Raw genomic sequence first — 57,671 nt, 5'->3', positions numbered from 1 at the left:
CCCCATCGGGCGTTCATGGCCATGCACGTGCGTCAGGTGACCATTGGCATCGCGATTGACCCAAAGAACCGGATGAAGGACCAACCGCAGATCAACGCTGGCGCCCTGCAATTCGCTCATCACCGAGTCGACAAGGAACGGCATATTGTCGTTGACGATTTCGACGGCCGAGACATCGCTCAGCACACCATCACCTGAAACTGGTTTAGGGTTGAAGACCCGCACAAACGCTTGGCCAGACCGTCTGTCTGACATGCGCTCAAATGTGTCCCGCGCGATCGCTGCTAGCTCAGCCGCAGAGTAGGTGACCAGGTCTTCCGCAGCGCCTTCCCGAAACAATGCAGCGGCAAACTTCGACAGCGCCTCTGCACCGTCAGCTTCCTCACCGAGCACTTTCACAGCCGCTTCGATGAGCTTGCGCTTCTGCACTTGTGCCGACTGGCTCATGACACATCCCCTCCCGATTTGCCGCGCATCACGTAACTGCCCATCGCGGGCAAGGGGAACGCCGCATGTGTTTGTTTCGGTGCCAAAGTGATTCTCTCGTGCCGCACCTTGAAGCGGACTATTGACGAAGCAAGGAACCCTGTCGAGCCACCCCAACAAGGCGGCTTATCTTGAAGCAGTCTGGTCACGTCTTTATGTAACCTCATAAGGCGCGGGACAGGGGCGCGGTGGGCCAGCCTCCACTCAAACTGAGACGAAACGGCAAGACCAACACCGCTATGGGACAGAAACTACCCGATTTTCCCGCCAATAGATGGGCTGATGCTATGGCGCCATCGCTGGACGATTTTGCCGGTCTAACGCGCGATGCGCTGCGTGAGCTTCCAGACCCCTTTGCCGACATCGCGCGTCAGGTCGCTGTGCGTATCGACAACTTTGCGGACGCTGACACGCTCGCCGAGATGGATATGGAATCGCCGTTTGAGCTTCTTGGCCTTTTTGTCGGCGAGGGCATTGCCCAGGGTGGAGGCTTGGGTAAGTCCGGCGAGTTGGACAACGCGATTTGGCTCTACCGCAGACCCATCCTTGACTATTGGGCCGAGCATGAGGAAACGCTCGGCGCGGTTGTCCGCCACGTGTTTATTCATGAAATGGGTCACCACATCGGCCTGTCAGACGATGATATGGATCGGATTGAGGCCGAGAGCCCTTAGGTCAAAAACAACGACCAACCGGCTGCAAACGCCATCGCGATGAACATCGCCCAAATGGCGCTGCGGGTTGCCAACATCACCAGAACAGCAACACCCACCGCAAGCGCCTCGCGGGTACTATTGTTGACGATAAACGTGACCACAATCGCTGCAAGCACCGAGGCAGACATCGCTTCCAAAAAGCTGGTGATGCGCGGCGACATGGTCACAAACCGCATTACAAATGCTCCGCCAAGCCGGGTACCGAGCGTGACGAAGGCCATCATGGCGATGGCAAGGTAGGCTGTGGTGGGATCAACCGTCATGGTTCGGCCTTCCCTTCACTTGGGAAAGCAGCACCGACCAAGCCACCCGACAAAGCCGCAGCAATGATGTTCCAACCTGTCGGCAGGATCGGCATGGAAAGAATGGCAACCGCACAAGCAACACCCACCGGAAGCGCCGCCTTCATGTTTGGCACCATGCCTATCGCCAGCGCTGCAAAGAACGCCGCCATAACAACATCAACGCCAAAGCGTTCCAGATCGCCAAGCAATGTGCCAGCAAAAACACCAACGGCTGTCGAAACGGCCCAAACCGACCACAACACCAGCCCACCACCGAGAATATGGGCGGCATCGCGCTCGCCTTCCTTCATCGCTTGATAGCTGTCGGCGAAATTCACATCAGAAAGCAGCATCAACGCCCCAAACCAGTGTCGCGGTGGAAGCCGGTTTACATAAGGTGAGATCGCCGCGCCGAGAATGAGGTGACGAGCGTTCACCGCCAACACCACAAGGGCAAGCGAGAGAAAGGGAAGCGGCGTCTGCCAAAGGTCGAGCGCAGCAAACTGCGAGGCTCCGGCAAACACCGTCAAACTCATGACCATGGCCTGATCGATTGTCAGTCCGCTCTCGATGGCTGCAGCTCCGAAAGCCACCCCAAAGGGAAACACAAACACTGAAACTGGGAGCAGTCGCTGGCCACCGCGCACCAAACCTTTGGCCGTAAAATGGGGGACAAGGGTGGAGGACGAGGTCGCATCAGCCATGCTTTGCCAGTGTCAGAGACGAGAGGTCTGGTCAAGCGTCATACGAGGCAGTCTTGTGGCGCTGCGCCGCGCTTGCTAACAGGACGCCGATCAGGAGATTTCACATCCATGGAAAAGTTCACGACCCTCACATCGGTCGCAGCGCCGATGCCCGTGATCAATGTCGATACCGACATGATCATCCCCAAACAGTTCTTGAAAACCATCAAGCGCACCGGCCTTGGCAAAAGCCTGTTCTACGAGATGCGCTATAATGAAGATGGCAGCGAGAACACCGATTTCGTGCTCAACAAAGCGGCCTATCGCGGCGCGAACATTCTGGTGGCTGGCGACAATTTCGGCTGCGGATCAAGCCGTGAGCACGCGCCTTGGGCGCTGCTCGATTACGGCATTCGCTGCGTGATCTCCACCAGCTTCGCTGACATTTTCTACAACAACTGCTTCAAGAACGGCATTTTGCCGATCGTTGTCTCTTCAGACGAACTCGACGCGCTGATGGACGATGCGCAGCGCGGCTCCAACGCGACGCTGAGTGTGGACCTTGAAAACCAAACCATCAAAGGCCCAGACGGCGGCACGATCAGTTTCGAAATCGATGCGTTTCGCAAGCACTGCCTGATGAACGGCTTGGATGACATCGGCCTGACCATGGAAAAAGCACCGCACATCGATAGCTTTGAAGGCAAAATGGACGCCGACCGCCCCTGGGTTTAGGGACCAGCGCGCATATCGTGAGACCGAGCTGGTGCGATTTGTGCACTCTTCCATCAGGGGTTGCTTGATAGCGCAGCGACCTCTGGCTATCGCTTAAAAAGACACTCTTTTTTTGAAGCGATAAAGCCACTTGCCCATTTTGCTTGCCGCCTTGCCATTGATCTGCGTGCTCATCGGCATGGCGGTGCTGCACACCTCCGCCATTGTTGCAGGGCTGGCAGGCTTTGCAATCGCTGCCGGTTTGGCATTGTTCGGGCCGTTTGATCTGGCCGAAGCTGTTAGTCTGCCTTTGCGTGCAGCAGCAACGGGAACGCTAGCCGAGGCCGCGCATTCAACACTCACAATCCTCTGGATTATCTTTCCAGCGCTGGCGCTTTACGCCTATCAGAGCCGCGTTGGCGCCATTGATCGCATTCGCGATGCGCTGGCTGGCCTGACCGATAATCGCCGCATTCAAGCCCTCCTGATCGCTTGGTTTTTTGGCCTTTTCATCGAAGGCGCTGCAGGGTTCGGAACACCTGTGGCACTGGCAGCCCCGCTGCTGCTTGGTATCGGCTACTCTCCCATTCGCGCAGTCACGCTGGCCCTGCTAGGCCACGCCGCTGGCGTCTCGTTTGGTGCCGTGGGCACACCGACGCTGGCGCAACTGGAACTGACCGGCCTTGGCGCAGAAGAACTTGCTGGCCATGTCGCCCTGCTTCATGCCTGCCTTGGATGGATTCTGCTGTTTGCCATGGTGCGTCTTGCAGATGACGGGCCGATCACGCGCAGCGAACTTGGTTGGACACTGCTGGCAGGTGTCTTTTTCTTCCTGCCGTTCTTGGCCCTTGCCTACTTGGCTGGACCTGAACTACCCTCGCTGGCAGGCGCCTTAATCGGCACCATCATTTTTGTCTCAGTCCTGCGACAGCTCGGGTCTAACAAGCCGCTGGCGTTAAGATCCCTTGTCGCGGATCTCACGCCCTACCTCATCATCGTCGCACTTGTGCTGGCCACGCGGCTGATTGAGCCACTGCGTGCCGTGACCAGCGAGGCAGCGTTGTCCTGGTCATTGTTCGAACAGTTTTCAGGAAGTTTTGCGCCACTCTATCATCCTGGCACCCTACTTTGGGGTGGCTTGATCATCGGCGCACTGATCACACAGCGCACCAACGCCATAGCGCCGGCAACCCAGGAAGCACTAAAACGTCTGCTTGTGGTGAGCCTGGCCCTGTTCGTGATGCTCTCGCTGTCGCGGCTTATGGTGCAATCGGGCATGATCACCACACTTGCCGATGCAGCCGCCACCACCGGCACCTTTTGGCCACTGTTCGCACCGGCTGTCGGCGTACTCGGCACCTTCATCACAGGCTCGGCGACGACCTCCAACATTCTCTTCACTGAACTTCAGGTCTCAGCGGCGGATGCGCTTGGCCTGCCGGAAACCACAATGGTCGCCGCGCAAGGCTTCGGTTCCGCCATCGGCAACATCATCGCGCCCCACAACATCATTGCTGGGGCAGCCACGGTCGGTTTGATTGGCAAAGAGGGAAAGGTGCTGGCACGCACCGTGATTTGGTGCGCGCTTTACACCGGACTTGGCGGGGCCGCCATCTTGGTGGCGACCCAGCTTCTCTAATCCGTTACTCTAGGCCGCGCGCAGGTTCACGGCAGTCAGCTTACCGCGCTTTTCTTCGGCCAGCTCATAGTGGAACGTCTGACCTTCATTGACGGCTTTCAGGCCAGCTTTCTCAACCGCGCTGATATGGACGAAAACGTCTGGTCCACCATTGTCTTGCGCCAAGAAGCCGTAGCCTTTTCGGTTGTTGAACCACTTCACAGCACCGGTAGAACCGTCGCCTGCACGACCACCTTTAGCTTTGCGTTCCTGACGTGATGGTTTCTTGCCCTGGGCTGCAACCTCAGTTGGGTTCAACGGATCAAAACCAAAGTCCTCGCGCTTACCGCCCTTCTTCATGGACGGTTTGGCTGCCTGCTTGTCGCGGCGATTTTCATCTGTTGGAACGCGGCGCTTGCCTTTGTCTTTGGCATTCACCCGATCACGGTGACGGTCCTTCTTCTTGCTGCCTTTTTCAGCCTGCGGCTGGGTGGCAACCTGCACCTTCACGCGCTCAACGGCCTCAACATCACCGTGGACGGGCACGCTTTGTTTGATGAGACGTTCAATGTCGCGCAGCAGTTTGCGCTCGGCAGGATCGACCAAAGAAATCGCGACGCCGCTGTTACCCGCACGTGCTGTCCGCCCAATACGGTGCACATAGGCTTCCGGCACATTGGGCAGCTCAAAGTTCACCACGTGGGACACGCCATCAATATCGATGCCCCGTGCCGCCACGTCGGTCGCAATCAAAGCTTTCACATCACCGCGTTTAAAGGCCTGAAGTGCCTTCTCGCGTTGGCCTTGGCTACGATTGCCATGGATCACCGCGTTCTTCAGCCCGTAGGAGGCAAGGAACTTGGCAACCTTGTCAGCACCGTGCTTGGTGCGCGTGAAGACAATGGCCCGTTCCACCTCGAGCGGAGCAAGCAGATCGAGCAGCTTGTCACGTTTCTGCGCTGCAGGAATGTGCAGAACGGATTGCGCAATACGGTCGATCGGTTTGGACTGCGGTGCAACCGAAATCTTCTCCGGATTGTCCTGAAAGTCCTTCGCCAAAGCCGCCAGCGGTTTGGGCATTGTCGCCGAGAGCAGGACCGTCTGACGTGGGCTGGCAACAGCACCCAGAATGCGACGCATCGCGGGGATAAAGCCCATGTCGAGCATCTGATCGGCTTCATCAAGCACCACCAGATCAGTGCTGTGGAGACGAACGGCGCCAGAGCGCATATGGTCTTCCAGGCGCCCAGGCGTTGCGACCAGAATGTCGACACCATCAGCCATTGCTTTGGCCTGTACCGATGCACTGGCGCCACCGACAATCACGCCGACAACGGGCTTCAAATTCCGGCCATAGGTTTTTACAGCGACAGAAATCTGCTGCGCCAGTTCGCGTGTCGGCACAAGGATGAGCGCTTTCGCGGTCTTGGGTTTGCGCGGCACGAAGGCCTTGTGAACGCGCTTGTCAGTTAGCTCACCTTGCTTCAGCTCGGCTTTTTCAAGCGCCAAAGCGTGCAGCAACGGCAACACGAACGCTGCTGTTTTGCCGGTGCCGGTCTGGGCGATGCCGAGCACATCGTGCCCGGCAAGCATAGCGGGAATCACCTGGCCCTGGATGGGTGTCGCGGTGGAATAGCCTTCACCCGAAACGGCATGAAGAATGGGCTCGGCGAGGCCGAGGTCCGAAAACTGTGTCAAATCTGTTCTTTCAAAAAGGTTGGCGCCGCTGCGCCTCACTTGGGCAAACAGCGCGAATGAACACCGGGTCGTACTCGTTGGTGAGCACGAAGAGTGCGCCATGGATAAAACCTTGGGGCGCAGCCGGTGCTCGCATACGGATCGTCTGTATGCTTCAGGGGGATGGTACCCATCGACGGTTAAATCTTTGGGCGAAACGCTTTAGCGTCGATGTCTATCTGGCGACATACCGGTCAAACATCAAGTAAAGCGAAGCGACAGGTGAACCATCGCCCGCTCGAAGTCAATTGAATTCACCGCAAACTACAAGCGGTTGGCGCATCACCTGATGGCTAACCGACCTCTCTACTCGAAGGTTGCTGGGTCTGGCCCAAGTCGATCACCCGCATCCAAGCCAGCAATGGCTGACATATCATCGGCAGTGAGTTCAAAATCAAACAGAGCCATGTTTTGCGCCATGCGCTCAGGGTTCGTGGAGCGCGGAATCACCGAACAGCCAAGCTGGACATGCCAGCGTAGAATGATCTGCGCTGGGCTTTTGTTCAAACGCTCGCTGATGGCAACAATCACCGGATCATCGAAGCTTTTTGATTTGCCAAGCGGCGTCCAGCTTTGGGTGATGATGGCGTGGTCAGCATGGAAAGCACGCAGCTCTGCCTGCTGGAAACGCGGATGCAGTTCGATCTGGTTGAGGACCGGGGTTACGCCCGTCTCACCGATAATGCGCTCTAGATGAGCAGACGCGAAATTGGACACACCGATGGAGCGCAGTTTGCCCTCCTCCTTGGCGCGGATGAAGGCTTTCCACGTCTCCACATAAAGCCCTTTGTTCGGACACGGCCAGTGGATGAGGCAGAGATCAACGGCATCAAGGCCCAAACGTTCCAAGCTCGCATCAATGGCGCGCAGCGTGCTGTCAAAACCTTGATTGTCATTCCAAACCTTGGTTGTGACGAACACATCATCGCGCGGCAAGTCAGAAGCGCGCAGGCCTTCGCCCTGGCCAACTTCATTGCCGTAGATCGCAGCGCCATCAAGCAAGCGATAGCCAAGCTGCAAGGCTTGCGCCACGGTTTGGCCAGTTGTGTCTTCTGGGACCTGCCAGAGACCAAACCCAAGCTGCGGGATGGATCTACCGTCGAGGAGAGAAAGAGAGGGGATCGCAGTCATTGGTTTGGCTTTCGAGTTAGTGGGGAAGCCCGTCGAGACGAGCGTAAAAGGGCTGGGCCGCCGTATAGAGATCAGCGTAGATCGGCATCATCGCATCATAGAGCGCGACAGTCTGCGGGTCGGGATGAACATCTTCAACAAACCGCACCATGGTGTGCGTAGCCTCGGCAACATCAGCCGTATCACCAGCGGCAATCGACGCCAGCATGGCCGCGCCGACAACGCCGCACTCCAGCTCTTCAGGCACGGCATAGGGTACGTTGTACATGCTTGCCTTGATTTCAAGCCAGAGCCGAGACTTGGCGCCACCACTCGACGCAACAATCCGCTCCGGCCGACCATGCTCGCCCTGCAAAGCATCCAGCCGGTGACGCACGGAGAAAGCTACGCCTTCCAGCACAGCACGGTGCATCTCTGACAAGCCATGCGATGAGGTCAAACCAAAGAACTGCGCGCGGGAATTGGTGTGATCGCCAAAGCGTTCTCCAGAAAGATAAGGCAAGAAGAACAAGCCTTTCGATCCCGCCTTCGCCTGTGTAGCGGCCTCGGCAACCTCAGCGTAGCTTCGGCGATTGTCGTGAAACGCACGCCGCGCCCAACGCACCGCATCACCGCCCGCATCAAGCAGTGTAAAACTGCCCCAGGTGCCGCCGGCACCAATGACATTGGAGACACTGGGATCAAGAACCGGCGTATCATGCATCAGTGTGATTATGGTCGAGGTGCCCGTAACATCAGATCCTGTTCCAGGCTCTGTCACGCCCGAGCCAAGCAGCGCCAACGGATAATCGCCAGCGCCCACCAGAACGGGAATGCCGGCGCTTAGGCCAAGCAGATTGGCGGCTTCATCTGACAATCCTGCAAGCACATCTTGCGGATCGCGAAGCGGTGGAAGCAATTCACCAGGAACGCCCGTCAGCTTGATCATCTCATCGGACCAGCTACGCGTCTTCCAGTCCATCAGGAAGCTCAGCGAGGCTTCCGTCACATCTTGCGCGCATTCGCCCGTCAGTTTGTAGTTGATCCAATCCTTAGGCATCAGCAGGCTAGACGCCTGCGCAACGCTTTGCGGATCGTTCTCCATCAGCCAGGCAAGTTTAAAGGCTGGCCAAGCAGGGGCTGGCGTGTTGGCGGTGTGGGCCAACGGTTGGTCGGCTGGCACCCGCGCTGCAAACGCTTCGACCTGTGGGACCGTTCTTTTGTCATTCCAAAGCAGTGCCGCCTCGCGCGTCAGTTGCCCATCGTCATCGATGAGCACGGAGCCGTGCATCTGACCGCATGCGCATAGAGCAGCAACACGATCTGGTGCATTCTCAACTTTGCCCAGCACTTCGCGGATGCTTTCAACCGTCCCGTTCCACCAGTCAGCGGGCCGCTGTTCCGACCAACTATGCTGCGGGACGATCTGATCATGCTCGCGGTTGGCGAAAGCGAGGATCCGCCCTGACCGATCAACCAGCGCGGCCCGCAAGCTGCCCGTGCCGACATCGATGGCCAGGTAAAGATCACGCACTAGAGACGCTGCTCTGTTTCGGGATCAAAGAAGTGCGCTTGCGTCATATCGACAGTGATCGGGCAAGCCTCGTTCACCGCCACATCAAAGCGCGGGTCCACTTGCGCGGTGACTTTCTCACCGTTCACAGTCCCAAGCACCAGCGTGTGCGCGCCCAGCGGTTCAATGACAACCGGATCGATGGTCAGCGTCGCAGTATGCTCGGACTGGCGCATATGTTCTGGACGAATGCCGAACATCACCTGCCCCCGGTTGCCCAGACGTTTTGCCTCTTCAGGCGGTAAGGGCAGTGTTTGATCACCCAACTTAACAGCGCCATCCTCAATAGCTGCCTTGAAAACATTCATCGAAGGTGAGCCAATAAAGTCAGCGACGAAAAGGTTGGCCGGGCGCTCGTAAAGAACAATCGGTTCTGCAGCCTGTTCAATAACGCCATTTCGCATCACAACCACGCGGTCAGCCATGGTCATGGCCTCCACCTGGTCGTGCGTGACATAGACGGCAGTGGTGCCAAGACGGCGCTGCAACAGCTTAATTTCGGTGCGCATATCAACACGCAATTTGGCATCCAGGTTCGAGAGTGGCTCATCGAACAGGAACACTTCCGGTTGGCGGACCAGTGCACGACCAATCGCAACGCGCTGACGCTGACCACCGGAAAGATTCTCTGGGTTTGCGATCAAGGTAGGGGTCAAGGCCGAGCAACTTGGCCGCCTCACCTACCCGCTCCTCTATCACCGCCTTATCGGTGCCATGCACCTTCATCGCGTACCCGATATTGTTGCGCACACTCATGTGCGGATAGAGCGCATAGTTCTGAAACACCATCGCGCAATCGCGCTCGCCAGGTCGAGCAAAGGTCACGTCCTTGCCGCTGATGCTAATGTTGCCGGACGTTGGCAATTCCAAGCCAGCCAACATGCGCAAGGTGGTGGTTTTGCCGCAACCCGATGGCCCGACAAGCACAATGAACTCGCCCTGCTCAATGGTCAGCGAGAGCGGAGGGATAACATTCACATCACCGAAGTTCTTGGTGACGTCTTTCAGTTCAACGTGCGACACACGCGGTCTCCTTCAAAAACATGCCCCCCGACCACAAGGCCGGGAGGCACAAAGCATACAGCCAAACTGGCTTACATTGGTGGCAGGCCAACCGATGCGCGATAAGCAGCCAGCTGAGTGTCGCGACCGAACTCATCGGTCAAAGCATCCCAGCCTTCAGCAATCGCATCGAGTGCTTCCTGCGGCGTCACTTGACCAGCCAAAGCTTTGGAAAGTTCAATTTCCAAAATCTCAGTGTAAGAGAAGAAGCCTGGCAGACGCAGATCGAGCGCAACGTTCGGCGCATCGAGTGAAGCGCGCTGAGCACCCAGATAGCTGGCTGCTTCTTCTTCAGAGAAGACCGAAGACCAGTTTTCAAGGTTCTCATAGTGGCTGAAGCGATAAGGATTCACACCGGAGTTGGCCGTAACAATCGCCTGACCGGAAACTTCAGGGCTGATCACCTCAGCAACAAAGTCCCATGCAGCTTCAGGGTTCTCACTGTCGGCAGGAACCGCCAGTTGCCAACCGCCAAACGCCAAGAATGGTGAGTGAACGACTTCATCATAGCTGTCCCACTCGCCTGTCACATGGTTCCAGATTTCCGTCGAACCAGGCAGCATGGCCGTGCGGACATGGCCTTCAATGGAACCTTCCGTGGAGCCCAGAACGCCTGAGTCAGCCCAGTCGATGTTCATTGCAACCGTGCCACCAGCATAAAGCGGACGCACATCGCCAGAACCATTGTTCAAAGCACCGGGAGGGTTGAAGTCCAGCCCGCGCTTATATTCTTCCAACGCACGCAACCAACCAGGGTTGTTGATCTGCGCTTCCATGGTCTCCGGATCGAAGAACATGGAACCAGGATTGTCTGGGTGGTTTGTGTAGCTCGCAGCATGGGAGAAGAAGTACCAGAACTGCTGGCCACCACGGCGATAGGCTTCGGCTGTACCGAAGAGGCCATCGTCGGGACGATGGAAGAACTCCGCCTGATCATAATACTGCTCCCACGTCACCGGTGCTGCGAGTGGATAGCCGTAAGCTGCTTCAAACGCGGCCATTTCGTCTGGATCTTCCAGAAGGTCTGCCCGCAAGTTCAGCATGTGCATGTCGCCGTCCATTGTGGCCGACTTCACTTCGCCGTTCCACGTCATCAGGCGTTCGCGGTAAACCGGGTGGATATCATCCCAGTTGGAACCTTCTTGTAGCTCAGCAGGCATGCTGGACAGGAAGGTGGAGAAGTCGGGAAGCCAAGCTGGAACAAAGCCGATGACATCAAAGTCGCCGGTTTGCTGGCTCATGGCTGTCAGGAATTTCGGATAGAGCTCACCGAACGGGAATTCGATCACATTGACCGTTCCGCAAGTGCGCTCTTCCCAACTCACAGCCGCCGCCGCGAGAGCGGAGGCAATCGCTGGGCCGTTCTGCGTTGAAACGTTGAGCGTCACGCCGGTGTAGTCGGGTTCACAGGCCAGAGCCGTTCCAGCGCCAAGCGCTGCAAAAGCCACGGTGGATAGTAGAAGTCTCTTCATGGTTTCCTCCCTTGTGAAGATTATTTTATTGAACCGGAGAGAAGGCCAGATCGCATCATCCGGCCCAAAATTGCAGCGATCACGACCATCGGAATGATGGCGATCAGCGCCGCAACGGAGATTGCCCACCATTCGTCACCGCGACTGGATTGTTGTCCGGCAAGAAGGATGGGCAGGGTTTGCCAGTCGCCTGACGTAAGCAGCAAGGCGAACAGGAATTCGTTCCAAATGAAGGCAAGCACAATCATTGATGTCGCAAGCAGTCCAGGCAGCGACATGGGCAGCACAATCTGAATGAAAATGCGCATGCGGCCGATATTGTCGACCTGCGCCGCCTCTTCCACCTCGATGGGAACGGTGGAGAAAAAGTCGCGCATCAGCCACACCGCGAACGGCAAACCGAACGCCGTGTAGGCAAGCACCATACCCAGATAGCTATCGAGCAAAGGGAACCCGGCTCGACCCACTTCGGCGTAGAGCAGGAACAAGGCAAACGCCGACACGATGGGTGGAAACATACGCTGCGAGACAAACCAGAACGTCACATCGTTGTTGCCAAGCACCGGCCCGGGCAAACGGTATCGGTTCATCCATATGGAGACGATAAGCGCCAGGACCAAAACGATCAGCAACGCGTACGGCACATCGATATCAAACGTGCTGTTGAGCAGCACAAAGCCACCAATGGAGATGACACCGAACATAAGGCCCGACATCAAGCGGATGCGAAACTCAAATCGCACCAGCGAATAAGCCGCCATCGCGCCAAGAAAAACCGAGAGCGCCGTTGCCATTACAGAGATGGAAATCGAGGCCACGATCGGCCCGAAAAAGTCTCCGCGAATGCCAGAAAACGCATCACGAAACGCTTGCAATGTCGGCTGAAAATCGACGAATGGAATGTACGTCGCACCTTGCGAGACAGCCAAAGGCGGTTTGAACGCAGTGACGAACACCCAATAGAGCGGAAAAAACGAGAAGAAGAGCCAAACCAGGCAACCGACAAGGCCGATGGTACGAAGGGAGCGATTTTCCACTACGCGTACCTCTTCATGAGACGACGCGCGGCTGCGAGATAGATCGTGCCAAACACAATCACAACAATGAGGAAGACAAAGGAGAGCGCTGACGTCATGCCCAGATTGAACTTCTTGAAGCCCTCATTGTAGGCAAACAGCGTGAGTGTTTCGGTCGCGGTCCCCGGTCCACCGCCGGTCAGCACAAACACCGTGTCGATGACTTTGAACCCTTCAATCAGCCGGATAAAAATCACGGCAACCGAAAGCGGCAGAAGCATCGGGAAGGTCAGATCCCAGAAGCGTCGCCACGGGCCAATATCGTCCACCCGCGCGGCCTCGAACACTTCGCTGGGCATGCTCTGCAATCCAGCCAGCATCAGCAGCGTCACAAACGGTGTCCACTGCCAGGTCTCGATGGAAATCAGCACCATGATCGCAAGGGCTGGCTCGGTGAGAAACGGCAAATTGCCAAACCCCATCGCCACCACGGCATCATTGACCGGGCCGAGATAGGGGTGGAACACCATGCGCGCGATCAATGCTACGCACACAGGCGCAATGAACATCGGCAGCAAAAACACAACGCGATAGAGCGATGATCCGCGCACATTGTGGTGGAGCGCAAGCGCCAGCAGGAAGCCCAGCGCGTATTGGAAAGCGACCGAAACAAAAACGATGGTCGCCGTGGTCCAGGTCGACCCCCAAAACCGCGAAGACGATAGAATGTCGGCGTAGTTGTCAAAGCCCACGAAGCGCGGTGGAAGCGGTGGCACCAGGCGCACGGACTGGAAGCTCACGGTGAGCGCGTAGATAAGCGGGAAGATCGTTATCACCAGTACGATGATAAACGCCGGCCAGATGAAGGCGTACTTCACCCTGTCATGGCGTACCGCGTCCCCGTGCATCCTCACTCCCTTCGTTTTTTCAACGTTGCCCCGAACTGACGCGGAGTTCAACCCATTTTTGTAGTTCTACTATGAAAAACTAACATGTTACCGACTTTTGATGAACCAAAAATACAAAAGTTGGACTTTTGGGCAGGCATTTTCGGTAGATTTGTCAAATTTTGATTGTTTCGCACGACAATCGGTTGCCAATCGTACTCTAAAAGGTAATTATACTACAAAATTGAAGGAGTTCAGCATGCTGGTCACGCCGTCAGCCCATTCTATTGACCCACAAACGGGTGCCCTAGCCGGGAACACCGGCCGCTACCAGAAACGGCTTTCTGATCTTAGGGGTCTCTATGCTGACAGCGATGCCTTCGAACACGCGGCACAAGAAGACGGAGAACGCGTCGTTTACACCGTGGAGGACGTGCGACCTGAAGCGAGTGCTGGCGATCTGATCTTCGGGACCACCTTCATGGAACCAGGGCGCATCGGCAGTGAGTTCTTCATGACGCGTGGGCACATCCATGCGACAGCCAATCGGCCTGAAACCTATTATGGCGAGTCAGGCAGTGGCCTGATGTTGATGGAGTCGCCTGATGGGCAAACCAACATCCTAGAGGTCCATCCAAGAACCATGGTCTATGTGCCACCGCTCTGGATCCACCGTTCCGTTAACACCGGCAACACACCGCTGGTGATGAGTTTCTGCTACCCCGTTGATTCCGGACAGGACTACGAGGTGATCGCTCGCTCTGGCGGCATGGCGGTACGCATCATGGCCGACGGAAATGGCTGGGCAAGCGTGCCCAACACAGGCTACCGCCCCCGCACCCAGACCGAAGTCGACGCCATTCTGGCCACCCAAGCCTGACGCCCTGAAAACCTATGAGGCCCAACATGACCACACACATTTTTGATCAACTGGCCTCGATTGGCGTTGTCCCAGTTATCGCAGTTGACGACGCAAAAGACGCGTTGCCTTTGGCCGATGCCCTTTTGGAAGGCGGCTTACCAGTTGCTGAGATCACCTTCCGCACAGATGCAGCAGCTGAGACAATCGCAACAATCGCGGCCGAACGCCCTGACATGCTGGTTGGCGCAGGCACCGTCTTGTCGCCCGATCAGGTGGACGAAGCCGTCAAGGCCGGGGCTAAGTTCTCGTTATCGCCGGGCATCGACGCGGATGTTTTGAAGCACGCCAAGACCAAAGACATGCCGTTCGCACCGGGCATCATGACCCCCAGCGACTTGCAACTGGCGCTGAAACTTGACTGCTCCATGGTGAAATTCTTCCCAGCCATGCCAGCCGGTGGTCCAAAGATGCTGAAAGCCATCGCAGCGCCCTACGCACACACCGGCGTCGGCTTCAACCCCACCGGCGGCGTGACACTGGACAATCTCTCCGACTGGCTATCGATGCCGCAGGTGCGCGCGGTTGGCGGAACATGGATCGCGAGCAAGGCTGACATCAGCGCTGGGAACTGGTCACACGTTACTGAGAACGCCCGGCAAGCGGTCGCACGCGTCGCCGAGATTCGGGAGAGCGCTTGATGGCCTATGAATCGGCCAGCAAACCGACCTTCTATTTCATCGGCGTCACGACCGGAAAATCCTCAATCATGAAGGTGTTTCCACGGTGGGCTGAACATCTTGGGCTGGGTGATGTTGCCATGCGCGGCGTTGATTTTATCCCGCATGACACACCAGAGCGGTACCGCGAGATGGCGGCGTTCCTGAAATCTGATCCGCTCTCACTCGGCGCGTTGGTCACCACGCATAAGCTCGACCTTTATGAGGCATGCCGCGATCAGTTTGATGAGATCGACCTGCTCGCGACCATGATGGCGGAAACCAGCTGCCTGTCCAAACGCGATGGTAAGCTGATTTGCCATGCCAAGGACCCGATTTCCTCTGGCCTTTCGCTAGACGGTTTTCTGCCGGACAATCATTTTGCTAACACGGGTGCAGAGGTCTTCAGCATGGGCGCGGGTGGATCAACGATCGCGCTGACCTGGCATCTGATGCAGGCGTCTCGCGGTACAAACCGACCCTCGCGCATTGTCGTATCCAACCGCTCGCAGCCGCGTCTTGATCATATTCGCAGCATCCACGACGCTTTGGACAGCGATATACCCGTTGAGTATGTGCTGGCGCCAACGGCGGACGAGAACGACGCCATTCTGGCCACCATGAAGCCGGGAAGCCTCATCATCAACGCGACGGGTCTGGGCAAAGATGCCCCCGGTTCACCACTCAGCCATGCTGCCCAGTTCCCAGACAAAGGAATCGTCTGGGAGCTGAACTACCGGGGTGATTTGGTGTTTCTTGACCAGGCAAACGCACAATCTCAAGAGCGTAGTCTGCAAGTGGAAGATGGCTGGACTTATTTCATCCACGGATGGACACAGGTAATCGCCGAAGTGTTCAATGTTGCTATCCCGACGTCCGGACCGGGTTTTGACGAGATCGCTGCCATAGCCGCCAAGGCGACAGGACGCGCCTGATGACCAGCATCCTTGTGACCCCACGATCGCTTTCCAGAGAAGGTCATCCCGCTCTTACTGCACTTGAGGAGGCGGGCTTCGATCTGGTGATGCCAAGTCCTGGTCGGATGCCAGACGAGGACGCACTGATAGAGGCCTTGCCTGGCTGTGTTGGCTGGCTGGCCGGTGTCGAACCCGTCAGCGAAAGGGTGCTCAGGGCTGCCGACCGACTAAAAGTGATCAGCCGCAATGGCTCTGGCGTCGACAATCTACCTCTGCAAGCACTCGAAGCGCGTGACATCACCGTCTGCCGAACCCCGGGTGCAAATGCCCGCAGCGTTGCTGAACTAGCCCTCTCATTTATCTTTGCAGGGTTTCGCCACATTGTTTGGACCCATGAAGGCATGCGCACCGGGGAATGGCCACGCAAGATTGGCCGTGAAGTTAAAGGCACGACCGTCAGCATTATCGGTCTGGGCGCCATTGGCGCAGAGCTGGCCCAGATGTGCTTGGACCTCGGCGCCCATGTGAAGGCCTATGACCCATTCGCGCCCAGTGATCGCCTTATGCATCCAGATCTGGAACGCGTTGACCTTGAAGACGCTCTGATCGACGTGGAAGCCATCAGCCTGCACGCGCCCATGCCTGCCGATGGGTCACCGCTTCTGACGCCCGCGCGTTTTGATGCATTGGCACCGCATACCGTGCTGGTGAACACCGCCCGAGCAGGATTGGTTGATGAAGCCGCACTACTCACCACATTGGAAAGTGACCGGCTCGCCTGTTACGCCACCGACGTGTTTGAAACCGAACCGCCTGCACCGAGCCCGTTGCTGGAGCATCCCAAAGTGATCCTGACCAGCCACATTGGCGGCTTCACCGCCAACGCCGTAGACCGCTCAACGCGTCACGCGGTGGACAATCTCATGCGCACACTCGGGTGCCATGCGGATTAGTGGCCAACCAGGGTTTCCGGCCCACGGCGAACGCGCCCTTTTTTGGCTTGGCCAGGCAGGCTTTTGGCTGGACACCGGCGACCACCGTGTGCTGATCGACCCCTATCTCTCTGACAGCTTGGCAAAGAAATATGCCGGGCAAGCCAACGATCACCAACGCATGATGCCACCGCCGGTCTCACCGGAAGCTCTACCAAAGCCAGACCTGGTGCTCATCACCCACGCTCACACCGACCATATGGACCCTGAGACCTTGGGACCGTTGGCACAGCGATTTCCAGACCTGCCCTTTATGGTGCCGAAAGCGAAACTGGACTTGGCGCGTGACCGTGTCGGAGACAGCGCCAATCTCATTACAGTTTCTGATAGCCAGACATTCTCCCCCCTGCCCGGCCTCACCGTGCATGTCCTGCCCGCAGCCCATGAAACATTGGAGCGAGACAGCGAGGGCAATGCGGTGTTTCTCGGCTACGGCGTCCAGACCGATGTAATGACCATCTACCATTCCGGTGACAGCACACCTTTCGATGGCTTGACAGAAGCTGTTCGTCGGCTCGCTCCCGATATCGCCCTGTTACCGGTCAATGGGCGCGATGCGACGCGACTGGCGGCAGGCATCCCCGGCAACTTCACGCTGGAAGAAGCAATGTCCCTTTGCCAGGATACGGATATTGCTTGGATGATTCCTCATCATTTTGGCATGTTCGCGTTCAACACGTTGGATGAGAAGATCATCGATGAAGCTGAAACCGCGCAGAAGCCCAAGATCGTTAAGCCTGTGATCGGTGAGAGGCTTAAACTTGAACTCTGACGCGCATCATGAGCTTGCCACGACTGAGGTGGATGACAACCTTCTGGAGGTGATCACCCGCGGCCTACCGAATTTGCGCAAGTCTGAGCGACGCGTGGCCGAAACACTGCTGGCCGACCCCTCAAGCGTTCTGTCCATCACACTGGCCGAACTGGCCCGCCGCTCCGATGTCAGCGAACCAACCGTCATTCGCTTTGCGCTGGCCATAGGCTGTGAAGGATTTCGCGATTTGCGGGTGAAACTCGCCCGCTCGCTGGCCTTTGCACGCACAACATCTCATTCGGCCATTTCAAAAACCGACGATCTTAGCGCTCTGATTGGTAAGGTTTTCGATTTCAACCTGTCCAATCTCAATTGGGTGCGCGCAAGGCTTGATCAGCAGACCATTCAGCAAGCTGTCGACGCGTTGCGCCAAGCCAATCGGATCGAGTTCTTCGGCTATGGCGCATCCGGGGTGGTGGCCCTGGACGCGCAACAGAAGTTTCCGCTGTTCGGGGTACCCTGCGGCGCACCGCTGGACGGCCACCAGATGATCATGACAGCGGCGATGTTGCAGCCTGGTGACGTGGCCGTGGCCATTTCCAACACCGGTGAGACCGAGCAGGTGCGCCAGGCAACGCGCCTCGCCCGCGAGCGCGGAGCAACCACCATTGGCATCACTGGAACGCAAAGCCCTCTCTTGGAGGATTGCGATATCGGCGTGCTCGTCGAAACGCTTGAGAACACCGATCTCTATACGCCCACCGTGTCGCGCCTGTCAGCCATGGTGGTGATCGATATCCTCTCAACAGCAGTCAGCCTTGCGCGCGATGAAAGTGACCAAACACGCTTTGCAGAGATGAAAGCCGTGCTGGCCAGAACGCGCGCGAGCAACCGCGACACCGAGGACGAGTAGCGAACCCGGACCTGAACATTTGCGTAATGAAATTGACAAAGGTTCCATTCGTGCGCTAGCGGATGAGCTGTTCTTTGTAGCTTACAAGCCCGGATAAGGCCCTCGCTTCATGCCCAAGCAAATACTCATTGATCCGCAGGAAACCCGCCAGTCTGGCGCTCTAGAGCTGATGCCTATCCCGGTCCACGCTTATGCACAGTCTGTTGAAGACGAGCGCAACGCACGCGGTGATGCAGCGCTGAAGGAAGCATTGCGCCATATGATGGTGATCCGCGAGTTTGAGACGATGCTAGCCTCCTTCAAAGGCACCGGCGCGTATCAAGGCATTGATTACCTCTACAAAGGCCCTGCGCACCTCTCCATTGGCCAAGAAGGCGCTGCCGTTGGCGCAGCCATGGCGCTCAAGGCAGACGACTACATCCTTGGCTCCCACCGCAGCCATGGAGAGTTCATCGCCAAAGGTTTGGGGGCCATCAACGAACTGAACGATACTGAGCTGGCAACCATTCTAGATTCCTATGAGGGCGGGAAACTACGCGACACCGTTGCCAAGCATGTTGGCGGGACCGACAAAGCGCTTGGCGAAAACGCGCTCTTGTTTGGCTTGCTCGCAGAAATCTTCATGCGGGAAAACGGCTTCAATGGCGGCATGGGCGGCTCTATGCACGCCTTCTTCCCGCCCTTTGGCGCTTACCCCAACAACGCAATTGTCGGTGCCAGCGCAGGCATCGCCACCGGAGCAGCGCTGCGTCGCAAACTGGCACAAGACAATGGTATCGTCGTGGCCAATGCTGGTGATGGCTCCACCGGTTGCGGCCCCGTTTGGGAGGCGATGAATTTCGCCGCCATGTCGCAATACGACACTCTTTGGGATGAGGCCTATAAGGGTGGCCTGCCAGTGCTCTTCTTCTTCACCAACAACTTCTACGCCATGGGTGGCCAGACCAAAGGCGAAACCATGGGCTGGGAGCGATTGGCTCGCATCGGCGCAGGCGTAAACCCTGCACAAATGCATGCTGAAACGGTCGATGGTTCCAACCCGCTGGCAGTGGCTGACGCCGTGGCGCGTAAACGCCAATTACTCATCGATCGCAAGGGTCCTGCGTTGCTTGACGTGGAATGCTATCGGCTGGTTGGCCACTCCACCACCGACGCCAATGCCTACCGAACGCGCGATGAAATCAAGATGTGGACCGAGCAGGACCCCATCACACAGTTCGCCAGCAGTTTGACGGAGGCAGGCATCCTTTCAGATGCAGATGTCGAGACTATGCGCGAGGGTGTAGCGGAGCAGGTATTGGCCGTCACGCGTGCCGCTGTGGATCCGGCCATCGCACCGCCTGTGGATGTGGAAGCTGAGCCGACCCGCATTGGCCAGCTGATGTTTTCAGACACAGAAATTCCAGCGCCCAACACGCCCGTACCGCTCACCAAACCGATTGAAGAAGCTGGCGCTTTTCGCCAACTGGGACGTAAGGAGCGCTTCGGCTTGGATGACGAAGGCAAACGGTTATCGGGGCTCAAGACCATCACACTGCGTGATGGCCTGACCGAAGCCATTCTCCACCACATGACCAACGACGAGAGCCTTGTCGCCTATGGCGAAGAGTGCCGCGAATGGGGCGGCGCGTTCGGTGTCTATCGAGGCCTAAGCGACATTCTGCCCCATCACCGCCTCTTCAATTCGCCGATCTCTGAAGCCGCCATCGTTGCGACCGCGATAGGTCACGCACTCGCCGGTGGACGCAGCCTGGTGGAGCTGATGTATGGTGACTTCATCGGTCGCGCTGGTGATGAAATCTTCAACCAGCTTGCCAAATGGCAGTCTATGTCCGCTGGGCTGCTCACCATGCCAGTTGTGCTGCGTGCATCGGTTGGCTCCAAATACGGCGCTCAGCACTCGCAAGACTGGACCTCGCTCATCGCCCATATTCCCGGTCTCAAAGTCGTTTACCCCGCAACCCCCTATGACGCGAAAGGGCTCATGGCCTCTGCCCTCTCGTCCAACGATCCAGTCGTGTTCTTCGAGAGCCAGCGGCTTTATGATCAAATCGAGACTTTCCAGAAAGATGGCGTTCCCGCAGGCTACTATCGCGTTCCGCTGGGCGAACCGGATATCAAACGCCAGGGCAATGACGTCACCGTGCTCACCATTGGTCCGTCGCTCTATCCGGCACTGACAGCCGCAGATGAATTGGCGGACGTTGGTATCGAAGCGGAAATCATCGACGCGCGCTCACTGGTGCCATTCAACTATGATGCTCTGCTCGCATCGGTGAAAAAGACAGGCCACTTGCTCATCGTGTCAGAGGCATCTGAACGCGGCAGCTTTGCGATGACTATCTCAACAAACGTGACCCGTTTCGGCTTTGCCGACTTAAAAGCACCGCCGCGCGTGCTCGGCTGTCCCAACTGGATCGTGCCGGGCGCTGATATGGAAACCACCTATTTCCCGCAGGCGCACGATATCATTGATGTGGTGACAGGAGAGTTCTTCCCATCCAAACGCACCAACAAACGCGGCGTGCGTTCCTGGGATGATCTCGATCTCGCCCGCCAGGCACTTTGAAGGACACCAGACCATGACAACGCCCATCCTTGTGCCGCAGCTTGGCAACGAGATCACCGAAGCTGAAGTGACCGAGTGGGTCGCCGCTGAAGGCGACACGGTCAAAACTGGCGACCTTGTCGTCGTCATCACAACCACAAAAATGGCCATCGAAATCGAGGCGCCTGCCGATGGCACGTTGAAAACCATCGCGATACCGGAAGGCGACATTGTCGAGGTCGGCGTGACGCTCGGTGAGATCGCATAACCTATGGCGCCAGTGATGCATCACATTGGCGGTGAGGGCCCGGCGGTTGTCCTCATTCACGGCTTCGGCTCCGACCGGCTGGGATGGGTCGCAACCTCTCCTGCCCTTCTTGCCTCCCACTCGGTGTGGGCAGCCGAACTGCCCGCTCACGGCACGGCTGAACCTGGGCCAACAACACCCATCGACATGGCGCATGCACTAACGAAAATGCTGCCAGAGACCGGCAACTCCATCGCGCTCATAGGTCATTCGCTCGGCGGTGCGGTTGCCGCCCATATGGCCGCCTTGAAGCCAAGTCAGATCGATAGGGTTGCGTTGATCGCCCCCGCAGGTTTCGGTGATGGAGAAGTTGCCGCAGACTTTTTACGGGGCTTTCCAAAGCTTCAAGACGAAGAAGATGCCCTTGCCCTTTTGCGGCAATTAGTGGTGCGCGAGCGGCTGATCATGCCGCAAATGGCGCAGTACGTGTTGAAACATCTGGACCAGCCGGGGCGACGCGAGGCTCTGGCACAGATCGCCGAAGCTGCACTAAACTTCATGCCACCAGCAACGCCCGATGATGCGCTGATCATTTGGGGTGAGGAAGACGCCATCAATTCGCCTGACAAAGCCTGGCTCTCAAGTTTGGGAGACCGCGCGATGCTTTTGCCGAACACCGGCCACTTGCCCCATGTGGAAGCGGCGACCAAGGTTAACCGACAGCTGGTCGCCTATCTTCAGGCCTGACCAGACGAATCTAAGGCAAGGATCGCTTTCGCAGCGGCCTCATCGGTCACCAGCGTTTGGCATCCAGTGCGCGCCAACGTCGCCTTAATGGCAGCAGCTCGGCGCGTGCCACCAGAAGCCAAAACACCGTGCTTGGCGCGTGCGATGGTATCAAGATCAACCGACATCACCCGGGCATGAATTGGGTGATCAACCGTGTTTCCATCTTCATCTAGAAACTGGCACAGCGTGTCGCAGATAGCGCCCGCCTCCAGAAGCCCGGCATACTCGTCCTGCGACAGGAACTGGTGGCTAAGTGAGGATCCCGCAACGCCAATATCTCCGCAGCTCAAAATTGCCAAATCAAGATGAGCAGCAGCCTCTTCAACCTGCTCAAGACCGCATTTTTCGATCAAACGCTGCTTGGTATCCTGACTGTCGACAACCAAAGGCGCCAGATAGAGCAAGCAATCAGCGCCCAGCTGCCCAGCCATACGCCAAGAAAAATCGATCGGGTTGACGCTGCTCGCTTCAAGCAGACCGCCTTGCAATGAAATCACCCGCATACCGTCGCGCCGCTGCGGCCTGAAGGTGGCGAGTGAGGCATTCAGCGTGCGACCCCACCCGACGCCCACCGACATACCATCGTTCAAGACATCGGAAAGCCATTGGCCAAGGGCCGCTCCAACATCGATCGCCGTTTGTTCGGCGGTGCCACCACCGGGCACGACAATTGCCTCATCCAGACCGAGTTTCGCCTCCAACTCCACTGCCAAAGCTGTGCAATCGCCTGGACTGGTATTGATCCAGATCTGCACCTCGCCGCGCTTGCGCGCCTCATCCAGCATCCGCACGACAGTGGACCGGCTGACGCCAAGGGCCTCAGCAATCTCTTTCTGGGTCAAGCCACGATTGAAATAGAGCCATGCAGCCCGCACGCGCAAAGACGCTGTGTCAGAAAGCGTTACATGGCCAGCCCTTGTCAGTCGTGGCATGCCGCTACACCAGAGTTTCGAGACGCTGCAGGACCTCAGCCCGCTTTGGCGGCGCGCAACCGGAGCGCTCGCAGTTTATCGCCGCAGCCGTAACGCCGTAGCGCAGAATGTCGCCAAGTGAATCGCGCGTCAGCGAAGCCAGCGCATCACGAGAGGTCAGATCGCGCAGCATCAACTCCGCCATCATACCGCCCATTAACGTGTCACCGGCACCCACGCTATCAACCACTTTTGCTGGCTGCCCCGTGATCTCAACAACACCATCGCGGCAGAAGCCAAGTGCGCCTTTGTCGCCAAGGGTCAAAACGACCAATCCAGTGGCCTCACTCAGTCTCTCCTCAGCAAAATCCGCCGGTGATTGACCAGGCGCCAACATCTCTAAGTCTTCGTCGCTCAGGCGCACAACACCGGCCTTTGCAGAGATGGCATTGATCCGTGTGCGCCATGCATGGACATCTGGCGTCATGCTTGGACGTGCATTGGGGTCAAGCGCAATCATCGTAGTGTCGGCATGCGCCAAGGCAAAGGCGGCAATGTTGTCGGCGCCTGGTTGATCGATCAACGATATCGACCCAAAGGATAGGATATCACCAGGCTCTGGATCAAAAGCCGCAGGGTCCGGCTTCATCAGCGCTGTCGCCGACAATGCGTTGAAAAACGCATAGCGCGCCGCGCCTTCGCTCAGCGCGACAAAGGCAAGCGTGCACGGATCATCGGTACGCGGTGTTAGGCTGGTATCGACTCCATAAGCTTGCAGATCATCAATCAGCAGCTCGCCGAACAGGTCGGTCGATATCGCGCCCAAAAACCCAGCATTGGCCCCAGCCTGCGCAGCGGCTTTGGCAGCGTTAAAAGGCGATCCGCCTGCGCGTGGCGCAAATGCATCGCCAGCAGGACTATCGGTCGGCACAAAATCAATCAGCGCCTCTCCCATGAACCAGACTTTAGCCATGCACCCTCCCATGCCGAGCGTTCGCCCGTCCAATACACCGGCTTGTCTTTTGCAGCACGATCAGAGGGATAACAAGCGTGGCTTGGCCCACCTGTTAGGTAACATCCTCTGGCAGGAGGTTATTTGGGATGACCAAGCGGCTGTCGACAGATCAACCGCTGAGCAACTCGGTGTTGGCGCAAACCAAGGCAATCTCTTCGATAGACTTAGCTGCTGTTCCCAAGGAGGCTATGGCGCTGCAGCAAAAGGCGAAATATCGCGTTCGACCACTTGTCCCTGCCCCGGCTCCGTCAGAATTTTGCCGTCGTCCATCGCGATCTTACCGTTGGCGATCACCATCACCGGCCAGCCCGTTACCTCAAACCCTTCCCAAGGCGTGTAGTCGGCGCCATGCTGCATGTCGGACTGGTGAATGGTTCTCTTGCAGGTTGGGTCCCAAAGCGTGATGTCAGCGTCAAAGCCAACACCGATGGAGCCTTTTCGCGGATAAAGTCCGTACATGCGCGCATGGTTGGTGCTGGTCAGCGCAACAAATTGTTCAGCCGTGATGCGCCCTTTAGAAACCCCTTCAGAAAAGAACACGGGCAACCGCGTCTCGACGCCGGGAATGCCATTGGGCACCCAGCGGAAGGATGTCTTGGCCTTCGGGTTTTGCTTGCCATCACTGCCCTCATAGCGAAACGGGCAATGGTCGGAGGAAAAGGTCTGGAACACGCCCTGCTGGATGCCTTCCCAGATAGCATCTTGGCTTGCTTCATCGCGCGGGGGCGGTGAGCAAACATATTTTGAGCCACTCATATCCATGTTGAGGCCCTTCATATCGTCTTCAGTCAGCGTGATGTATTGGGTGCAGGTTTCACCATAGACTTTGAAGCCGCGATCCTGAGCCCATTTCACCTGCTCCATCGCCTCCCGGCCCGACACGTGGACAATCATAATCGGCACGTCGACAAGCTGGGCATGGCTGATGGCACGATGCGCCGCTTCGCGCTCGACGACCTGCGGTCTGGACGCTCCGTGATAGTAAGGTTCGGTCTGACCCGCCTTCTCCAATCGTTCGGTCATGAAGCGTATCGCATCATAGCCTTCACAATGGACCATGACCAAAGCGCGTTCACGACGGGCAACATCGAACACTTCAAGCAGCTCGCGATCACTGAGGACCAAATCATCATAGGTCATAAAGACTTTAAACGAGGTGTAGCCGTCCTTCACCAAAGCCGGCAGTTCCTGACCAAGCACCTGCGGCGTTGGATCGGAAATGATGAGGTGGAACGCGGTATCGATATGGCAACGGCCTTCGGCGCTCGCCTTATAGTCTTCGACAGCTGCGCGGAGGCTTTTGCCCCGCTCCTGAAGCGCGAAAGGCATAACGAAGGTGTTGCCACCCGCAAGTGCTGCGCGGGTTGCTGATTCAAAATCGTCAGCCATAACGATGCCAGGGCCGGAAGGTTGCTCGATATGGACATGACTATCGATACCGCCGGGCATCACCAGCAAATCGGTGGCGTCCACCTCACGCGTTGCTCCCGTAATCGCGTCACCAAGGGCAACGATACGGCCATCGCGGATGCCAATATCGGCGCGCACGCTGTCCCCTGCGGTCACCACGGTGCCGCCGCGTATGGCGAGATCATAATCGGCCATGTGTTGTCCTTAGAGGTTTGTGTTGATCACGTAAGGAGGCCTGCCGCCTGCAAGGCTTCCTCGATAATGAGATGTTCATGCTCATTCAGATCGGGTTGCGGTGGTCGGACAGCGTTGCTGGCCAAATGGCCGAGACGGTGCAATGCACCTTTAATACGTGCTGTGGCCCGTCCGCTTGGCGCTTCGCGATAGATGGCGCGGGCCAGTGGATAGACCTGATCATGCAGCCGCCGTGCTGTTTCCCAATCTTCAGCCTGCGCAGCTTCATACAAAGCCACAATCAAAGCTGGAGCGAGTGCTGCAAGGCTTACCTGACTTCCATGGGTGCCGATCACATATGTGGTTAGCAGATGCTCATCACCTGACCCAAGCACGGCGAACGTGTCGCGCTGCTTTTCGAACAACCTCCAATTGGCCTCATACGCCGCAACTTCCCAGCTGCCATCTTTGATACCAACCACACGATCATCGTCCGTCAGTTGTTGCAGTGTCTCCGACCGGTAAGACATAGCCCCGGCACTCAACGCCGCACCATAAACGAGCAGAGGTAGCGAGCAGGCATCGCGGATATGATCTTGATGAAGACGGGCGCAACGCGGATCCTGCGCAAGGGCAAAACTGTTTGGTGGAAAAATCAGAAGGGCATCAGCTCCTGCAGCCTGCGCATCTGCGGCTTCCTTAGCTGCTTCTAGGCTGGACTCATTGTTGATCCCACAGCAAATCAGACATTCAGTTGGAACACTCTGGCGCGTGAGCTCTACAACACGCCGCTTCTCGTCCCGGCTCAGTACATAGTTCTCGCCGGCATGACCGTTGATCAGCACCCCCTTAATGCCCGGTGTGTTCGTTATCCATATCAGGTGGGCCACGAGGGCTGCTTCATCGATCGTGAAATCAGGCTTCATGGGAACAATGGTGGCAGCATGAATGCCGCCAAGCCGTGCGTGCAGGGTTTGGCTCATGCAGCATTTCCGATTGTTTGGTTGTGAGGTGGCAACAACCGATCCAATGGGAACAAAGGCATGGCTGGTTCACGCCCTAAAAGCTGATCGGCCAGAAGCTTGGCGATATAAGGCCCGCTTGTGTAGCCTGAGTGGATCGAGCCGCAGACAAACGCACCCCCCACCCCCGGTACCGATCCAACAATCGGCATGGCGTCGGCGGTTTCAGCCTCAAAGCCTGTCCAGGCGCGGACCAACCTCGCCTTGGCCAGGGCGGGGATGGCATGGATGGCAAGGCGTGCATTGCCGACTATCCGATCAGGAACCAGCGTAGCATTGCCAGTCTCGCGGTCACCAAGGGCCTGCCAACCGCCACCTATCACCGCTGTCCCGTGCGGGAACTGTTTGAGGGACAAAAGTCCGCTGGCGATACCTACGACGGTGCGCATGACAGGCTCGAGCCGTTCTGTAACCGCGAGTTGATTGATCAGGGTTTTGATCGGTAGCTTGATGCCAAGCCAGCCAAGCATCGCTTCAAGCCAAACGCCACCAGCAAGCACAATCCTACGGGCTCTAAGCGTGTCATCGCCTGTGTGCACGGTGAAGTCACCAGTTTCGCGCGCGACACTTGTAACGGGGCGGTTTTCGTGAATCTTCACCCCCGCATCCAGTAAAGCCTGTCGATAGGCGAGCCCGGTCAAGTAAGCATTGGCGTAGCCGTCAACTTCGCAGTGCCCGGCCAACTTGATACCATCGCCCAAGCCTGGTTCCACTTTCTTGGCTTTCTTCGCACTAACGAGGTCGATGGGCGCGCCGGCTTCCTGCCGCAGTGCGGCCCGCTGCGAAAGCAAGGCTTCTTCAGCTTCGGTGAAGGCCAACGATAGCCCGTCACAAACGTGCACGCCCACATCATGGCCAAGCCAATCGCGCGCAGTCGCCCACATGTGGTGACCCTTCAGCGCATAGGGTATCAGCGCCACCCGCGTCATTTGCATTGTCAACGTGCCAGCATTGACGCCTGAGGCCTCCCGGCACAGCGCTCCTCGCTCAAGAAGTGCCACATCCATGCCGCCACGGGCAGCGAACAGCGCAACGGTGGAGCCATGCAGGCCGCCGCCAATCACAGCAAGATCATGGACATGGCTCATAAAGGTGCAGGCTCCGGGATGGGTATATCATCGTAGGAGAAGGTGCCTGTGAGGTCGCCCATAGCGACGGGGCGAAGAGGCGGACGTGCGGTGAGCGTACCGACAGTTTGGCGCGCAACACCCAAATGCTGCGATAGGATGGTCGCGGCGATCTCGCCACATAAGCGCCCTTGGCATGGCCCCATGCCACTGCGGGTGAAATGCTTTAGCTGATTAACGTCACTTGCACCTGCTGACCCAGCCGCTTCAATCTCCGCACGGGTCACGTCCTCACAACGGCAAACCACAGCACTTTTCGGAACACTCGTAACCTGTCCCGATCGTAAGGCTAGAGTCTCGGCGATGGCGTCTGAAAAATGGCTCTGTTTCTTGCACGCTTTCAGCAGCGGCTTCACCTTGCGCCCGAATTCCACGTCGCTCAGATGGCCACTTTCCTTTGCCACCGCTAGACCACAAATCTGCCCCCTGGTAACTGCGGCATCCGCACCGCGAATACCTGCACCGTCGCCAACAGCAAAAAGGCCATCAACGCTGGTTTGCCCATGCGCATCTGTGTCAGGCACATACCCGCCGCGAACTACACTGTGCTGCATTTTAGCGCTAAGAAGGCGCGGAATATCGGCACCTGGTGTCAGTCCATGACCGACCAGCAGGGCATCCGCGTTGAACTGTCTGTCCTGCCCGTCAGTAAAGGCACCAGACGCATCCACTGGCGACACGGTTACCAGCTCAACCTGATTGTGTCCGTCGACTGACCGGACGCTGTGGCGATGAAGTATCGGCACCCCTGCCCTGCGCACACGCGCTGCCCAACCTGCACCGCGTGCGACCAGCTTTGGCTGAGTGGCAAGGGAGGGCAACCGGGTGAGCCAATCCGCTCGGCTGTCTAAGTCAATGACGGCCAGAGGTTTTACACCAGCATCCAATATGCCAGCGGCCACAGATAGGAGAAGTGGCCCTGCGCCAGCGATCACCGGGCGCTTTCCAGGTACAACCGCGTGAGATTTCAAAAGAATGGTTGCTGCCGCCAGACCCATTACACCTGGCGTCGTCCAACCATGGAAAGGTACAATCCGTTCGTAAGCGCCTGTTGCAGCAACGAGGCGTGGCGCGATCAACGTCGTGGGTCCATCAGGTCCAAGACTATCAACTTGGAACAGGCCATCGGTGTTAATCAGGACGGACCAGACTCTCTCACCCGAGAGGGTTTTGACACCGCTGGTGGCCAATCGCGTGCGGAGCGATGACCCTTCGCGGGTTTCGGGTGTATCGCTTTTCTCAAGGTCGCCAATTGGCGCGCGCCACACTTGCCCACCAGCCTGCGTTGCCTCGTCCACCAGGTGAACATCGACACCATTGGAATCGGCAACCATCGCCGCGCTGGCACCTGCTGGTCCGGCCCCGATGACAATAAGGTCAGTCTCGGTAGACGCCATTAAGGTGCTCCCTTCAGCCGCACTGCCATGCCCTCTTGCGTCGGGGTCAGGCAGGTTTGCACCAGACGTCCGTCAACTTGGATACTGCATTCCTGGCAGACGCCCATGAAACAGAGCGCTCCACGTGGCGCTCCGGCGTTGGGGCTGTGACGCAGACAAAGATATCCCGCGCACAAGAGAGCGGTCGCCAGCGGTTCGCCGCGTGGGACACTTAAGGGCGCACCATCAACCGTGATGGTGATACGTGATCGCTGATCTCTGCTCTTCCGTTGGCCTGTCACAGCACGCCGCCCTGTTGCTTTAAGACGCTTTGAACCTTCGCTGCGTTACGGGGCTTACGGGCTTCATGCACAAGCCGTTTTTCAGCATAGCGTCCGACCCGAGCGAACGACCAAGAGATAACGAAGTAGAGCACCAATATCGTGCCGAAACATATGAGCGCCGAAAACCCGCGTTGGTTCAGCATGCGTGCGGCGAAGGTGAGTTCCAGAAACCCGATTTGCGAGATCAATGACGTTTCCTTGATCATGCTGACGGTATGAATGGTCGAGGGAGGAAGTATGACACGCCATGCTTGTGGCAGGATGACCCTTACGAGCGTTGAGAGGGGTGTCATGTTCATGGCAATGGCCGCCTCCCATTGCATTGGGTTGATGGCCTCGTAGCCCGCGCGAATATTCTCAGCGGCCAAAGCCGACATGCGCAGCGCAACAGCCGTTGTCGCGATGACAAACAGTGAAGTCTCTGTGCCAGAGAGCTGGAAGGCAAAAAACACGCACAGCAGCAGCACCAAAAACGGTATACGGCGCACCATCTCAGTATAGAGAATGAACACGCCACGAAGCGGTGGGATTGGATTGACCCGCAAAACGCGGAACGTCGAAACGATGAAGCCAATTGCATAGCCGATCACACAGCCAAAGAACGACACCAGCAGCGTGTTCATTGCCGCTTCAGCCAGAAAGATCATGTTCCAATAGGTGAAGAAGCGCGGTGCTTCTTCCGCTAGCTGTTCAAGCGCGCCCATCCTAGAATGCCTTCACTTTGACGCGGAAGAACCAACGCCCCACGGCATACAGTAAGGCCGAAGCAATGATGGTTAGTCCGATATAGATCAGCGCCGTAACGGAGAAGATTTCAAAGGAGCGGAAGCTGATCGCATTGGCATTGAGCGCCCTGCCGGTAACCTCTTCCACGCCAAAAATCGCAGCCATAGATGTGCCAAGCGTCATGAGGATGTAGTGATTGGAAAGCGCCGGATAAAGCGCCCGCATGATGTGTGGTGCGATCACGTGCCAAACCAGTTGAAAGCGAGAAAAGCCAAGCGTCTCCGCCGCCTCAACTTCAGCTTTTTGAATCGATTGGAAACCTGCGCGCTGAATCTCCGTCAAGTACGCGCTGGCATTGATCGTCATGCCAAGAAGAACCGCTTGATAAGGGCTCAAGAGGATACCGAACTCGGGCAGCGCAAAGAACAAGAAGAAGATTTGCACCAGCTGCGGCGTGTTGGTGAAGAAGCTGACATACATCCGTACCAAAACCCGCGAAGGTTTGTTGCCGTACGTTAGAATCGCCGCACCAAACAATCCCAGCAATGCACCCAAAATGAAGGCAATGACCGCGATTTCAAGCGCGATGACCGCCCCTGCAAGAAGATCGGGAATGTACTGGACGATCTGTCCATATTGCAGCTGCATGCGTGACTCCAGCGAAGACTGGCATCGACGCCAGTCTTCGTATCAGATGGATAGTTCAGCTAGAGCAATAGAACCCTCGGGACCTTTGTCGGTCTAGAAAATCGGGTTCAAGGGCACCGGGGTTTGCATCGGCACGCCGAACCATTTTTCCCATGTCGCGTCGACAAAACCATTTTGGTGCATCTCGAACAGGGCAATGTTCAAGAAGTCGCGCAGTGTATGGTTGCCCTTTTGAACGCCAACGCCGACCCAAGTGTTGCTGATCGTTTCATCAAGGATTTTCCATTCAACGCCCGCAACATCTTGCATCGGAATGACAACGGACTCGATCACATCAACCATTGCGTCAGCGCGACCTTGCTGCATAGCGCGGAACGTGTCGGGATAGTTATCAAGCAGCGTTAGCTGGGCTTCGGGCGCGTTCGCCTCAATCCATGGAACACCGATAGTGCCTCGTACCTGTACAAGACGCACATCAGGATTGTTCAGATCACTCAGCCCGCTAATCGGCACAGCTGTCTCTTCTTTCGTCAGTACAGCGACGGTCTGAGTATGCAGCGGGATTGTGTAGTCGATCACCAGAGCCCGAGCCACCGTGCGAGTGATCGCTCCAAGCACGATGTCAATGCGATCAGCCTGGAGGAACGGAATACGGTCGGGACTGCCGACCTGAACCACCTCAAGCTCGACGTTCATCAACCGCGCAAGCTCCACCGCAATATCATAGTCAAAGCCATCGATCTGGTTGCGATCGTTGAACACACCGAACGGTACCAAGGTAGGATTGATGCCAACCCGAAGAGTCTCACTAGAGAGCACATCTTCCAACGGTCGAGCCGATGCAGGGGCCACGGACGTAGCAGCAACAACTGGAACAGCGGCCGCCGCGGCAGCGAGGCCAAACGTGGCACGGCGCGTCAGTGTCGTCGATTTGCCTGGGGTCTTGGCGTCAGTCATAGCAAGTTCCTCTTGGTACATATGATACAAATTGCATACAATAGTTGCACAATTCTTCAAGGCAAAGTACGCAGGTTTTGACTCAACGCGCAAGCGCAAAGCGGCAATTCTCCGATGCGACTTCAAGCGCTAAGTCAATGAGGAAGCGTAGACGAGCGTAACGGCAATGCATCCACGCAGGCAAACTGCAGACGGCGTAAAACCATCGCCAAACGCGAGTAAGGAAGACAATGGCCTACCTCACAGTTGATGGCATCTCAGCAGGCTATACCAAGCTGGATGTGTTGAAGAATGTGCATCTTTCGATCGAGAAAGGCGAAATCGCCGCTCTGATCGGCCCCTCGGGCTCAGGCAAGTCCACACTGCTGCGCACGTTGGTGGGGCTCCTGCGGCCACACACCGGCGGTGTGGAAATTGATGGACACTCCATCGACTATGGAGACCGTGACTCGCTTCGGCAGGCTCGCGACAGATTTGCCATCGTCTTCCAGCAATACAATCTGTTTCAGAACATGACAGCGCTGCGTAATGTAACCATAGCGCCTGACATCGTGAAGAAGCGAGCTCGCAAGGATGTTGAGGCGCTCGCTGCCGAGCTTTTGGACAAAGTTGGACTAGGTAACAAGCTGGGCGCCTATCCTGATGAATTGTCCGGCGGTCAGCAACAGCGTGTTGCCATTGCCCGTGCCCTTGCACTCAAGCCTGATATCTTATTGCTTGATGAGGTAACATCAGCGCTAGACCCAGAGCTTGTAACAGAGGTGCTGGACACCATTCGGCTTCTGGCCGACGAAGGCATGACAATGCTCATCGTCAGCCACGAAATGGCATTCGTCCGCGAAGTGGCGAGCCGTGTGGTGTTCATGGATCAGGGAAGCGTGGTGGAGGCTGGTCCGGCGAGCCAAGTTTTTGACGCTCCCAAGACAGATCGCCTTCGTGATTTCACCGCAAAAATTCTGCGCCACTGATGCCAGCAGAGATGTTCTCGTGACGAGCCTGGACACCCAAGGCGACTTTCTGCGCGGCGCGGTTGATGGCCACGTGCATGCCTGTCCGCACCTGAACGACCGCCGCTTGGACGCTCTGCAGGCTGCCGATCAAGCTGACGCAGCGGGTATGGCCGGGCTTGGCCTGATGGACAATTTCTCAAACTCAGCCGTTCTGGCGGCTCTGGTACGTCGCGCAAGGCCAAACATGCCACTGGATGTGTTTGGCGGCCTGATCATGGAACCACCTGCCGGTGGCCTCTCACCAGAAGCGGTAAAGACGGCACTAGGAAGCGGCTATGGGCCTTCACAAGGTGCACGCTTCATATCGTTGCCCACACATCATACACAGTATGTTGCGCGTTCTGAAGGCCGCTCGCCAGCCCATATTGAGGCTTGCCTCGCCATTCCAGCACATGGCCCATTGCCTGATCCCCTGCTCAAGATTTGTGACCTAGTGGCGCAGGCTGATGTTGTTCTGAACACGGGGCATTTACGTGCTGACGAGGCCATTCGCGTGGTTGAGGCTGCCGTTGCTGCAGGCATCAAACGGATTCTTGCGCCCGCTAACGCGTATGAGCCCAACGATGTGCGCGCCCTTGTTGCCGCCGGCGCAACGGTGGAACTCTCCTTTTTCTTTGTCAGCCATGCAACTGAGGCTGGCCTGACACATGTCGATAGCGAAACTCACACGATACCGCGGGTCACCGCGCCACAGATGGCAGCGTTGGCATTGGCCGCTGGGCCGGGCAAGCTCGTGCTTTCCAGCGATTGCGGTGTGTTTCTGCTTCCACCACCCGTCGAAGGCTTGCGTGGCTTGGTTCTACTGCTTGAAGCCTGTGGTGTTCCTGCTGATATCCTGGTTCCTGCGATCAGCGAAACGCCCGCAAAGCTGTTCAATGTAACCAGAAACGATCCTAGCGAAGCAGTTTAGTGGCGTAACGCATCAGCGAACGGATGTGAGCTCGCACGGCACGTCGTGCAGCCCGAGTATCCTCGGCTTCTAGCGCCTTGAGAATCTCAAGATGCTCTTGCGAGTCTGGGATCACACGGTCCGCCAACCGGTCGCTCTCGAAGAGACGGGTGGTTGTGCGTAGTGCCTGAATCGTTTCGGCCAAAACCGTATTGGCACAAGCATCGGCAAACATCGTATGCAGATTGTCGTCTGATATCCAATGAGAATCGGTGTGATAGAGCGTGGCGTCTTGGAGCTGTTCAAGTTCAGCGCGCACGGTGCGAAATGTGGACGACGCGATACGGCCGATCGCCATCGCCGCCGCCTCTGGTTCCAGAATCTCTCGAACCTTCAGGCTCTCAAGATATTCCTGCAAGCCAACTTTGCGGACCACATACGAGCGGTTGGCGACCTTGCAGACAAGGCCCTCTCCTTCAAGCCTTTGCAATGCTTCGCGCAGGGGCGTGCGCGAAACGCCCAACGCCTCGGCCAGCCGCTGTTCAACAATCACTTCGCCACCGCGCAAACGCGAATGAAAAATCATTTCTGAGACCGATTTATAGGTCAGGGTCGACAGGTTAAGACCACCAGCCGACGACAAAACCTTGTTATCGCCAGCCGGCTCCGAAGTGGATGCTTCCTGCGCCTGTTCGTGTGTAGGCGAGTCCGGAGCGAGTACGGTCTCGCCTGTGGTGTTCTCGATGGCCATGCATGCACAGTCTCACAACTTTAACACCATTCAAAGGCGTGTCAGCGTGGTCCGCCAGCACAGTCCACATCTTGCGACCAAAGCCGAGTAAAGCGTCAGTCCAAGTCAAAGCGAATAGGCTGGGCTCCATTCCAAAGCACCCGGCGGCCTACTTCAGCCAAGTTTTCCAACCCTTCGGTTAGCGTGATGAAATGGTTGCCGGCCAACTGCCCCATCTTTGAGGAAAAATCCACACCACCATAAGCAAGCAAGATCTCGGTCTCGCTGATACCGCCCGGGTAAAGAATGATATGTCCTGGCGCGGGATGGCTCGTGTGATTTTCATACTCAACACCAAAATCGGTGTCACCAAGCGGAACCCAAACACCCTCACCGCTCCAGCGCACATGCACGATCTGGCTCTCATACGGCATCTGAGCGCGGAAGGCGGCCACTGTTTTGGGCGCAAGCTCGCTCTCAAAACGTCCGGAGAATGTGAAACCTGCAGCAGTCACTTTGAGCGTTTCCATAGTTTTTCCTTTCATAGGGAGTGATTGAGCGCACTTTGTTGTTCGCGCATATGAAGATCGTTGCGTTAGGCAAAGCGTTCGGGAGAAAAGCGTTGATAGGCAGGTGGCAACGATCCGTTGATGATGGATTGCGCCGCGACTTGCCCGAGCAGTGGCCCAAGCGTGTATCCATTGGCTCCAGCAACAACCACAGCACCAGGAAACCCGGGCAGAGGGCCAACCATTGGGGCGCCATCGATATCGACATTCATAGCAGCCCAGGATCGCAACATATGAAGGCCTGCAAGCTCGGGAAGCACCCTTTCGGCGACCCAAAGATTGCCCTCAATGCTTTGGCGAAGGATACGCGAACGTCCGGTGTTATTGTCCGTGCTCGCAGACCAAGCACCCCCAATAATGATATTGCCGACTGAAGCCTGTTTCATGGTTAGGTGCCTGTCGGCATGCGCTAGCAGACAGGGTGCGAGTTGCGGTGCGATTTCAGTCACGATCATCTGCAACGGGGCACCATGAACCGGAAGGTCCAGGCCGAGCATCGCTCCCAATGCGCCAGTCCAACCCCCAGCGGCAAGAATGAGGTGTTTGGAGACAATCGACCCGGCACTCGTTTCAACTGCGTAGACACGTCGATCATGGCTCAGCGCGCTCACATGAACGCCTTCAACGAAACGCGCGCCGTTGTCTTTGGCGGTACGCGCCAGCGCAGGCGTCGCAATCAAAGGATTGATTTTCCCCTCTCCCGGACACCAAGCACCAGCAATCATTCTGTCTGAAACAGCGGGGGCGATGGCACGGATTGCGTCGCGGTCAATCAGTTCAACTTCAATTCCGCTGCGCCGTTCGGCGTCGACTTTCTGCTTCAAAAACTCGATATGTCCTCCCTCTTCGGCGAGCATCAAACCGCCGGTGAGAGCAATCTCAAATGAGGTTTCCAGAGCGCGTTCATGCTCTTGCCAGAGCGCTATGGCATCGCGCTGTAGGGGTAGGGTTTGTAGCAGCGCTTCACTTCGCCCGCCGGTTTTCTCGCCATAGTCAAAGGAGAGAAGCTGCATGTGCAGGCTGCCTGCATTGCCGCCCGAGGACTCCCCATTGATAGAACTGCGATCGATAACAACCGTGTCCAATCCGGCGGCGCTGGCATGGAGAGCTGCGGCAACGCCCATAATGCCCGCACCGATGATCACCAGATCAGCCTTTGTCGGCAGATCAATGAGATCATCATGGTCACGCTCGGGTAGACGAGATCGCGGCAACTCGCTCTGGCGATGGCCGCCCCATTCGGGTTTTTCTAGTGCCAAAGCCGCAATAGGGACCGGCCTCGCCGGGGCCTGTGGTGCAAACAGTTGAGGCTGGCCAAGCAGACGGGCAGCCGGACCACTACAATAGCGTCCCTGGCAACGCCCCATGCCGAGCCGGGTCTGGCGTTTGAGAGCACCGAGGTCTGATGCACCTTCAGCGATCGCTTTGCGCACCTGTCCAAATGACACGCTCTCGCAGCGACAGATCACTGTCTCATCGCTGGCTGGATCTCGCGGCGGTGCGGCGTAGATCGACCAGAGTGCGCGTTGAAAACGCTTAGAGCGAGCAAGCTTTGCCTTAGCTTTTTTGGTCGAAGCCGATTCCGTTCCCAACCAAAGCAAAGCCTGTGATGCAGCGATTTCTCCCTCTGCCAGCGCAGCCCGAGCTCCACCCATGCCACCTCCATCACCAGCGATCCAAATGTCTGGCTCCGATGTAGAGCACTGGTCATCGCGACGCGGCACAAGGAAACCGCTACCACCATCTTGGTCGCAAGCGCAGCCCAGGGAACGCGCCAGTTCAGCTTGCGGCAGAAATCCCTCACCAACGCACAGCGTATCCAGGGCAAGCCTTCGCTCGGCTCCAGTTCCGTTGATTGGCTGAAAGGTTGCAGCCTCAACTCGGCCATTGCCTGTACAACCCAACAGCTGCCAGCCTTCAAGGATCTCAACACCGGCACGCTTCACCATGGCGTGCATCTGCATGCCTTTAAGAGCAAGATCAGGCGCATTCCAGGCCACGCTTGCCAGTGATGCAATGTTGGCAAAGCGGCTGGGATTTGCCCGCTCGACAATCGCCAGCGGCGGCGTGCCAGCTGAAATCATCTCACAGGCCAATTGCAAACCAAGAGGCCCATTGCCCGCAATCACGACGCGCTTGCCGGGAACCATCCCATAGCTGCGCACCATCGACTGGGCGGCACCGACGGTCATCACACCAGGCAGCGTCCAACCGGGCACCATAGGTGGTTGCTCATAGGCGCCGGTGGCCAAGATCAGCGCTTTGGGCCGGATAAGCTGAGCGCCATGATCGCTCAAGACACCGAGAGCAATGCCGCCCTTTTCCTGCTGGGCGTACCAAACCGTGTGACCGGTTAGATGAGTCACATGGGTTTGCGCAAGTTGCGCGCGCAACGCATCGCCAGCACGATGTTGTTGGTCCTTGCTGCGCACAGAAGAACGTAGGTCCGGCTTGAAATATTGCCCTCCCCCATAAGCGCGCTCATCGATAAGCAGGATGGAAAGACTACTCTCACTCTTTGCAGCGTGCAGAGCTGCAGCAAGACCAGCTGGCCCTGCGCCGATGATAACAAGGTCTACCCCTTGCTCAGCCATGACGGCATCTTTTGGTTGTGGGGCCAGCCGCTCCAACGAACCTTTTGAACCCTCCGACATCGCAGCTTCTCGATGACGGTACACCTGCCGAACGCCTTTGGCCGATGTCATACAAGCTCGTTGCGCCTGCCTGCCGTCCACATTGACGAGGCAATCATGGCAAAGACCGATACCGCAGAAGACACCACGTGGTTCATCGGTGCGCGTGATACGTTGCACCACACACCCTGCGCGTCCAAGAGCACTGGCAAGCGTATCGCCGGGATTTATCTCAACCTGTTCGCCTTCAAACTCAAAATGGTTCGGCGCTGGTACGTCGGCCTTCATGCCGATTGGCGTGTCGGTTCGGGGACGGCAAGCGCAAGCTTGGCCAGCGTGTCCAAAATCTCCGCGTGATGGATGGCATCTACTGGCAAGCGCGGCGCGCGCGGGTCGCCTACCCCCTGCCCAATGATGCGCAGCGCTGCCTTTGTGGCCGACACATAATGATGCCCACCAACCATACGAATGATCGGCAAGATATCTTTGTACAGGGCACGAGCCGCGTCATAGTCTTTTTCATCGGCGGTTAAAGCAAACAGACGCGCAAACTCATACGGCATGATGTTCGAGCCCACTGCCACCCAACCTTCGGCACCTTCCACGAAAGATTCAAAGCCCAAGATACCCCCAAACACAGTCATTCTGTCCCCGCAAAGTTCCAGAATGTCGCGGATGCGGGTCACCTCCAATGTGCTCTCTTTGATGTAGCTGACATTGTCGATCTGGCTGAGGCGCGCGACGATAGGTGGCGTCATGTCGATGTTGGCGGTCGCTGGATTGTTGTAGATCATAATGGGCACAGAAATGGCGTCTCCGACCCTTTCATAGTGCCGGAAAAGCTCATCCTCTGTTGGGGTCGAATAGAAGGGCGGGATGATCATCACACCGTCCGCCCCCATAGCCTCGGCGGCACGGCTATCGCGAACAACGGTATCGGTCCATTCAGCACCTGTCCCAATGAGAACCGGGACACGGCCAGCAGCCACGTCCACGACAGTGCGTGCGACGCTATCGCGCTCTTCATCCGTCAGTGACAGAAATTCACCGGTCGAGCCCAAGGGGATGAGCCCGTGAATACCCTGCGCGATCTGCCATTCGGTAAACCGGGCAAGCGATGCCAGATCAACGTGCCCTGCCTCATCGAAAGGTGTGATCATGACGGTGTAGGTGCCGCGAAACGTGGTGCTCATGCAGGAGTCTCCGGTGAAAAAGCAAGCAGGGATATTGGGTTGATGCGCACAAGCTGATCGATTTCATCAGCGTCAAAGCCAAGCCGCTCCATCAGCGGCTGCACATTGCGCGGGATGTGGCCATAGCCATGTCCGCCGAAGCATTGCAGCCGTGTGCGTGTGCAGATGTCTTGGCTGATCAAAACGCTTGCTTCTAGCCCAGCGTCAAACAGGTCTCGGATTGCACGAAGGCGGCCGCGATCCGTCGGTAGTTCCACATCACCCATCCAGTAATGCGAGGTTTCAATACCAAAGAAATCCCATTCAACCATGACACCTGTGCGCGCCAGCTCCAGTGGACCGTCACCCTCAGGGTAAGTCCGGTCCATATGGCAGATCGCACATCGTGAGAGATCGGCGCCTTCGGCTTCAAGGACAGCGACGATGTCAAAAGGTGCGCGCCTGTTACGCCCTGGGTGGATACTGATGCCAGCGCCAGTATGAAGGCTGGCCCGTGCCGCTGCTTGAAGGGCGCGCTTCTCAACAGGCTCAAGCGGCCAAGAACAGCCGATTTCGCCTATCAGGCCAGCTTTGATGTCCGTGCCATCAAGGCCGACAGTGACTTCATGGATAAAACGAGCCGTGAGCGCTTCAACATCATGCGATTGCGTTACCGCATCCAGATAGGGCGACGTGTATGTTCCTGCAGCCGCAACAACAGAACACCCAGACCTCCGCGATACATTCTGCAGACCCTTGGCGTCACGTTTGAGGCCAAGGGTCGATTGATCGACGATCAGATCGCCACCATCATCTCGAAGGGCGCGCAACTCGTTCGTGGCGATATCCCAGTCTTGCTGACGCGCATTGGCCGGGTTTTCCGTCGAGCGATAGTCGATTTGCCAGCGCGTGGACATATCTATTGGCGCGCTAGAGGAAGCATCCGAGCCGACCAGAGCAATATCAAAAAGCACATGCTCGTGCACCAACACCGACGAAAAGTCTGATGCAGGCCGGTCTCCGCAAACGGTGCGCACCACCGGCTCGCCGGAATAAGAAGACAATGACGACGTCAAAACTCTGCCCACCTAGTGCTGCAGAATCTTGGAAAGAAAGGCCTTAGTGTGCTCACTCTTAGGCGCCGTAAAGAATGCTTCCGGAGGCGCTTCTTCAACGATCGCTCCTTCATGCATGAGAAGGACGCGATCAGCCGCCGCACGGGCAAAACCCATTTCATGGGTGACAACAATCATCGTCATACCCTGGTGGGACAGATCGACCATCACATCGAGCACTTCGGAGATCATCTCAGGGTCCAGCGCAGACGTTGGTTCGTCAAACAGCATGACCTTAGGCTTCATCGCTAAAGCCCTGGCAATTGCAACGCGCTGCTGTTGGCCGCCCGAAAGCTGACGAGGATAAGCATTGGCCTTCTCCGGCAGGCCGACACGTTCGAGAAGTGCCATGGCCTCTTCAACGGCCTGCGCTTTCGGCACTTTTTGGATCTTTATGGGCGCAACGGTAATATTGTCGATAACTGAGATATGCGGAAACAGATTGAAGTTTTGAAATACCATACCAAGGTCGCGCTGCTGCTGCGCAACCAAGCGATCAGGCAAAGGCACAAGCCTGCCATTTTTCTCGCGAAGTCCCATCAAATGCCCGCAGGCAACAATCTTGCCGCCGTCGATGGTCTCTAACTGATCGATACACCGCAGCAGTGTGCTCTTGCCGCTACCAGACCGGCCAGCAATGACAACAACTTCGCTATGGCGAACGGTTAGGGACACGCCCTTAAGCACCTCGGTGCCATGAAAGGACTTGGTAACACCCTCAATCATTACAATCGGATCACCAAGCGTCTTGTTTGGGCGCTCTTGAGCTTTTACCGGCTCGGCGAGCACCAAGTCAGCGCTTTGGTCATGGCTGGTGTTGACTGTCATATGTTCGCTCATGCCGTACTCGCAGCGCCGATAGCTTTCTTCAGTTCCTTCTCGCCATCCGGGGCAATCGCCGCCGCTGGCCCGAAGGGTTTTTCATAGTGCGCTTCAATGCGAACCTGGATCGCGCTCCAGATCGAAACCAAAAGAAGATACCAAAGCGCGGCGACCAGATAGACTTCCAAGATACGGAACTCGACCTGCGCCAACATCTGTGCATTGCGCATCAGCTCCTCCATGGAAATGACCGAAACCAGCGAAGTGGTTTTCAGCATGCCATTGAACTGGTTGCCCAGTGGCGGAATGATTGTGCGAACAGCCTGCGGAAGGATGACGATACGCATCCGTTCCCACCAGGTCATACCGAGCGAGCGCCCGGCATCATTCTGCCCCTTGTCGACAGACATGATGCCGGCACGAATGATCTCCGCCAGATAGGCGCCTTCGTTCAGCGCAAGGCCCAGTATGGCTGACTCAACCACGTTCAAGCGAATGCCCAGTTGCGGCAAGCCAGTGTAAATGATCACCAACTGAATAAGGATTGGTGTGCCGCGAAATAGCCAAATGTAAAAGTTGGCAATCGCCTGCAACGGCTTGTTGCCATACATCTTGAGCAGTGCAGCTAAAACGCCCAGACCCAGCCCAAGGATCATCGAGACGACCGACAGCCATATCGTCGCCCAAGCGCCTTCAATCATCAGGCCATTGGTTAGATATTGGAAGAAATAGTCCCAGCTCCAGTTCATGGTGTGCTCCGGCCAGATGATGTGCGTTGATCAGACAGCGATCCGGCGCAACTTGATGTTTGCCGCGCCGAACGTCGCGATTTGGGGAACAGCCGTGATCAATCAGCCTTCAGGCGCATGCAGCACTTCAAAATCGCCAGTCCACTGGTCCCAAGCTTCCATCTTGGTGGCGCCATACTGTTCCATGATCTGGTCGTATGTGCCGTCTTCCATCATGTCGGCGAGTACATCGCGTACGGCGTTGGCTAGCACCTCATTGCTCGCATCAAAGCCGAATGAGCTTGGAAGACCCGGGTTGAGGGCATTGGCACCTACGTCGAACTGACCACGTTGGGCATAGTATGTTGCCGTTGCATCTGGACCAAAGACAGCGCGCACCTGACCGGCGCCGAGTGCCGCAAACGCTTCAGCAAATGTATTAAACGCTTGAATGTCCATGCTCTCCATGCCGTCGGCAACTTGAGCATCATTAATCTCGCGGATGAGATTATCGGCGAATCCTGCAATTTCTGTCGCAACTGGCTGACCTGCCAGTTCTTCATAGCCGGTGACACCCAACGGATTGCCAGATTCAACAACAATTGCCAGCGCGTTCACCACATATGGGACCATCTGCATGATCTGCGAGCGCTCCTCGGTGTAGTACATGCCGGTGTTGACCATGTCCCAACGGCCATTGGCCAATCCAGGGATCTGCACCTCAAAGCCGACATTCATGTAGACGGGTTCTAAGCACAGGCGGCTAGCGATCTCATTGCCAAGATCTGGATGCATACCTTGCAGATTACCATCGCTGTCGATGAACTGGCGTGGCGGAATGGTAGCGTTGATGGACATCGTCAGCTTTCCCTCTTCAATAACGGGTAAGTCTGCCGGACATTCTTGAGCCATCGTGGTAGATGCGCCAAGTGAAACGGTAGCGATAACAGTTGCGCTGAGAAGATGATTAAAAGTGCTCATTGATGTATCCCTCTGTTCAATGATTGCCCCGGATTTTCCGGTTTGCGGATAAGAACGTGCCATTACCCAGACACAGCACGTGATGAGCCACACCAACCGAGAATGACGGCAGCCGTCACATCGATGGTGCGGAAATAGTCATCCAGATCGATCCACTCGTCGGTCAGGCCATTTTGGCTAAGGTCGCCACACAGGCCGCCAAGCCCTACCGTGGGAATGCCTTTCTGCACGGGAGGATTGCGGATATCGCTGGAGGTGTGCATGGGATTCACGTGCGGTTCAGCACCAGTGACCGCTAACACAGCATGCGCTGCAACTTGATAGAAAGGGTGATCGGGTGGACACTCTGCACCGGTCACACCAGAAACCCATTCAAGGGTGGGCTGATTGTCGCGCAGCCATGCGTCCTGAGAGGCGCAAAGCGCGATGCATTGCTCAATCTCGGCTTGAACATCTGCCATCGCCTCGCCGGGAGGAAAGGACACCGCGCCGCCAATCACACACATGTCGTTGACGCGCCCAAAACGCCCATCCTCGCCACACTTGAGGTTCGAAATCATAAGGTTGGTAGAACGACCGACAGCAGCATCCAGCGTTTCATTATGCACGCGTGCGGAACGCTCAACGTCAAGCGCCTTAAGGGCAGCGATAACCAGCATGGCTTTGTCGACCGGATTGATGGCCAAATGTGCGAAAGCTGTGTGTCCAGGCTCCGTTGTGTCAGGCAACTTACCTTCGACCGTTATGCGGAACTCCAGATGACCGGATGCAAAGGCTTTGATCTCGTTGAGACCAGCCCCCGATTCAGCCGGGTGCAGATAAAGCGATGCGTCGGCTGTCAATCCATCATGCAGAACGGCTGCAACACCGCGCGCATGACGCTTGCTCGGCACACTGGCCATAATGACATCGCCAAGCTCGATGCCTTGCGAGGCAGCTCGCTCTATTGCCAGTGTAGCTGCGGCGACGCCTGCCAAATCGTCGGCCACACCCCAGCCGTAGAAGCGTCCGTCCTTGACTGTCCCATCGAAGGGGTCAGTCTTCCAACTTTCCAGATCGGCCAAAGGCTCACTGTCGGGATGGGCGAAAAGCAGAAGCGAACGGTAGGCCGGATCACCTTTCAAGCGACCAACGACATTGGTGCGCTCACCCTGCGTCTGCGCCCGCCCGCCCGCAAACTCACCAACCACGGGCACCTTGGCAGGATCATACTCGGCAGCATCAACAACACAGCCAGCCCGCTCCAGATGCCGACGCACCAAAGACTGGACTTCCACTTCGCCAATCTTTTGCGCCGCAGTCAAAGCCTTCAAAAATACCAGGGCATCAGCTTGCCGTGGATCCATCAGTGCATCGCGCTCGCCATAAGATGATCCGGCCAAGCTGGACGTTTCTGAATGCACTGACTTCTCCTGATCAACCCGACAGTCGATTTGCGCGACCCATCAATTTTACGTACACTTATTGTATACAATTAGAATGCATCACACATTAAGCTCGAACACAAGAAAAAAGTTCTGTAAGAAAAAGCATCCGATCAAGCGATTCCCTCGCCGGACAAAAACAAGGCCAAACAGTGCCTTAGACCTGACTATGAAAGAGGATGATGGGCGCCACCGCACAAGAACGCACAAAGGGTGAGCAAGCTAAGGCGTCCGTTCCGCGGAGTTCCGCGCCTGCGCCTAACGCATCGACTCGGGCCTATTTGGCATTATCGAATATGATAAAAGATCGCGTGCTGAAGGGCGGGCAAAGCATCGTTGAGCAAAGACTTGCCGACGAGCTTGGCGTGTCGCGCACTCCGCTGCGCGAAGCGTTGCAACGACTGGAAGGCGAAGGCCTGGTGCACAAGCGTGCCAACCAACCCTACGTCGTGAGGCAGGTGGATCTGGCGGACTATCTGCAAAGCATGAACGTTCGCAAAATTCTTGAAGCCGAAGCTGCAGCTTTGGCTGCTGGCCACGTTCCAATAGACAAGCTTGAGGCGGCACGCCAGGCTGTGCTCGCCTTGGAAACCACCGAGCCATATGACGTTCATGCTCACTGGGCCTCTGATGAACAGGTGCACAGACTGTTCATAGATGCTTGTGGAAACCCCATCATGATGCGCATCCTGCACGAGCTGCGTACAACAACCAGGCTGTTTGAAGTAACGCGGTTGGCAGATCGCCTGGGGCCAGACTCGCGAGAACACTTGGCCATTTTGTACGCGATCCAAACAGGAGATGCCTCCGCCGCGCGTAAAGCAATGGCTGCCCATGCTCAGTCACTTACTGACTTTGCCATAAGGTTTGTGCGCTAAGGTCAAGACTTAGTCGCCATAGTCAGCTTGACAATCCACAAGAGGGTCACCTCCTCAGCAATCGACAAACTCGACGCAGAAGCCGCTGCAAAGGTGAAGGTGAGTAAGAATGATCTGCGCTGTTTGAATCTCCTCACTGAGCAACCTGCCAAGCCGGGGTACATTGGTGCCGAACTTGGCCTAACCAGTGGCTCGGTTACCGCCTTGCTGGATCGATTGGAGAAAGCTGGACTGGCTAAACGGGTCCGCGATCCGCATGATCGGCGCAGCGTGATTATCCATCCAACGGACCATTTGTTTGAGGCTCTCGGACCGCTTTATGCCGGTGTTGCAAAGAGCATCGCCGAGATAGGGACAAGCTACCCGCCCAGGGAGCTTGCATTGGCTGTTAAGCACCTATCGGACGCTTGTACGGCATACGAGAAAGCTGTGAAGGACAGCTATTGATCGCACCCAGCTCAACGTTCCTGAGACAACCAGAATGCGGGCATCTAGCGGCTCTCGGGCCACAAGTTTGCGCGCTTTTGGAGATTACCGCTAAGCGGACCATTCCATCAAGATCGAAGTGGCGGTATGGACGAACGCGGCGGGGGGGATTTCAAGCGCGGCCAACGGCGTTGTATTGGACATGCCGGTAATTGAGCAGTTTCCTTTGAGAATGGAGGCTTCGGCAGATTTTTGACTGACGATCATTTGGCGGGGCCTTCATCCACAGCGTCATAAGAGTTGTGACTGCGTCGGCGGTAGACTGAACAAGCCTATTTCATATTCCGTTCGTCAGAGTACAAAGTCTGTCTTCATGGACCTACGCCAACTGAAATCCTTCATCGCGGTCGCGGAGGAGCTGCATTTTCGCCGTGCGGCTGAACGGCTCGGTATGGCTCAGACGGCCCTCTCGTCCCAGGTGCGCGGCTTAGAAGAAGAGCTTGGATTCCCTTTGCTCTTCCGCACGACCCGTCATGTCAGCCTGACCCAGGCAGGCGCGGTGTTTCTTGATGAAGCCCGCGCTGTGATTGAACGGCTGAACACAGGCGTGGAGCAGGCGAGCATTGCAGCATCGGAAGGCCTCAATCGCTTGCGCTTGGGTGGGATAGACGCCGCGTTGGTTTGGTTCTTGCCGCCAGTGATGGACCGGTTCCGCAAGCGTTTTCCGGACATTCGCTTGCCACTCACAGAAGTCTCAGCCTCCAAGCAGCAGGTTCAGGAACTGCTCAGCCACCGGATTGATGTGGCCTTCTTTCGCCCGCCCACCGCGCTTGAAGGCGTAGCCTGGGAGACGCTGTTTGAGGAGGATGTCTTTGTTGCTCTTCCCGCTTCCTCGCCGCTTGCAAAACGCAGCTCGCTTTCCGCGCAGGATTTAAAAGACACCAAGCTGATCACCTATGCGCGCCACGCCCGTCCCTTGCTGTCGGCCATGGTGCTGCAAAGTTTTGAGGCTGCTAATGTCCAACCGGACATTGAGTTGGAAGTCTTGGAAAAATCGACACTACTGGCTCTGGTTGCGCATGGCGTGGGTGCGGGCCTGGTTCCGCAATGGACAACGCAAACGCCGGTCGAGGGCGCGACATTCCGGCGCTATGATAGCGCCATTGAGCCCCTAAAATTTGGCGTTGCTTGGCGTCAAAGCGATGACGGTGAAACCTTGCGTGCGTTTCTCGATCTTACCCGCCAAGAGGCGGAGCGGATTCAAGCACGTTTTGCCGCTTCCAACTGAGGCGCTTGCTCCGCGCCAGCCTCGACGATCTGTTTGAAAAAGGGCTGCCACTCGGCAAGCACCGCCCCAGGACACTCTTCAGCTAGATAGTGACCCCCCGGCAGACTGCGCCCGCGAACATCACTGGCCCGTTTGCGCCAAAGAGACAGGCAATTGAAATGCGCTTCGATGGCCCCCTTGTCGCCCCAGAGTGCCAGAACGGGCATCGGTAGAGGCATAGGGTCGGCGTCGTCATGCGCGATATCGATGCCATAGGCGGCACGATAATCCTCGCAGCTTGCATGGATCACTGCCGGATCACGAAACGCCGCCAGATATTCATCAAGCGCTTGCCGATCGAAGGGGAGCGCGCCCGCCGAACCAGAACAACATTTTTTGCACCAGTAGTAGTCAGGATTTGCGCCGATCATCCGTTCGGGCATCGGGCTTGGTTGGATCAACCAATACCAATGCCAATAGGCTGCAGCAAAGGCAGATGTCGCCTCAGCATACATCTCGCGCGTTGGCGCAATGTCGAGCGTTGCAAGGCCCAAAACCTTGTCCGGATGGTCGGCAGCAAGACGGTGGGCAACGCGCGCACCGCGATCATGGGCGCCGATCAAAAAACGCTCATGACCAAGAGCATCCATCGCACCGACCAGATCCGTCGCCACAGCGCGTTTTGAGTAGGCATTGTGATGCGCATCGCTGATCGGTTTGGCTGAGCGTCCATAACCGCGCAAATCGGCGCAAACCACCGTGTAGCGTTCAGCCAAAACCGGGGCGATTTTGTGCCACATCGCCGAGGTTTGCGGGTAGCCGTGCAACAGCAGGATCGCCGGTCCATTGCCGCCAATACGGACAAAAACCTCCGATCCATCAATCGACAGGAGCTTTTCGTCGAACCCGTCAAAGAAGGTCTCGGCGTAAGGCGCATCGCTTAGGATGCGAACAGGGTCAATCATGGCGCTGGGTCCTGTTACGGTCATCTCACCGGTCATCTCACACGCGCGCCGCGGCCATTTATATCAAAAAATTACATAATAATTTCCGCTCAATCTCTCCGCCTCGGTGCCCTTAGCCTTGCAAGGAAACAACGGGAGGAAAACCATGAAACTCACACGTCGATCCTTTGCGCAAAGCCTCTTGGCTGGTAGCGCTGTCACGCTGGCTGCCCCCGGCCTTCTGCGCGCCCAGTCTTTTCCATCGCGCCCTCTAACCTACGTCATTCCCTTCAATCCCGGCGGCGAAAGCGATGTTACCGCGCGGTTCCAGCAGCCGTTCATGGAGGAGATCACCGGGCAAAGCGTCGTCATCAGTTCACGTCCCGGCGCAGGCGGGGCAACGGCCTGGGCGCAGCTTAATGGTCTGGAGGCAGACGGCCACACAATCATGAACACGATCGTACCGCACACCATCCTGCAGCCAGCCTTGCGCGATGTTGGCTATCAGATCAATGAGATCAACAATGTCTACTTCTTCCACTACACGCCGGACGCCGTGATCGTGAGGGCTGACAGCCCTTATCAATCGCTGCAGGATCTGATTGATTTCGCAGCGGCCAACCCTGGCGCTTTGACCCTTGGCGGTTCAGGCACCAACACGGCCAACCATCTGGCGGCCACCATCTTCGGCCAGCTCACCGACAGCCGCGTCACCTATGTTCCTTTTGGCGGATCGGCGCCTGCCATGGCAGCGGTGCTGGGCGGCCAGATTGGTGGCGGCATGAGCTACACCACCCAAAGCATCAATGCCGGTGATCAGGTGCGCACCCTTGCCGTGGCCACCGAAGAGCGGGTTGCAGCAATGCCGGACGTTCCAACGTTTAAGGAGCTGGGCATCGACCATGTTGGCGGTGCCTATCGTGGCGTAGCGGTTCCTGCTGGAACGCCGGAGGACATCAAGCAGCGCCTGTCCGACATCATTGGCGAAATCAACGCCACCCCCGCGTTCCAACAGCAAATGACCGAGGCCGGTTATGTGCTGGCGGATATCCCCCTCGCAGACGTCCCTGCCTTCCTCGAAGAGCGCAAAACCGCCTACGCATCAGCCATCGAGCTTTTGCGCGGCGCCTAGCGTCTCTGCCTTGCGCCTGGCGGCTGACGATCTCGCCAGGCGCACTCTTTTTCCGGGGTTTTCATGCTCGAAGCTGTCCTGTCGGCGCTGACGCCGTTCAATCTTGTGCTGGCGTTCGTTGGCGTCGTGCTTGGCACTTTGATCGGTGCGCTGCCCGGCCTCTCCGCCACAATGGCCGTGGCGGTGCTTGTGCCGTTCACCTTCACTATGGACCCGGCCTCTGGGCTTATTGCGTTGGGTGCAGTTTACACGGGGGCCATTTACGGCGGCGCCTATGCCGCCATTCTGGTCAACACGCCCGGCACACCAGCCGCCATCGCCACGTCGCTCGATGGCTTCCCCATGGCCAAACGCGGTGATGGTGATCTGGCCGTCACCATCTCCTGTTTTGCGTCAGCCTTTGGCGGCATTGTCGGTGCGCTTGCGCTGCTGATTGTCGCCCCACCCTTGGCCACAATCGCGCTGAGCTTTGGACCGGTGGAATATTTCTGGCTTGCGATCTTCGGCCTGTCGCTGATCGCGGTCCTGTCACGCGGCGCGACACTGAAAGGCATCATAGGTGGGTTCATTGGCCTTGGCCTGTCCACGGTGGGGTCGGCCGTCATCGGAGGCGATGTGCGCTACACGTTTGGCGAACCAGCCTTGCTTGGCGGCATCCACATCATTCCGGCGCTCATTGGCATCTATTGCGTGCCGGTGCTTCTCAACATGGTGGGCAACAACGATCCGCATATTGAGCGCGCCGAACGTGGACGCGGTACACGCATCCCCGAAGCTCTGGGGCATTTGTGGCGCAGCAAAATCAACTTGATACGCTCGTCTGTTGTCGGCACCGTGGTCGGTATTCTTCCAGCAGCCGGTGGTGCGGTGGCAGGACTTGTCGCTTACTCAGAAGCGCGGCGCACATCCAAACACCGAAAAGACTTTGGCAAGGGGGCACCTGACGGGGTTATCGCTTCGGAATCCGCCAATTCAGCGACCGTCGGCGGTGGGTTCGTGCCGACGCTTGTGCTCGGCATTCCGGGCACACCGCCAGATGCGGTGATCTTGGGTGCGCTGCTCGTTCAGGGCATTCGCGTTGGACCTCAGCTCTTCACCGATCAAGCTGACTTGGTCTTCACCTTTGTCTTCGGATTGTTGATCGCCACGGTGCTGATGATCCCGACCGGCTTAATTATCGGCCGTTCCGCCTATCACGCGATCTCATCCATTCCGAAATCAGCGCTGGCGCCAGCCATTGGCGTTCTCATTGTCATCGGATCGTTCGCCGTTGAGCAAAACGTAATGCATGTGCTGATGATGGTCATTTTGGGTGGTTTCGCCTGGGTGGCGCTGCGCTATGGCTTCGAGCCGTCGCCCATCGTGCTTGGCCTCATTCTAGGCCCCATCGCGGAACAGGGGTTTGTTCAGGCCTGGCTTATCGGCTCAGCATCTGGTGATCTGTGGGGCCAGTATTTCGGCCGCCCGATCTCGCTGGCGATCATCTTTTTCACGCTTCTGACGCTGCTGTGGCCAATCTGGTCCGACCGCCGCGCTGCCCGCAAGGAGGCGCGCCATGTTTAGTACTGTGTCCGGTGGTGCGGCGCGACGATGGCTTCATCGCGACATGCTGCCGGCGCTCGTTCTGTTCGCGTTTGGGGCCTATGCGATGTGGGAGGCAACTTCCATGTCGGTTATGGGTCGTGTGTTCCCGACGCTGGCGAGTGTGGGGTTGCTGCTCGGCTCCCTCGCGCTGGCCGTCCGCGCGTTCCTCTGGCAACCCGCACCAGTCTTCGCAGTGGGGACTGTCGCTCGTCCCCTCTTGCTTCTTGCGGTCCTTCTTGGCTGGGCGCTGTTTCTCCCGGTGGTCGGCTTTGTCCCAGTTTCGATTGCCGGAGCGTTGCTCATAAGTCTTGTTGCCGAGCAAGAGCGGCGCACACGCCGAAGCCTGCTGACCCAAGCTGCCGCTCTCATCGCCCTTGTTGTGTTCATTGCCCTGGTCTTCGGCCAGGTCCTGAAGGTCAACCTGCCATGAATTCTGCTCCCCAAACGCGGCCTCTCACGCTTTACGAAAAGCTGGTGGCTCAAAACACGGTGCGACGGATCGACGATGAGACGATGCTGCTCTACGTCGATTTTCACATCATGAATGAGTATACGTCGCCGCAGGCCTTTGCTGGATTGCAGGCGGTAGGCCGCGAGGTCTGGCGCCCAGAAGCCCATCTCGCCGTCGTTGATCATGTCAATCCAACGCGCCCGGTCGCACGCGTGGAAGACATTGAAGATGATGGCGGACGTTTACAGATCCAAACGCTCAGCGCGAACTGCGAACGACACGGTATCGAACTGTTTGACTTGTTCGATCCGCGCCAAGGCATTGAGCACATCGTCGTGCCGGAAAACGGCATGGCCTGGCCAGGCATGGTGATTGCCTGCGGCGACAGCCACACAACGACCTACGGTGCGTTTGGCGCGCTTGGCTTCGGTATCGGAACGTCAGAGATAGAGCATGTGCTGGCCACCCAAACGCTTGCCTATGCAGTGCTGAAAACAATGCGCGTCACCGTCCCCGGCGCGCTTGGCCCAGGCTGTACGGCCAAAGACATCGTCATGGCCTTTATCGCTGAAGTCGGTGCTGCAGGCGCGTCGGGCTACGCCGTGGAGTTTGCTGGTGAGGCGATCACCGCGCTCGACATGGCCGGGCGGATGACGATTTGCAACATGGCAGTCGAGGCCGGAGCGCGGGCGGCATTGATCGCGCCTGACGAGCGTGTGTTCGCCTATCTTCAAGGCCGTGATCGAGCGCCAACTGATGATGCTTGGAACAATGCTCTGGGCTATTGGCGCACATTGAGGAGCGATGATGATGCAGCTTTTGCGCGCGAGGTTACGCTAGACGCCACCACCATTGCGCCGCTAGTCACCTGGGGAACGTCACCCGATCAGGCTCTGCCCATATCCGGTAGCGTCCCCACACCACAGTCACCGGTCGACGAGCGCGCCTTGGCCTATATGGGCCTTAACCCGGGCACGCCGCTGACGGACATTGCCATTGACCGGGCGTTCATTGGCTCGTGCACCAATGCACGCATTGAAGATCTCCGCCGCGCCGCAATCATCGTCAAAGGCCGAACGGTGGCTCCGCATGTCACTGCCATCGTTGTGCCTGGATCCAAACAGGTGCGTGCCGCCGCCGAGGCGGAGGGTCTCGACAGCCTGTTCCTTGAAGCGGGATTTGAATGGCGCGGATCGGGCTGTTCCATGTGCCTTGCCATGAACGATGACGTTGCCGCGAATGGCGAACGCTGTGCCAGCTCGACCAACCGCAACTTCGAAGGCCGGCAAGGCAAGGGCGCTCGTACACACCTGATGAGCCCGGAGATGGTCGCCGCCGCCGCTGTTACCGGCCATCTGACGGACGCTCGAAAGTTTGATCGGAGCGCGCCATGACCCCGTTCACCAAACTCACCGCCATTGCTGCACCTCTGCCACAGCCCAACATCGACACCGATGTGATCATGCCCAAGCAGTTCCTGAAAAGGATCGACCGCGAGGGGCTCGCCGAGGGGGCTTTTCACGATCTGCGCTTCGCCGATGGGAAGCCAAACCCCGAGTTTGTTCTCAACCAGCCGCCTTATGACCGCGCAGAAATTCTCGTTTGTGGTGATAATTTTGGCTGCGGCTCAAGCCGTGAATACGCCGTTTGGGGCCTGATGCAGCTTGGCATCCGCGCCATCATAGCCCCCTCGATTGCTGGCATCTTCTTCGGTAATTGCGAGATGAATGGCCTTTTGGCGATCACGCTTCCTGAGGATCACGTTTCAGTTTTGATGGGGCGTGTCACCAACCCAGACAGAGCGACGCTCACTATCGATCTACCAAACCAGACCATTGATGCCCCAAGCCTTGATCCAATCACCTTCGACGTCGGCGAGGCGCGGAAACGCAACCTGATTGCTGGTGTTGATCATGTGGGCCAAACGCTTGGATGGGCCGGTGAGATCAAAGCTTTTGAATCCCAGCAGTACAAAGCGCGAAACTGGCTTTGGAACTAGTGAGCCCCGAAGTTCAGATGGTTGATTGGATAAAAGGGGTTCATGTAGAATGGCAGCAGACCCGTGGCTTTCGAGAACCCGCTACCGACTGTAGAAAGCAGTAGTTCGGTTTTTCGATGCGGCGCTGCAATTGTATGGGCATCCGCCTTTGCGGTCGCAAGTCCGTCTGAGTCATCTTGGATGTCTGATACCAGCTGTTTTTTTGGGATAGCAATCCTTTGCAGCGTCCTGAGTATACGCAGCTACCAGCGATGGGAATGCTGATTTCCAATTTGGAACAAGCTCAACTAGGCCCCCGAGATCGCCAATTGGCTATGTTCAGCCCGATTGTGTTCAAACGCGCAATTCGTCAGGTTTCTTAGATAAGGATAAGGGCGGACTTATATTGCCTAACGCAATATCCAATTATTCACAGACCCTTTCACGCGGAAACAAGCGAGTTCTCTAAAGCATGCGCGCAAACCAGGTAAGCGCCTGATGGAAAAGGATAAGGCGCAAAACCGGGTCTCGATATCGGGAGACCTCATTTGAACCAACCGACCTACGCGACGAGCGGTCTGACCAAGGTTTACGGAGAAGGCCACTCTGCGGTGCATGCCCTTAGGGGTGTCGATCTGGAGATTCCATCCGGCGATATCGTGGTCTTGTTGGGACCTTCAGGTTCGGGCAAGTCCACGCTCCTCAACATTGTTGGTGGGCTGGATCGCGGCACAGATGGAGTTGTGACGTTTCGCGACCAAACGCTAAGCGACATGAGCGAAGCTGAGCTTACCCGCTACCGGCGCAATCACGTTGGATTTGTTTTCCAGTTCTACAATCTGATGCCCAGCCTCACGGCGCGCGAGAACGTTGAGTTGGTGACGGAGATCGCTGCTGACCCGATGGATGCAGATGAAGCGCTGGCGCTGGTCGGCCTGAAAGAGCGCACCGATCATTTCCCAGCTCAACTATCAGGTGGTGAACAGCAGCGCGTTGCCATTGCACGTGCCATAGCCAAGCAGCCTGACGTTCTTTTCTGTGACGAGCCGACAGGCGCGCTCGACAGCGAAACGGGACGCTCAGTGCTCAGGGTTTTGTCGGATGTGAACGAGCGACTTGGCTCGACGGTCCTCATGGTCACGCATGCGGCCAGCCAGGCACAGATGGCAGACCGAGTTATCCATTTCGCCGATGGGGCCATCCGCGAGATCGTTGAAAACACAAAGAAACTCTCGCCGGAGGAAATCGCCTGGTGAGCCCGCTCGATCACAAGCTGCTTCGAGATCTTTGGCGCATGAAGGGGCAGGCCATCGCCATTGGCGCGGTGATTGCAATGGGTGTCCTCATGTTGGTGATGATGACTGGACTTGTCGCCTCTCTCACCGAAACACGGGATGCCTATTACGACCGTTATCGGCTAGCCGATGTGTTTGCGCCTGTTGCGCGGGCGCCTGAACGGCTTGCGGCGCAATTGGCTGAGATACCAAGCGTTTCTTCGGTCCAAACTCGTGTTGTCGGACGCGCACTTATCGATTTGCCAACCCAAGTGCTGCCCGTGCAGGCACAAGCGGTTTCATTGCCCGACCGCGGTCCGCCTGCCTTAAACGATGTCTTTTTGACGGACGGTCGGATGCCAGCATCAGGGCGCGCCGATGAAGTGCTCCTGCTGAACAGCTTCGCCGCCGAGCATGAGCTTCGTCCTGGCGATACGCTCCGTGCGACGATGAACGGGTCGCGCCGTAGCTTTGACATTGTCGGTCTGGCGCAGAGTCCTGAATTTCTGTACACCACCGCACCGGGTGAACTTGTGCCAGACGATGCCCGTTTCGGTGTGATTTGGATGGTGCGGTCCGGACTTGCGGCAGCCTATGACATGGAAGGCGCCTTCAATGAGGTGCTCCTGGGCCTGGCGCGTGGTTCCTCGGAAGAGGCTTTGCTTGACGCTGTCGATCGCGCCCTTGAAAGCTATGGCGGCACGGGTGCCTATGGTTTAGCGGACCAGCTTTCCAACGCGTTCGTTACCCAAGAGATCGAAGGCCTCGAAGCTTCCACGGTAGGCGTGCCCCCCATTTTTCTCGCTGTAGCTGCTTTCCTGCTCTACATCGTGATCAGCCGCGTGGTGCAGGCTGAACGCGAAGAAATTGGTCTTATGAAAGCGTTCGGCTACACCGACATCGAGGTGGGCACACACTATTTCAAGCTGATCCTTGCGATTGCCGCAGGGGGCGCCTTGGCGGGATGCTTAGGTGGAATTGCTGCTGGACGAGGATTGATCGGGCTTTACACCGAGTACTTCAAGTTTCCTTTTCTCGTTTTTCAGCTTGACCCAGCCTCTTTTGCGATTGGGATTACGGTCAGCATTCTGTCTGCCTCAGCGGGCGGTATTTTTGTGCTGCGCCGTGTTTTCGCGCTAACACCTGCGGTGGCGATGCGTGCACCAGCACCGCCCAACTTCAGCCGAACAGGGCGCATCGGGCAGAGTTTCAGCCAGCTTCTCGACCAGCCCAGCCGAATGGTGCTGCGCCGCCTGACGCGCCAGCCGGGGAGAATGGCAGGCTCCATCATTGGAATTGCCTCGGGGATGGCGCTCTCTGCTGCTATGCTCACCATCTACGCAGGCTTTGACCGGTCGATCGACCAAACCTTTTCAATCGTGGATCGTAGCGATGTGATGGTCAGTTTCACTCATGCGGTCAGCGATAAGACTCTGTTTGAGCTGGTTAGATTGCCAGGTGTTGAGCGCGCGGAGCCGGTGCGCAACGTTAGTGTTGTTCTACGCAATGGCCTTGAAAGCCATAGAGGTGGGCTGATCGGCTTGCCGCCAGCGCCTGAGCTCAACCGTGCGCTCGACGACACATTGGCCCCCATCGAGCTGCCCGATCGGGGCGTGGTTCTGTCCGACGTTCTGGCGGAAATTTTGGACATCAGTCCGGGCGATACGCTGATCGCGGAGGTTCGCGAGGGGCGACAACCGCGTTTGGAAATCCCAGTCGCTGCGACAGCGCAGACTCTTCTTGGTTCCCCCGCTTACATGAGTCTGGACGCGCTCAATCGTGCTATGAGAGAGCCAGGCCGCATATCGGGCGCGTATCTAACGATTGACGAAGCTGAAGCCGAGGCAATCTATGCCGCACTTCAGGATATGCCGACGGTCGCAGGACTGAGCGTTAAGTCTCAGGCGCGTGACGCGTTCTTGCGGATGCTAAACGAAGGTGCTGGCGCGATCCGCTACGCGATGGGCGTCATCGCTTTCGTCATTACCTTTGGCATCGTCTACAACGCCGCGCGTATTGCATTGGCCGAGCGAGCCCGTGATCTGGCCAGCTTGCGTGTGATTGGTTTCACCAAAGGCGAGGCGGCGTTCGTGCTTTTGGGCGAATTGGCGGTCGTCACGTTGGTCGCACTGCCTGTAGGTGCCGGACTGGGGTATTACCTGTCGTTCGTCATTGCCGCGGGCTTTTCGACTGAACTTTATCAAATTCCAGCTGTTTTTGACCCAACCACCTACGGCCAGGCCATGCTCGTCGTTCTTGGCGCTGCTCTAGTATCTGGTTGGCTGGTCAAACGCGACCTCGATCGTTCCGATCTTATCGAAGCGTTGAAGACACGAGACTAAATTCATGGCGAAAGCAAAAAAACGATCCCGCCGGATCCTAACAACCATCGTTGCGCTGCTGATTGCGGGCGCCTTGACCGCAGCCTTTTGGCCCCGCCCAACGATGGTTGATTTGGGCGAGGTAACCCGTGGGCCGATGATGGTCACTATTGACGAAGAAGGCCGTACCCGCGTTGCTGAGGCCTACATTGTCTCGACGCCTGTCGCTGGACGTTTGCAGCGCGTACAGGTCGACCCTGGTGACCCGGTTGTGCGGGGCGAAACTGTCGTTGCGCTGATGCTACCGACCAACCCAGCCGCGCTCGACGTGCGCACGCGCGAACAAGCGCAGGCGGCCGTGCAAGCGGCGGAGGCTGCACTTCGCGTGGCAAGGGCCGACCGTAACGCAGCGATTGCCAACCGCGACCTTGCCCAGGCCGAATTGTCTCGCGGGGAGCAGCTGGCGGTTCAGCAGATCGTCAGCCAGGCTGCTCTGGACCGTGCCCGGCAAAACCTGCGCGTGTCCGAAGCGTCTGTGGAAACAGCAGTGGCCGCCATCGCGGTCCGCGAAGCCGACCTTGCCAATGCGCGTGCGCAATTGATCGGGTTTGAAGACCAGGGCCTTGCTACGGCGATCGGAAACCCGCGCAGCGATGATATCCCGCTCTATGCCCCAGCTGACGGGCGCATTCTTCGGATTATGCAACAAAGCGAAACGACCCTACCGGCAGGTGCACCGATCATGGAGATCGGCGATGTTGAAGGCGAGCTTGAGGTGGTTGTTGACCTGATCTCATCAGATGCGGTGCAGGTCGAGACTGGCAACCAGGTGATCATTGATGATTGGGGTGGGCCGTCAGTGCTGGCCGGTGAAGTGCGCCGCATCGACCCCTTTGGCATCACGCAGTTTTCAGCCCTCGGTGTGGAAGAACAGCGCGTTCCCGTCACCGTGGCACTTACAGGTCCGCCAGAGGACCGGCGCGCCCTTGGTCATGGCTACCGTGTGGAAGCACGCATTGTGGTTTGGCAGGACGATGAAGCGTTACGCGTTCCTTCCAGCGCCTTGTTTCGCACTGGGGATGATTGGTCAGTTTTCGTGGCAGAAAATGGCAGGGCTGAACTGCGCACGATCCAAATAGATCGCAACAACGGGATCATCGCGGAGGTGCTCGATGGCCTGGCACCAGAGGATCAGGTGGTTCTCTATCCATCGGCCGCTATTGCAGATGGTGTTTCAATCGCGGAACGGGCGGTGGAGTAGATAGTTCTAGGCCCAAACGCCGGCCACTTCCCTGTTGGCAGGCGAAACTCCACGCGAATGGGTGAGCTAGAGGATAGAACCAATCGGCTGGAGGAGAATTGGCTCTCAGGTCAACATGGTCATCTTGGGCTCGAAGCGGACACGCTTCACAGAGCCGAACGATATTTGGGCTGTTTGGACTACGAGCTATAGCTATCGTGAGATACTTCTATTAAGTCCGCTTCGGCGTTAGAAGCAGACATCCATGTACGGGAAGAAGTCGCTCAACCTGAAAAA

The 57,671-nt window shown here is 57.2% G+C and carries 54 protein-coding genes and 1 pseudogene (1 of these 55 only partly in view); 25 read left to right on the top strand and 30 right to left on the bottom strand.

Annotated features, from left to right (window positions below; all coding sequences use genetic code 11):
* Positions 1–447 carry the 5' end (the start) of an NAD-glutamate dehydrogenase gene (locus ABWH92_RS06890; protein ID WP_375573347.1) on the bottom strand. The gene continues 4,371 nt to the left of window position 1, outside the view, so the window shows 447 of its 4,818 coding nt (coding positions 1–447); it begins with the start codon at positions 445–447; the stop codon falls past the left edge of the window.
* A 326-nt stretch (positions 448–773) separates the two neighbouring features.
* On the opposite strand from ABWH92_RS06890, the gene ABWH92_RS06885 reads away from it, so the two are divergent.
* Entirely contained in the window at positions 774–1,160 is a 387-nt protein-coding gene (locus ABWH92_RS06885; protein WP_375573346.1) for a metallopeptidase family protein, read from the top strand.
* Here ABWH92_RS06885 and ABWH92_RS06880 read toward each other — a convergent pair.
* Together ABWH92_RS06880 and ABWH92_RS06875 are read right to left on the bottom strand one after the other, a co-directional pair.
* The gene (locus tag ABWH92_RS06880; protein WP_375573345.1) at positions 1,157–1,465 is read right to left on the bottom strand and encodes an AzlD family protein; all 309 of its coding nucleotides are present in this window, start codon (positions 1,463–1,465) and stop codon (positions 1,157–1,159) included. The two genes, ABWH92_RS06885 and ABWH92_RS06880, sit on opposite strands and share 4 nt — an antisense overlap.
* A complete protein-coding gene (locus tag ABWH92_RS06875; protein ID WP_375573344.1) occupies positions 1,462–2,190 on the bottom strand; it encodes an AzlC family ABC transporter permease in 729 nt (242 codons plus the stop codon). Before ABWH92_RS06875 ends, ABWH92_RS06880 begins: the two co-directional genes overlap by 4 nt.
* 108 nt (positions 2,191–2,298) lie before the next feature.
* On the opposite strand from ABWH92_RS06875, the gene leuD (ABWH92_RS06870) reads away from it, so the two are divergent.
* Both leuD (ABWH92_RS06870) and ABWH92_RS06865 read left to right on the top strand, forming a co-directional pair.
* On the top strand, positions 2,299–2,904 hold the full coding sequence (leuD, locus tag ABWH92_RS06870) for a 3-isopropylmalate dehydratase small subunit (protein WP_375573342.1): 606 nt from the start codon (positions 2,299–2,301) through the stop codon (positions 2,902–2,904).
* A 130-nt stretch (positions 2,905–3,034) separates the two neighbouring features.
* The gene (locus ABWH92_RS06865; RefSeq protein ID WP_375573341.1) at positions 3,035–4,522 is read left to right on the top strand and encodes an L-lactate permease; all 1,488 of its coding nucleotides are present in this window, start codon (positions 3,035–3,037) and stop codon (positions 4,520–4,522) included.
* Between the two features lie 9 nt (positions 4,523–4,531).
* On the opposite strand, the gene ABWH92_RS06860 is transcribed toward ABWH92_RS06865, so the two are convergent.
* The 7 genes and pseudogenes from ABWH92_RS06860 to ABWH92_RS06830 form a co-directional block, all read right to left on the bottom strand.
* Positions 4,532–6,199, bottom strand: coding sequence for a DEAD/DEAH box helicase (locus ABWH92_RS06860; protein ID WP_375573339.1), 1,668 nt, complete (start codon positions 6,197–6,199; stop codon positions 4,532–4,534).
* A 345-nt stretch (positions 6,200–6,544) separates the two neighbouring features.
* Entirely contained in the window at positions 6,545–7,369 is an 825-nt protein-coding gene (locus ABWH92_RS06855) for an aldo/keto reductase (protein ID WP_375573338.1), read from the bottom strand.
* A gap of 16 nt (positions 7,370–7,385) precedes the next feature.
* Positions 7,386–8,882 (bottom strand): FGGY-family carbohydrate kinase, encoded by a 1,497-nt coding sequence (locus ABWH92_RS06850; RefSeq protein WP_375573336.1) that lies wholly within the window; start codon positions 8,880–8,882, stop codon positions 7,386–7,388.
* Positions 8,882–9,944 (bottom strand): annotated as a pseudogene (locus tag ABWH92_RS06845) (ABC transporter ATP-binding protein). The gene ABWH92_RS06850 and the pseudogene ABWH92_RS06845 overlap by 1 nt, the downstream one beginning before the upstream one ends.
* Positions 9,945–10,015: 71 nt before the next feature.
* Positions 10,016–11,455 (bottom strand): extracellular solute-binding protein, encoded by a 1,440-nt coding sequence (locus ABWH92_RS06840; RefSeq protein WP_375573334.1) that lies wholly within the window; start codon positions 11,453–11,455, stop codon positions 10,016–10,018.
* A 20-nt stretch (positions 11,456–11,475) separates the two neighbouring features.
* Positions 11,476–12,492 (bottom strand): carbohydrate ABC transporter permease, encoded by a 1,017-nt coding sequence (locus ABWH92_RS06835; RefSeq protein ID WP_375573332.1) that lies wholly within the window; start codon positions 12,490–12,492, stop codon positions 11,476–11,478.
* Positions 12,492–13,379, bottom strand: coding sequence for a carbohydrate ABC transporter permease (locus ABWH92_RS06830; protein ID WP_375573331.1), 888 nt, complete (start codon positions 13,377–13,379; stop codon positions 12,492–12,494). Before ABWH92_RS06830 ends, ABWH92_RS06835 begins: the two co-directional genes overlap by 1 nt.
* 238 nt (positions 13,380–13,617) lie before the next feature.
* On the opposite strand from ABWH92_RS06830, the gene ABWH92_RS06825 reads away from it, so the two are divergent.
* From ABWH92_RS06825 to ABWH92_RS06785, 9 genes are all read left to right on the top strand, one after another.
* Positions 13,618–14,238, top strand: a complete 621-nt coding sequence (locus ABWH92_RS06825) for a glucose-6-phosphate isomerase (protein ID WP_375573329.1) — start codon at positions 13,618–13,620, stop codon at positions 14,236–14,238.
* A gap of 26 nt (positions 14,239–14,264) precedes the next feature.
* Positions 14,265–14,918 (top strand): bifunctional 4-hydroxy-2-oxoglutarate aldolase/2-dehydro-3-deoxy-phosphogluconate aldolase, encoded by a 654-nt coding sequence (eda, locus tag ABWH92_RS06820; protein WP_375573327.1) that lies wholly within the window; start codon positions 14,265–14,267, stop codon positions 14,916–14,918.
* Positions 14,918–15,871, top strand: a complete 954-nt coding sequence (locus tag ABWH92_RS06815) for a shikimate dehydrogenase (protein ID WP_375573325.1) — start codon at positions 14,918–14,920, stop codon at positions 15,869–15,871. Before eda ends, ABWH92_RS06815 begins: the two co-directional genes overlap by 1 nt.
* Positions 15,871–16,806: a phosphoglycerate dehydrogenase gene (locus ABWH92_RS06810; protein WP_375573324.1), complete on the top strand. Its 936-nt coding sequence runs from the start codon at positions 15,871–15,873 to the stop codon at positions 16,804–16,806. Before ABWH92_RS06815 ends, ABWH92_RS06810 begins: the two co-directional genes overlap by 1 nt.
* Positions 16,796–17,617, top strand: coding sequence for an MBL fold metallo-hydrolase (locus ABWH92_RS06805; RefSeq protein ID WP_375573322.1), 822 nt, complete (start codon positions 16,796–16,798; stop codon positions 17,615–17,617). Before ABWH92_RS06810 ends, ABWH92_RS06805 begins: the two co-directional genes overlap by 11 nt.
* A complete protein-coding gene (locus ABWH92_RS06800; protein WP_375573320.1) occupies positions 17,607–18,512 on the top strand; it encodes a MurR/RpiR family transcriptional regulator in 906 nt (301 codons plus the stop codon). Before ABWH92_RS06805 ends, ABWH92_RS06800 begins: the two co-directional genes overlap by 11 nt.
* Before the next feature lie 109 nt (positions 18,513–18,621).
* Positions 18,622–21,081: a thiamine pyrophosphate-dependent enzyme gene (locus ABWH92_RS06795; RefSeq protein WP_375573318.1), complete on the top strand. Its 2,460-nt coding sequence runs from the start codon at positions 18,622–18,624 to the stop codon at positions 21,079–21,081.
* A 13-nt stretch (positions 21,082–21,094) separates the two neighbouring features.
* Entirely contained in the window at positions 21,095–21,328 is a 234-nt protein-coding gene (locus ABWH92_RS06790) for a biotin/lipoyl-containing protein (protein WP_375573316.1), read from the top strand.
* Positions 21,329–21,343: 15 nt separating this feature from the next.
* Entirely contained in the window at positions 21,344–22,054 is a 711-nt protein-coding gene (locus ABWH92_RS06785; protein WP_375573314.1) for an alpha/beta fold hydrolase, read from the top strand.
* On the opposite strand, the gene ABWH92_RS06780 is transcribed toward ABWH92_RS06785, so the two are convergent.
* The 10 genes from ABWH92_RS06780 to ABWH92_RS06735 form a co-directional block, all read right to left on the bottom strand.
* Complete coding sequence (locus ABWH92_RS06780; protein ID WP_375573313.1) at positions 22,045–23,028, bottom strand: sugar-binding transcriptional regulator; 984 nt, start codon at positions 23,026–23,028, stop codon at positions 22,045–22,047. The genes ABWH92_RS06785 and ABWH92_RS06780 overlap by 10 nt on opposite strands.
* A gap of 4 nt (positions 23,029–23,032) precedes the next feature.
* Positions 23,033–23,980, bottom strand: a complete 948-nt coding sequence (locus ABWH92_RS06775; protein ID WP_375573312.1) for a carbohydrate kinase — start codon at positions 23,978–23,980, stop codon at positions 23,033–23,035.
* 228 nt (positions 23,981–24,208) lie between these two features.
* The gene (gene hydA / locus ABWH92_RS06770; RefSeq protein ID WP_375573310.1) at positions 24,209–25,627 is read right to left on the bottom strand and encodes a dihydropyrimidinase; all 1,419 of its coding nucleotides are present in this window, start codon (positions 25,625–25,627) and stop codon (positions 24,209–24,211) included.
* A gap of 26 nt (positions 25,628–25,653) precedes the next feature.
* Positions 25,654–26,589 carry a dihydrodipicolinate synthase family protein gene (locus ABWH92_RS06765; protein WP_375573309.1) on the bottom strand — a complete coding sequence of 312 codons (936 nt, stop codon included), beginning with the start codon at positions 26,587–26,589 and terminating at the stop codon, positions 25,654–25,656.
* Complete coding sequence (locus tag ABWH92_RS06760) at positions 26,586–27,716, bottom strand: NAD(P)/FAD-dependent oxidoreductase (protein ID WP_375573307.1); 1,131 nt, start codon at positions 27,714–27,716, stop codon at positions 26,586–26,588. The genes ABWH92_RS06765 and ABWH92_RS06760 overlap by 4 nt, the downstream gene beginning before the upstream one ends.
* Complete coding sequence (locus tag ABWH92_RS06755) at positions 27,713–29,152, bottom strand: FAD-dependent oxidoreductase (protein WP_375573305.1); 1,440 nt, start codon at positions 29,150–29,152, stop codon at positions 27,713–27,715. The genes ABWH92_RS06760 and ABWH92_RS06755 overlap by 4 nt, the downstream gene beginning before the upstream one ends.
* Positions 29,152–29,433 (bottom strand): (2Fe-2S)-binding protein, encoded by a 282-nt coding sequence (locus tag ABWH92_RS06750; RefSeq protein WP_375573303.1) that lies wholly within the window; start codon positions 29,431–29,433, stop codon positions 29,152–29,154. Before ABWH92_RS06750 ends, ABWH92_RS06755 begins: the two co-directional genes overlap by 1 nt.
* Positions 29,430–30,179 carry an amino acid ABC transporter permease gene (locus ABWH92_RS06745; RefSeq protein WP_375573301.1) on the bottom strand — a complete coding sequence of 250 codons (750 nt, stop codon included), beginning with the start codon at positions 30,177–30,179 and terminating at the stop codon, positions 29,430–29,432. Before ABWH92_RS06745 ends, ABWH92_RS06750 begins: the two co-directional genes overlap by 4 nt.
* 1 nt (position 30,180) lies before the next feature.
* Positions 30,181–30,849, bottom strand: a complete 669-nt coding sequence (locus tag ABWH92_RS06740) for an amino acid ABC transporter permease (protein ID WP_375573299.1) — start codon at positions 30,847–30,849, stop codon at positions 30,181–30,183.
* Between the two features lie 93 nt (positions 30,850–30,942).
* Complete coding sequence (locus ABWH92_RS06735; protein ID WP_375573297.1) at positions 30,943–31,806, bottom strand: transporter substrate-binding domain-containing protein; 864 nt, start codon at positions 31,804–31,806, stop codon at positions 30,943–30,945.
* A gap of 230 nt (positions 31,807–32,036) precedes the next feature.
* Here ABWH92_RS06735 and ABWH92_RS06730 point away from each other — a divergent pair, with 230 nt between their 5' ends.
* Together ABWH92_RS06730 and ABWH92_RS06725 are read left to right on the top strand one after the other, a co-directional pair.
* Positions 32,037–32,774 carry an amino acid ABC transporter ATP-binding protein gene (locus ABWH92_RS06730; RefSeq protein WP_375573295.1) on the top strand — a complete coding sequence of 246 codons (738 nt, stop codon included), beginning with the start codon at positions 32,037–32,039 and terminating at the stop codon, positions 32,772–32,774.
* Between the two features lie 19 nt (positions 32,775–32,793).
* A complete protein-coding gene (locus ABWH92_RS06725) occupies positions 32,794–33,726 on the top strand; it encodes a DUF6282 family protein (RefSeq protein ID WP_375573293.1) in 933 nt (310 codons plus the stop codon).
* On the opposite strand, the gene ABWH92_RS06720 is transcribed toward ABWH92_RS06725, so the two are convergent.
* From ABWH92_RS06720 to ABWH92_RS06680, 9 genes are all read right to left on the bottom strand, one after another.
* A complete protein-coding gene (locus tag ABWH92_RS06720; protein ID WP_375573291.1) occupies positions 33,710–34,456 on the bottom strand; it encodes a GntR family transcriptional regulator in 747 nt (248 codons plus the stop codon). The genes ABWH92_RS06725 and ABWH92_RS06720 overlap by 17 nt on opposite strands.
* Before the next feature lie 95 nt (positions 34,457–34,551).
* Complete coding sequence (locus ABWH92_RS06715; protein WP_375573289.1) at positions 34,552–34,965, bottom strand: DUF3830 family protein; 414 nt, start codon at positions 34,963–34,965, stop codon at positions 34,552–34,554.
* A 65-nt stretch (positions 34,966–35,030) separates the two neighbouring features.
* Entirely contained in the window at positions 35,031–37,925 is a 2,895-nt protein-coding gene (locus ABWH92_RS06710; protein ID WP_375573287.1) for an FAD-dependent oxidoreductase, read from the bottom strand.
* Positions 37,922–38,830: a dihydrodipicolinate synthase family protein gene (locus ABWH92_RS06705; protein WP_375573285.1), complete on the bottom strand. Its 909-nt coding sequence runs from the start codon at positions 38,828–38,830 to the stop codon at positions 37,922–37,924. The genes ABWH92_RS06710 and ABWH92_RS06705 overlap by 4 nt, the downstream gene beginning before the upstream one ends.
* A complete protein-coding gene (locus ABWH92_RS06700; protein ID WP_375573283.1) occupies positions 38,827–39,873 on the bottom strand; it encodes a phosphotriesterase in 1,047 nt (348 codons plus the stop codon). The genes ABWH92_RS06705 and ABWH92_RS06700 overlap by 4 nt, the downstream gene beginning before the upstream one ends.
* A gap of 24 nt (positions 39,874–39,897) precedes the next feature.
* Positions 39,898–40,650: an amino acid ABC transporter ATP-binding protein gene (locus ABWH92_RS06695; protein ID WP_375574205.1), complete on the bottom strand. Its 753-nt coding sequence runs from the start codon at positions 40,648–40,650 to the stop codon at positions 39,898–39,900.
* A 110-nt stretch (positions 40,651–40,760) separates the two neighbouring features.
* Complete coding sequence (locus ABWH92_RS06690; protein WP_375573282.1) at positions 40,761–41,495, bottom strand: amino acid ABC transporter permease; 735 nt, start codon at positions 41,493–41,495, stop codon at positions 40,761–40,763.
* 102 nt (positions 41,496–41,597) lie between these two features.
* The gene (locus tag ABWH92_RS06685) at positions 41,598–42,455 is read right to left on the bottom strand and encodes an ABC transporter substrate-binding protein (protein WP_375573280.1); all 858 of its coding nucleotides are present in this window, start codon (positions 42,453–42,455) and stop codon (positions 41,598–41,600) included.
* Between the two features lie 62 nt (positions 42,456–42,517).
* Positions 42,518–43,858, bottom strand: coding sequence for a M20/M25/M40 family metallo-hydrolase (locus tag ABWH92_RS06680; RefSeq protein ID WP_375573278.1), 1,341 nt, complete (start codon positions 43,856–43,858; stop codon positions 42,518–42,520).
* 200 nt (positions 43,859–44,058) lie between these two features.
* On the opposite strand from ABWH92_RS06680, the gene ABWH92_RS06675 reads away from it, so the two are divergent.
* From ABWH92_RS06675 to ABWH92_RS06665, 3 genes are all read left to right on the top strand, one after another.
* Positions 44,059–44,757: a GntR family transcriptional regulator gene (locus tag ABWH92_RS06675; protein WP_375573276.1), complete on the top strand. Its 699-nt coding sequence runs from the start codon at positions 44,059–44,061 to the stop codon at positions 44,755–44,757.
* Positions 44,758–44,850: 93 nt separating this feature from the next.
* Entirely contained in the window at positions 44,851–45,204 is a 354-nt protein-coding gene (locus tag ABWH92_RS06670) for a MarR family winged helix-turn-helix transcriptional regulator (RefSeq protein ID WP_375573274.1), read from the top strand.
* 352 nt (positions 45,205–45,556) lie between these two features.
* A complete protein-coding gene (locus ABWH92_RS06665) occupies positions 45,557–46,471 on the top strand; it encodes a LysR family transcriptional regulator (RefSeq protein WP_375573272.1) in 915 nt (304 codons plus the stop codon).
* On the opposite strand, the gene ABWH92_RS06660 is transcribed toward ABWH92_RS06665, so the two are convergent.
* The gene (locus ABWH92_RS06660) at positions 46,444–47,415 is read right to left on the bottom strand and encodes an alpha/beta fold hydrolase (protein WP_375573270.1); all 972 of its coding nucleotides are present in this window, start codon (positions 47,413–47,415) and stop codon (positions 46,444–46,446) included. The genes ABWH92_RS06665 and ABWH92_RS06660 overlap by 28 nt on opposite strands.
* 145 nt (positions 47,416–47,560) lie before the next feature.
* Here ABWH92_RS06660 and ABWH92_RS06655 point away from each other — a divergent pair, with 145 nt between their 5' ends.
* The 8 genes from ABWH92_RS06655 (at position 47,561) to ABWH92_RS06620 (ending at position 57,395) form a co-directional block, all read left to right on the top strand.
* Entirely contained in the window at positions 47,561–48,526 is a 966-nt protein-coding gene (locus ABWH92_RS06655; RefSeq protein ID WP_375573268.1) for a tripartite tricarboxylate transporter substrate binding protein, read from the top strand.
* 63 nt (positions 48,527–48,589) lie between these two features.
* The gene (locus tag ABWH92_RS06650) at positions 48,590–50,089 is read left to right on the top strand and encodes a tripartite tricarboxylate transporter permease (RefSeq protein WP_375573266.1); all 1,500 of its coding nucleotides are present in this window, start codon (positions 48,590–48,592) and stop codon (positions 50,087–50,089) included.
* Positions 50,082–50,540: a tripartite tricarboxylate transporter TctB family protein gene (locus tag ABWH92_RS06645; protein WP_375573264.1), complete on the top strand. Its 459-nt coding sequence runs from the start codon at positions 50,082–50,084 to the stop codon at positions 50,538–50,540. Before ABWH92_RS06650 ends, ABWH92_RS06645 begins: the two co-directional genes overlap by 8 nt.
* Positions 50,537–51,955 carry a 3-isopropylmalate dehydratase large subunit gene (gene leuC / locus ABWH92_RS06640; RefSeq protein ID WP_375573262.1) on the top strand — a complete coding sequence of 473 codons (1,419 nt, stop codon included), beginning with the start codon at positions 50,537–50,539 and terminating at the stop codon, positions 51,953–51,955. The genes ABWH92_RS06645 and leuC overlap by 4 nt, the downstream gene beginning before the upstream one ends.
* Positions 51,952–52,560 carry a 3-isopropylmalate dehydratase small subunit gene (leuD, locus tag ABWH92_RS06635; RefSeq protein ID WP_375573261.1) on the top strand — a complete coding sequence of 203 codons (609 nt, stop codon included), beginning with the start codon at positions 51,952–51,954 and terminating at the stop codon, positions 52,558–52,560. The genes leuC and leuD (ABWH92_RS06635) overlap by 4 nt, the downstream gene beginning before the upstream one ends.
* Positions 52,561–53,087: 527 nt before the next feature.
* Positions 53,088–53,795, top strand: a complete 708-nt coding sequence (locus ABWH92_RS06630) for an ABC transporter ATP-binding protein (RefSeq protein WP_375573259.1) — start codon at positions 53,088–53,090, stop codon at positions 53,793–53,795.
* The gene (locus tag ABWH92_RS06625; protein WP_375573257.1) at positions 53,792–56,155 is read left to right on the top strand and encodes an ABC transporter permease; all 2,364 of its coding nucleotides are present in this window, start codon (positions 53,792–53,794) and stop codon (positions 56,153–56,155) included. The genes ABWH92_RS06630 and ABWH92_RS06625 overlap by 4 nt, the downstream gene beginning before the upstream one ends.
* A gap of 4 nt (positions 56,156–56,159) precedes the next feature.
* On the top strand, positions 56,160–57,395 hold the full coding sequence (locus ABWH92_RS06620; RefSeq protein WP_375573255.1) for an efflux RND transporter periplasmic adaptor subunit: 1,236 nt from the start codon (positions 56,160–56,162) through the stop codon (positions 57,393–57,395).
* Positions 57,396–57,671 lie beyond the last annotated feature (276 nt).

It is taken from the genome of Ahrensia marina, assembly GCF_042140245.1.
GTDB lineage: Bacteria > Pseudomonadota > Alphaproteobacteria > Rhizobiales > MH13 > MH13.
The sequence above is the reverse complement of the archived record's forward strand: the minus strand, read 5'-3'. Positions and strand labels throughout refer to the sequence as shown.

Excerpts from the sequence above, each read along its gene's own strand:
- ABWH92_RS06885 (WP_375573346.1), top strand. The coding sequence starts at position 774 with ATGGCGCCATCGCTGGACGATTTTGCCGGTCTAACGCGCGATGCGCTG.
- ABWH92_RS06880 (WP_375573345.1), bottom strand. The coding sequence starts at position 1,465 with ATGACGGTTGATCCCACCACAGCCTACCTTGCCATCGCCATGATGGCC.
- ABWH92_RS06875 (WP_375573344.1), bottom strand. The coding sequence starts at position 2,190 with ATGGCTGATGCGACCTCGTCCTCCACCCTTGTCCCCCATTTTACGGCC.
- leuD (WP_375573342.1), top strand. The coding sequence starts at position 2,299 with ATGGAAAAGTTCACGACCCTCACATCGGTCGCAGCGCCGATGCCCGTG.
- ABWH92_RS06855 (WP_375573338.1), bottom strand. The coding sequence starts at position 7,369 with ATGACTGCGATCCCCTCTCTTTCTCTCCTCGACGGTAGATCCATCCCG.
- ABWH92_RS06840 (WP_375573334.1), bottom strand. The coding sequence starts at position 11,455 with ATGAAGAGACTTCTACTATCCACCGTGGCTTTTGCAGCGCTTGGCGCT.
- ABWH92_RS06830 (WP_375573331.1), bottom strand. The coding sequence starts at position 13,379 with ATGCACGGGGACGCGGTACGCCATGACAGGGTGAAGTACGCCTTCATC.
- ABWH92_RS06825 (WP_375573329.1), top strand. The coding sequence starts at position 13,618 with ATGCTGGTCACGCCGTCAGCCCATTCTATTGACCCACAAACGGGTGCC.
- eda (WP_375573327.1), top strand. The coding sequence starts at position 14,265 with ATGACCACACACATTTTTGATCAACTGGCCTCGATTGGCGTTGTCCCA.
- ABWH92_RS06815 (WP_375573325.1), top strand. The coding sequence starts at position 14,918 with ATGGCCTATGAATCGGCCAGCAAACCGACCTTCTATTTCATCGGCGTC.
- ABWH92_RS06810 (WP_375573324.1), top strand. The coding sequence starts at position 15,871 with ATGACCAGCATCCTTGTGACCCCACGATCGCTTTCCAGAGAAGGTCAT.
- ABWH92_RS06805 (WP_375573322.1), top strand. The coding sequence starts at position 16,796 with ATGCGGATTAGTGGCCAACCAGGGTTTCCGGCCCACGGCGAACGCGCC.
- ABWH92_RS06795 (WP_375573318.1), top strand. The coding sequence starts at position 18,622 with ATGCCCAAGCAAATACTCATTGATCCGCAGGAAACCCGCCAGTCTGGC.
- ABWH92_RS06790 (WP_375573316.1), top strand. The coding sequence starts at position 21,095 with ATGACAACGCCCATCCTTGTGCCGCAGCTTGGCAACGAGATCACCGAA.
- ABWH92_RS06785 (WP_375573314.1), top strand. The coding sequence starts at position 21,344 with ATGCATCACATTGGCGGTGAGGGCCCGGCGGTTGTCCTCATTCACGGC.
- ABWH92_RS06780 (WP_375573313.1), bottom strand. The coding sequence starts at position 23,028 with ATGCCACGACTGACAAGGGCTGGCCATGTAACGCTTTCTGACACAGCG.
- ABWH92_RS06775 (WP_375573312.1), bottom strand. The coding sequence starts at position 23,980 with ATGGCTAAAGTCTGGTTCATGGGAGAGGCGCTGATTGATTTTGTGCCG.
- hydA (WP_375573310.1), bottom strand. The coding sequence starts at position 25,627 with ATGGCCGATTATGATCTCGCCATACGCGGCGGCACCGTGGTGACCGCA.
- ABWH92_RS06765 (WP_375573309.1), bottom strand. The coding sequence starts at position 26,589 with ATGAGCCAAACCCTGCACGCACGGCTTGGCGGCATTCATGCTGCCACC.
- ABWH92_RS06760 (WP_375573307.1), bottom strand. The coding sequence starts at position 27,716 with ATGAGCCATGTCCATGATCTTGCTGTGATTGGCGGCGGCCTGCATGGC.
- ABWH92_RS06755 (WP_375573305.1), bottom strand. The coding sequence starts at position 29,152 with ATGGCGTCTACCGAGACTGACCTTATTGTCATCGGGGCCGGACCAGCA.
- ABWH92_RS06745 (WP_375573301.1), bottom strand. The coding sequence starts at position 30,179 with ATGGGCGCGCTTGAACAGCTAGCGGAAGAAGCACCGCGCTTCTTCACC.
- ABWH92_RS06740 (WP_375573299.1), bottom strand. The coding sequence starts at position 30,849 with ATGCAGCTGCAATATGGACAGATCGTCCAGTACATTCCCGATCTTCTT.
- ABWH92_RS06735 (WP_375573297.1), bottom strand. The coding sequence starts at position 31,806 with ATGACTGACGCCAAGACCCCAGGCAAATCGACGACACTGACGCGCCGT.
- ABWH92_RS06730 (WP_375573295.1), top strand. The coding sequence starts at position 32,037 with ATGGCCTACCTCACAGTTGATGGCATCTCAGCAGGCTATACCAAGCTG.
- ABWH92_RS06720 (WP_375573291.1), bottom strand. The coding sequence starts at position 34,456 with ATGGCCATCGAGAACACCACAGGCGAGACCGTACTCGCTCCGGACTCG.
- ABWH92_RS06715 (WP_375573289.1), bottom strand. The coding sequence starts at position 34,965 with ATGGAAACGCTCAAAGTGACTGCTGCAGGTTTCACATTCTCCGGACGT.
- ABWH92_RS06710 (WP_375573287.1), bottom strand. The coding sequence starts at position 37,925 with ATGAAGGCCGACGTACCAGCGCCGAACCATTTTGAGTTTGAAGGCGAA.
- ABWH92_RS06705 (WP_375573285.1), bottom strand. The coding sequence starts at position 38,830 with ATGAGCACCACGTTTCGCGGCACCTACACCGTCATGATCACACCTTTC.
- ABWH92_RS06695 (WP_375574205.1), bottom strand. The coding sequence starts at position 40,650 with ATGATTGAGGGTGTTACCAAGTCCTTTCATGGCACCGAGGTGCTTAAG.
- ABWH92_RS06690 (WP_375573282.1), bottom strand. The coding sequence starts at position 41,495 with ATGAACTGGAGCTGGGACTATTTCTTCCAATATCTAACCAATGGCCTG.
- ABWH92_RS06685 (WP_375573280.1), bottom strand. The coding sequence starts at position 42,455 with ATGAGCACTTTTAATCATCTTCTCAGCGCAACTGTTATCGCTACCGTT.
- ABWH92_RS06675 (WP_375573276.1), top strand. The coding sequence starts at position 44,059 with ATGATGGGCGCCACCGCACAAGAACGCACAAAGGGTGAGCAAGCTAAG.
- ABWH92_RS06665 (WP_375573272.1), top strand. The coding sequence starts at position 45,557 with ATGGACCTACGCCAACTGAAATCCTTCATCGCGGTCGCGGAGGAGCTG.
- ABWH92_RS06660 (WP_375573270.1), bottom strand. The coding sequence starts at position 47,415 with ATGATTGACCCTGTTCGCATCCTAAGCGATGCGCCTTACGCCGAGACC.
- ABWH92_RS06655 (WP_375573268.1), top strand. The coding sequence starts at position 47,561 with ATGAAACTCACACGTCGATCCTTTGCGCAAAGCCTCTTGGCTGGTAGC.
- ABWH92_RS06650 (WP_375573266.1), top strand. The coding sequence starts at position 48,590 with ATGCTCGAAGCTGTCCTGTCGGCGCTGACGCCGTTCAATCTTGTGCTG.
- ABWH92_RS06645 (WP_375573264.1), top strand. The coding sequence starts at position 50,082 with ATGTTTAGTACTGTGTCCGGTGGTGCGGCGCGACGATGGCTTCATCGC.
- leuC (WP_375573262.1), top strand. The coding sequence starts at position 50,537 with ATGAATTCTGCTCCCCAAACGCGGCCTCTCACGCTTTACGAAAAGCTG.
- leuD (WP_375573261.1), top strand. The coding sequence starts at position 51,952 with ATGACCCCGTTCACCAAACTCACCGCCATTGCTGCACCTCTGCCACAG.
- ABWH92_RS06620 (WP_375573255.1), top strand. The coding sequence starts at position 56,160 with ATGGCGAAAGCAAAAAAACGATCCCGCCGGATCCTAACAACCATCGTT.